This is a genomic window from Polaromonas sp. P4_F4, assembly GCF_056401355.1.
The window spans coordinates 54,875-110,784 of the sequence record NZ_JBFUJO010000002.1; the positions used below are offsets into that span (position 1 = coordinate 54,875).

Here is a 55,910-nt window from a genome sequence, read left to right on the forward strand (position 1 = left end):
GGCAGCTCTTTCGGCCCGGAGCTGTTGCTCAACGAACTGCCGCCGAGCATCACCGGCCTGTCGCGCATTGTGCGCAAGGGTCGCTCGCGTTGGGAAAAACCCTTTTTCACCGGGGAGGACAACATGTCGCACTCCATCGGCAACATCGAGTTCCACCATTTCAAGTACGACCAGTTCCTGGTGCCGGGCGACGTACACGTGCACTACTTCGGCACCGCCACGCTGTCGTTCGCCGAAGGCATCAAGGTCGACAGTGCCTGCCGCTTCGAAATCTCCGCACCACCGTTCGGCCGGGCGCTGGTCAACGGCATCCGGCGCGTCGAGAACGCTTTTCGCTACGGCAGCATGAAAGCTGCCTGACCTTCAGGACCTGCCATGACCGAACCGCTGGGGTTTCCCATCATCGATGCCCACCACCATTTCTGGGACCCCGTCCTGAACTACTACCCGTGGTTGTGCGACAGCGACCGTCCGCCGCATCGCTATGGCGATCATCAGTCGATCGCCCGCCCCTACCTAACGGCTGACTACCTCAGGGATACGGCGGCGTTCAGGCTGGCCGGCAGTGTCTACATCGAGGCCGATTGGGATCCGCGCGACCCCATCGGCGAGATGCGCTACATCGCGGGCCTGCGCCAGCAAAGCGGTTGGCCCACGGTGGCGGTCGGCAAAGCCTGGCTGGACCAGCCCGATGCGCAGCAGACGCTGGAGCAACTGGCCGCCTTCGGGTTTGTGCGCGGCATTCGCCACAAGCCGCGCGCCAACGAATCGCCAGCCGACACGGCAGCGGGTGGCATGGCCGACCCCGCGTGGCGGCACAACTATGGCCTGCTGGCGCGCCACGGCCTGCATTTCGAGCTGCAAACACCCTTTTGGCATTTGCACGAGGCCGCAGCCCTGGCGCGGGACTTTCCGGACACCCCCCTCATCATCAACCACACGGGCATGCCTTCGGATCGAAGCAGCGAAGGGCTCGCAGCCTGGCGAGAGGCCATGCGGTGCGTGGCGCAGTGCCCGAACGTTTTTGTCAAACTCAGCGGCATTGGTCTGGCCGGGCGGCGCTGGTCGGTGGAGGCCAACCGCCCGGTGGTCCGCGACACCATCGAGATCTTTGGTGCTGACCGCTGCATGTTCGGCAGCAACTTTCCGGTGGACAGCCTGTGCGCCTCGTTCGAGGACATCTTCCGCGGCTTCGCGGCGATCGTCGCCGACCTCGCGCCGCACGAGCAGCGCCAGCTGTTCCACGACAACGCGCTGCGCCTCTACGACATGCGCCGCTGAACCGGCCGCGCAGACTCCTAGATTCCCAGCAGGTTGCGCCGTACGCGCAGCAGGTGGTCGCGGGTTCGCGCGGTGGCGGTGGCCAGGTCGCGGTCCTGGAATGCCGCGACCAGTGCCCTGTGCTCGCGCTGGTACTCGGCACGGCGCTCCGGCGTGACGCTCTTGCGCTTGAGCATTCCCCACTCGCCTTGCTCGCGCGCCTCGCTCATGAGGCGGGACACGTTGGTGACGAAGGTGTTGTGGGCGGCTTCCGCGATGACCTCGTGCAGCATGCCGTCCCAGTGCTCGAATTCCTCCAGCGAGGCGGCGGCTTCGGCCTTGTCGCAGCACGCTTGCATGCGCGCGAAATCGGCCGACGTCGCGTTGCGGATCACCAACTCCACGATAGCCGGCTCCAGCGCCAGCCGGGCTTCCATCAATTCCGCCGGGCTGGTGGCCTGGGCGGGGCAGCCCTTCGCCATGCGGGCCAGCGCGCCGTTGACGCCATCGGTGACATAAGTCCCGCTGCCGACGGTCTGCGTGATGAGCTGCGCATCCTTCAGTTGCGCCAGCACGCGTCGCACCGTGGAACGGCCGATGCCGAACTGGTCGCACAGCTCGCGCTCGGTGGGAATGCGGTGCCCGGCCCGCCAGGTGCCGGACTTCAGGTTCTTGACGATGGTTTCCCGCAACTGGGCTGCACTGTCCATGAAAGGCTCCGGGTGGTTGGAAGGACTCTGGAAGGACACAGCCTCATCGTACCAAATCAAACCAATTGCGTGAATACACATCAGGTTTGGTCGGTTATTGAGTGGAATATCGAGTTGAACTAGAATCCAACCAAGTTAACCAAATCAACCCAATAAGTACCAATTGGTGCTTTCACTTTTACTGGAGATTTCATGAAGATCGGACGCGCCACCTGGGCCGGCAAGACCCGCCTTGCCTTGATCGACGAGCAGAAGCAGGAGGTCCTGTTCATCGAGGGCGGCCTCGCTTCCCATCCCAACCCCGTGCTTGCCGTGATCGAGCAGGGCCTGACGGCGAACGACCTGAAGTCCGCCGCCACCGACTGTGCGCCGCTGGCCGAAGTCAGGTTCCTGCCGCCGCTGTCGGCCTTCGTGCGCAACGTCATCGCGGTGGGCAAGAACTACCACGACCATGCGATGGAGTTCGACAAGAGCGGTTTCAACGCGACCAGCGGCGCTTCGGCCATTCCGGCGTTTCCGCAGATCTTCACCAAGGCGACCACGACGCTGGCCGGCCCCAACGACGCCATCCGTTTTGACAGCAAGCACACCTCGTCGGTCGACTACGAAGGCGAGATCGGCGTGGTCATCGGCGCGCCCTGCCGCAACGTCTCGAAGGCCGACGCCTTGAGCAAGGTGTTCGGCTTCGTCGCGCTGAACGACGTCACCGCCCGCGACCTGCAGAAGAACCATGCGCAGTGGTTCCTGGGCAAGTCGCTCGACGGCTTCTGCCCGCTCGGCCCGTGGATCGCCACGCAGGACGACGCGCCGATCGATTCGCTGCGCGTGCAGACCTGGGTCAACGGCGAACTGCGCCAGGACGCGCATATTTCGCAGCTGATCTTCGACGTGGCGACCCTGGTCGAGACCCTGTCGCGCGCCATGACGCTGCAGCCCGGCGACATCATCGCCACCGGCACGCCCGTCGGTGTCGGCATCGGCTTCACGCCCCCCAAATTCCTTCGCCATGGCGACCAGGTCCGCGTCGCCGTGACCGGCCTGGGTGAACTCAACAACCGTGTGGAGACCCTGTAAATGATCGACCGTCGTAACGTACTTCAATTCCTGGCCTCTTCGGCTGTGCCGGGCCTGCTGTCTGCCCCCGCGTGGGCGCAGCATGGATTCCCCGCCCACCCCCTGACCATGACGGTCCCGTTCCCGCCTGGCGGCGTGGCCGACACCGTGGGTCGCCCCGTGGCTGAGGCGATGGGCCGTGCGCTCAATCAATCCGTGATCGTGGAAAACCGCGGTGGCGCCGGTGGCGGCATCGGCATGGGCCAGGTCGCCAAGGCCAAGGCCGATGGCTACACCATGCTCATGTCGCTGTCGTCGGTCGTCGTGCTGCCCGAAGCCGACAAGGTGCTCAAGCGCACGCCGATGTACACGCTGGACCAGCTGAAGCCGATCGCGCGCTTCACCGCCGACCCCACCGTGCTGATCGTGAAGGCCGACAGCCCGTGGAAGACCTACAAGGACTTCATCGCCGCCGTCAAGGCCAAGCCCGGTGCGATCACCTTCGGCTCGTCCGGCAACTACGGCACCATGCACGTGCCGATGGAGCAGCTCAAGGCCGCGACCAACAGCTTCATGCTGCACGTGCCGTACACCGGCGCAGGTCCGGCGGTGTTGTCGGTTCTGATGGGGCAGGTCGATGCCATTGCGACCGGCCCATCCAGCGTGATGCAGCACATTCGTGCCGGCACGCTGCGTGCACTGGCGCATTGGGGCGAGACCAAGCTCGCGGCGCTGCCCGACGTGCCGAGCTTCAAGGAACTGGGCGTGCCGATCTCCTACTCGCAGTGGTCGGGCCTTTTCGTGCCCGCCGCCACACCCGAGCCCGTGGTGACGCGCCTGCGCCAGGCGGCGAAGTTCGCCGCCGAAGACCCGCGTGCGATCCAGTCGCTGGCCTCGGCGGGCAGCTATTTCCAGTACCAGGACAAGCCCGAGTTCGAGCACTTCGTGCAAGCCGACGCCCGCCAGATGACGGCGCTGGTGCAGCGCATCGGGCGCGTCGAGTAACGCGGCTAGCGCGCTAACGCGCGATCTGCCGTTCCAGCATGCTGTCGCGCAGGGCATGCAAAAAGCCCTTCACCGCGGGCGACAGGTCTTTTTTCTTGCGCGTGATGATGCCCAGGTTGGCCATGGGCATCGGCAGGTCCACCGGCAGGATCGCGACCATCCCATAGTTCGCATAGTGCTGCGCCACGTCCAGCGGCACGACCGAGATCATGTCGCTGGCCTCCAGCAGCGAGGTGGTGGCGAGGATGGACGAGGTCTCGACGATGTCGGGCGGCGCCGACAGGCTGGCGTGTTGCAGCGCCTGCTCGACGCGGCGCCGCATCGGGCTGCCCAGCGGATGCAGGATCCAGGTCTGCGCGACCAGGTCGGCCAGCGTCACCTTGGCGAGGCCAAACAGCGGATGGCCCGGCCGCGCCACCACGCTCATCGGCTCGCCCTCAAGCTGCTCGATCTCCAGGTCTTCGTCATAGAACTGGTCCGGCAGGCGTCCCAGCACCACGTCGAGGTCACCGCGCAGCAGGGCCGGCATCAGCAGGTCGCTGGTGTCCACCTGCAGGGAAACGCGCACCCGCGGATTGCCGGCCTTGAAGCGCGCCAGGCCCTGGGTGAGCAGGACCGGCGTGGCGCCCATGACGCTGCCAATGCGCACCAGCCCGGACGCGCCCGCGGCCAGGGCGGCCATCTCGTCGCCGGCGTGGGCGAAGTCGTGCAGCACGCCGCGGGCGTAGCGAATCATCACCTCGCCATACACCGTGGGCTCCATGCCGCGCGCATGGCGCTCGAACAGCACCACGCCCAGCCCTTCTTCAAGCTGCTGCAGCAGCGCCGTGGCGGCGGGCTGGGTGGTGTGGATGGCCGCCGCCGCGCGCCGCAGGTTGCGGTGCTCGTCGAGGGCGTCCAGCAGCATCACCTGCCGGCTCTTGATGCGCAGCCGGCGAAACAGGTTGGCCGGAGGGGCGGGAGGCGAGGGAGTGGCGGGGGTGGCAGCGGTGGCGGGAGTGCCGTTGGCATCGTCCATGAGTGATCCAAAAATGTGAATCGAAATATACCAAATAACGATTGGATGGGGATCGCCAATCCGCATAAGCTTCGCTATCTTTTCACTCCCTTTGAAAGACAGAAGTGCCGACCACCATCACCCACCTCTCGGTTCGCGACATCCGTTTCCCCACCTCGCGCTCGCTCGATGGCTCGGACGCCATGAACGCAGCGCCCGACTATTCCGCCACCTACGTCGTCCTGCACACCGATGCCCCCTCGGCGCTGGAAGGCCATGGGCTGACCTTCACGATTGGCCGCGGCAATGAAATCTGCGTGGCCGCCGTCAACTCGCTGGCTTCGTTCGTGGTGGGCCACACGCTCGAAGAGATCACGGGCAACATGGGCGCGTTCTGGCGCAACATCACCAGCGGCGACAGCCAGCTGCGCTGGCTGGGCCCGGACAAAGGCGTGATCCACCTGGCCACGGCCGCCATCGTCAATGCCGTCTGGGACCTGTGGGCCAAGTCCGAAGGCAAGCCGGTCTGGAAGCTGCTGGCCGACATGAGCCCCGAGGAGCTGGTGCGCTGCCTGGACTTCCGCTTTGTCACCGACGCGCTCACGCCCGAGGAGGCGCTGGCCATCCTGCGCCGCAACGCCGGCGGCAAGGCCGCACGAGAGCAGGAAATGCTGGCGCAGGGCTACCCCGGCTACACCACCTCGGCCGGCTGGCTGGGTTATTCCGAGGAAAAAATGCGCCGTCTGGCCCGCGAAGGCGTGGCCGAGGGCTGGACACACTTCAAGCAGAAGGTCGGCGGCAGTATCGAGGAAGACATGCGCCGCGCCGCCATCCTGCGCGAAGAGATCGGCTGGGACCGCAAGCTCATGATGGACGCCAACCAGGTGTGGGAAGTGGACGAGGCCGTCGTCAACATGCGCCGCCTGGCCGCCTTCGAACCCTGGTGGATCGAAGAGCCGACCAACCCGGACGACATCCTGGGGCATGCCACCATCCGCGAGCGCATTGCGCCCATCGGCATGGCGACCGGCGAGCATTGCCACAACCGGGTGATGTTCAAGCAGCTGCTGCAGGCCAAGGCCATTGACTTCTGCCAGGTTGACGCGGCCCGCCTCGGTGGCTTGAACGAGGTGCTGGTGGTGCTGCTGATGGCCGCCAAGTTCGGTGTGCCGGTGTGCCCGCACGCCGGTGGTGTGGGCCTGTGCGAGTACGTGCAGAACATCTCGCTGTTTGACTACATCGCGGTGTCCGCCTCGCTGGAAAACCGTGTGCTGGAATACGTGGATCACCTGCACGAGCATTTCCTCGACCCGGTGGTCATCCGCAAGGGCCGCTACATGCCGCCGCAGCGCCCGGGCTACAGCATCGAGATGCATGCCGCGACGCTCAAGGAATTCGAGTTTCCGAACGGCCCTGCCTGGTCCTGAAGGTCCTGAGCTTCACGTTCCTTCAAATCATCACGACATCCCTATTCCTGCCCACAAAGAGAGACAACCATGAAGACCATGAAAACATTTGCTTCCCGCATCCTGGCCGGCCTGCTGTGCACCCTGGCCCTGCCTGCCGCCGTGCTGGCCCAGGCCGCCTACCCGAACCGGCCGATTGAGCTGATCGTGCCCTACCCGGCCGGCGGCGGCACCGACGTGCTGGGCCGGGCCTTCGCGCTGGCGTCGGTCAAGCACCTGCCGCAGAACCTGATCGTGGTCAACAAGCCCGGCGCCAGCGGCGCGATTGGCTGGGCCGACGTCATCAATGGCAAGCCGGAGGGCTACAAGGTCGCCCTGCTGGCGACCGACCTGATGACCCAGCCCAACATGGGCCTGACCAAAATCACCTATGAGGATTTCATCCCCATCGCCCGCCTGAACTACGACCCGGCAGCGATCACGGTGCGCGCTGATGCACCGTGGAACACCGTCGAGGAATTCCTGGCGGCTGCGAAACAGGGCGACTTCCGCGTGGGCAACGGTGGCAACGGCTCGACCTGGCATCTTGCCGCCGCGGCCGTGGAAGACAAGACCGGGGTGAAGTTCAACCACATTCCGTTTGCCGGCGCGGCACCGGCCGCGCTGTCCCTGCTGGGCGGTCACATCGAGGCCATCACGGTGAGCGCGGCGGAAGTCTATGCCTACACCTCGACGGGCAAGCTGAAAACGCTGGCCGTGATGTCCGAGCAGCGCATCAAGGGCTTCGAAAAAGTGCCGACGCTCAAGGAACGCAACATCGACATTTCCATCGGCACCTGGCGCGGCCTGGCCGTGACCAAAGGCACGCCGCCCGAAGTTGTCAATGTGCTGCGCGCAGCGACCGCGAAGATCGTGACCGAACAAAGCCTGCGTGACGCGCTGGACCGCCAGAACATGGGTTATGCCTACGCGGACGGCGAAGCCTTTGGCGCGGTGATGGCTCGTGATCACGCCTTCTACAAAGGCCTGATCAACAAGCTCGGCCTGAAGCAGTAGGTCAAAGATCAAAGGTCAAAGGCATGAGCAAGCCCTCCCTTCTGGTCTGCCGGGCGATCGCGCCCGAGGTGATTGCCCGCCTTGAGCCGCACTTCGAGGTGCGGGCCAACCAGGCGGATGAGCCCTGGTCTCCCGCGCAGTTGATTGAAGCGCTGCAAGGCCGGCAGGCGCTCTTTGCCACCGGCAGCGAGCGCATCGATGCCGAGCTGCTGCAGGCCTGCCCGGACCTGCGCATCTGCGCCAACATGTCGGTGGGTTTCAACAACTTTGATGTCGAGGCCATGACCGCGCACGGCGTGGTCGGCACCAACGCGCCCGGTGTGCTGACTGACACCACGGCTGATTTCGGCTTCGCCCTGCTGCTGGCCGCGGCGCGGCGGGTGCCGGAAGGCGAGCGCTACCTGCGCGCCGGGCAGTGGAGCCGTTGGCAATACAACACGCTGGTCGGCTCCGACGTTCACGGCTCGACACTGGGCATCCTGGGCATGGGCCGCATCGGCCAGGCCCTGGCCCGCCGCGGCCACTTCGGCTTCGGCATGCAGGTGATTTACCACAACCGCTCCCGGCTCGGGGACAGCGTCGAGCGCGAAACCGGCGCCCGCTATGTCAGCAAGGACGAGTTGCTGCGCACTGCCGACCACCTGGTGCTGGTGCTGCCGTACTCCAAGGCTTTGCACCACGCCATCGGCGCGGCCGAGCTGGCGCTGATGAAACCGACCGCGACGCTGGTCAACATTGCACGCGGCGGCATCGTGGATGACGCGGCACTGGCCCAGGCGCTGCGCGACAAGCGCATCGCCGCTGCCGGCCTGGACGTGTATGAGGGCGAGCCGGCGGTTCACCCGGGCCTGCTCGAGGTGCCCAACGTCGTGCTGACGCCGCACATCGGCAGCGCGACCGGACCGACGCGCCTGGCCATGGCCAACCTGGCCGCAGACAACCTGATCGGTTTTTTCTGCGGTGACGGACCGACAAACCCTGTGAATCCGGAGGTGCTTAATGGAGTGGTTGCCTGAAGACAAGATGACCGGGACGCTGGTCGGCCGCGCCTGGATTCCGGGCCAGGGCGCGGGCCAGCCCGCCGGCCCGAGCGTCGTGGCCCTGCGCGAGGGTGGCGTCTTTGACCTGTCGCAGGCCGTGCCCACCATGAGCGGCCTGCTCGAGTCGGCCGACCCGGCCGCGCGGGTGCGCGCCACGCCGGGCCGCTACATCGGCAGCGCCGACAGCCTGTTCCAGAACAGCCAGCGGACAAACGTCGAGGCGCCTTACTTTTTGGCGCCCTGCGACCTGCAGGTCATCAAGGCGGCAGGGGTCACCTTTGCCTCCAGCCTGGTGGAACGCGTGATCGAAGAGCAGGCCAAGGGCGATGCCAGCCAGGCCGAGGTGATTCGTGGCCGGGTGCTGGAGCTGCTGGGCGGCTCGCTGGCCAGCATAGTGCCCGGTTCGGCCAAGGCGGAGCAGCTCAAGGAACTGCTGGTGCGGCAAGGGCTGTGGTCGCAATACCTCGAGGTCGGCATCGGCCCCGACGCCGAAGTGTTTACCAAGGGGCCGGTGTTGTCTGCCGTGGGCACCGGGGCCGAGATCGGCCTCCATCCCGGTTCGGCCTGGAACAATCCCGAGCCGGAAGTGGTGCTGGCCGTCAACAGCCGCGGCGAAGTCCAGGGCGCGACGCTGGGCAATGACGTCAACCTGCGCGACTTCGAGGGCCGCAGCGCCCTGCTGCTCGGCAAGGCCAAGGACAACAATGCCTCCTGCGCTATCGGCCCGTTCATCCGCCTGTTCGACGCCAGTTTTTCGCTCGACGACGTGCGGCGCTGCACCGTGAGCCTCGACGTGCAGGGCCCCGACGGCTTTGTGCTGCGCGGCGAGAGCTCGATGTCGCAGATCAGCCGCGACCCGCTGGACCTGGTGCGCCAGACCGTGGGCGCCCACCACCAGTACCCCGACGGCTTCATGCTCTTTCTGGGCACCATGTTCGCGCCCACGCAGGACCGCGGCGCGGCGGGCAGTGGTTTCACCCACCAGGTGGGCGACGTGGTCAGCATCTCCAGCCCCAAGCTCGGCCGCTTGGTCAACACCGTCAACCTGAGTGATCGCATCGCACCGTGGACCTTCGGGTTGCAGGCTTTTTTCACCAACCTGGTGGCGCGCGGCCTGCTGCCCAGCCGCTAAGCAAAGGAATTCATGAACCCACGCAAACCTCGTATCGCTATGGTGCTGGGCGACCCGGCCGGCATCGGGCCCGAGCTGGTCGCCCGGCTGCTGGTCGACCCGGCCACCGCGCAGTCGGCGGAGCTGCTGCTGATCGCCGACCGGGCCGAACTGGAGCGCGGCATGGCGGTGGCGGGTTGCCGCACGCCCTATGTGCAGGCGGCTTCGATGAACGAGGCCGACTTCTCGCACGGCAAACCGGTGCTGGTGGATTACCGCGGAGAGACTGAAGGCGAATTTGAACGCGGTGTATCCAGCGCCAAGGGCGGTCGCTACTGCCTGGACACGCTGTCCATGGCGCTGCACGCCACCTGGCATGGGCAGGCTGATGCCATCCTGTTCGCGCCACTGAACAAACACTCGCTGCACCAGGCCGGCATGCACACCAGCGACGAGTTGCACTGGTTCGTTGAGCAGCTCGGTTTCGACGGGCCGGTGTGCGAGTTCAATGTGCTCGATGGCCTGTGGACTTCGCGCGTCACCTCTCACATTGCGCACCGCGAGGTGGCGGACCAGATCACGCACGACGGCGTGACACGGGGCATTGAATTGATCCACCGTGAACTGCTGCGCAGCGGCATGGCCCACCCGCGCATCGCGGTCTGCGGCCTGAACCCGCACAACGGCGACAACGGCTCGTTCGGCCGGGAAGAGATCGACATCATCGGTCCGGCGGTGGAAGCGGCGCGGGCGCGCGGCATCCCGGTTGAAGGCCCGTTCGCGGCAGACACGATTTTCCTGAAAGTGCAGGGCGAGCAGCGCCAGTACGACGCCGTGGTCACCATGTACCACGACCAGGGCCAGATCGCCATGAAACTCATGGGCTTCTGGCGCGGCATCACCGTGCAGGGCGGCCTGCCGTTTCCCATCCTGACACCGGCGCATGGCACGGCGTTTGACATTGCGGGCCGGGGTGTCGCCAATCCAGGCGCGATGCTGCAGGCTTTTCAGCTGGCCTGCCGCATGGCCCTCGCCCGTCGTGAACAGGAAGCCCGCCATGCCCTCGCCTGAAAAAATTGCGCTGGTGACGGGCGCCGGCACCGGCATCGGCAAGCAGGTGGCGCTGGCACTCATGCAAAGCGGCTTTTCGGTGGTACTGGCCGGTCGGCGCCGGGAGCCGCTGGACAGGGTGGCGCAAGAAGGCGCAGCGAGCGGCGCAAAGTCGCTGGTGGTGACGGCAGACGTCAGCGATCCGGTCTCGGTCAAGGCGCTGTTCGCCTGTGCGCTCGAGGCCTTTGGCCGGCTGGACCTGCTGGTCAACAACGCCGGCATTTCGTCGCCGGCGGTGCCGCTCGAAGAGCTGAGCTACGAGGACTGGAACAAGGCCATCGGCATCAACCTGAGCGGCGTGTTTCTCTGCACGCAGGAAGCCTTTCGCATCATGAAGGCGCAGACCCCCGCTGGTGGCCGCATCATCAACAATGGCTCGATCGCCGCGACCAGCCCGCGCCCGCATGCCGCTGCTTATGCCGCCGCCAAACACGCGGTCAGCGGGCTGACCAAGGTCGCCTCGCTCGAAGGGTGCCGCTTCAACATCGCCTGCGGGCAGATCGACGTGGGCAATGCGGCCACCGACCGGACCGAACGCATGAAAACCGGCGTGCTGCAGGCCGACGGATCGCTGGCCGTGGAACCGACCATGGACGCCCGGCATGTCGGCAGCGCCGTCGCTTACATGGCCAGCCTACCGCTCGATGCCAACGTGCCCTTTCTGACCGTGATGGCGACCACCATGCCCTTTATCGGCCGCGGCTAATCCCATTTCTACTTCAATACGATATGTCGTTGCCACACCTTGGCCGTTACAGCACTGTCTGCGGTGGTGCGCCTAATCTCGCATCGAATTAGAAATGGAATAACACTTTCTGAAAAAAACATGACGCAACACAACAACCTCATCAATGGCCAATGGGTAGCCGGCAACAGCTACTCGCCCAACCTCAACCCCTCGAACCTGGCCGACGTGATCGGTCACTACACCCAGGGCGACGCCGCGCAGGTGGACGAAGCCGTGCAGGCGGCTCGCAGCGCCTTTGTCGCCTGGTCGGTGTCAGGCATCCAGGCCAGGGCCGATGCCCTGGACAAGATCGGCAACGAGATACTGGCGCGCAAGGAGGAGCTTGGCACCTTGTTGGCGCGTGAAGAAGGCAAGACCCGCGCCGAGGGCATGGGCGAAGCCGCACGCGCCGGCAACATCTTCAAATTTTTCGCCGGCGAATGCCTGCGCCTGGGCGGCGAAACCCTGCCGTCGGTGCGCCCCGGCATCGGCGTGGACATCACCCGCGAGCCCGTCGGCGTGGTCGGCCTGATCACGCCGTGGAACTTTCCGCTGGCCATCCCCGCCTGGAAAATCGCCCCGGCCCTGGCTCACGGCAATTGCGTGGTCTTCAAACCCGCCGACCTTGTGCCCGGCTGCGCCTGGGCACTGGCCGACATCATCAGCCGCTCGGGCGTTCCGGCCGGTGTGTTCAACCTCGTCATGGGCCGCGGCAGCGTCATCGGCGACGCGCTGGTGAATCACCCCGGCATCGACGCCATCAGTTTCACGGGCAGCCAGGGTGTCGGTGCCCGCATCGCGCAAGCCTGCGCCCAAAGCCTCAAGAAGGTGCAGCTCGAAATGGGCGGCAAGAACCCGCAAGTCGTGCTCGACGACGCCGACCTCCAGACCGCGGTCGAGCTGAGCGTGCAAAGCGCCTTCTTCTCCACCGGCCAGCGCTGCACCGCGTCCAGCCGGCTGATCGTCACCGAAGGCATTTACCCGAAGTTCATTGACGCCATGAAAAAGCGCATGGCCACGCTCAAGGTGGGTGATGCGCTGGAGGCCGGCATCGACATCGGCCCCGTGTCCAGCCAGAGCCAGCTCGAGCAGGACCTGAGTTATGTGGACATCGGCAAAGCCGAGGGCGCGCTGCTGGCGGCCGGCGGCCAACGCCTGAAGCTGGCCCTGGACGGCTTTTACATGGCACCGGCGCTGTTCAGCGAAAGCGTGGCCTCCATGCGCATCAACCGCGAAGAGATCTTCGGGCCGGTGGCCAGCGTCATCCAGGTCAGGGACTATGAAGAGGCGCTGGCAACAGCCAACGACACGCCGTTTGGCCTGTCCGCCGGCATTGCCACCACCAGCCTGAAATACGCGACGCACTTCAAGCGCCACAGCCAGGCCGGCATGGTGATGGTCAACCTGCCCACCGCCGGGGTCGACTACCACGTGCCCTTCGGCGGCCGCAAGGGTTCCAGCTACGGGCCGCGCGAGCAGGGCCGTTATGCGCAGGAGTTCTTCACCACGGTGAAGACGGCTTATACGCTGGCCTGAGCGGCGACAGGACGCTGCCTGTAGCAGCCACGCCATGCACGGCAAAGACGTTCTTGGCGAGATCGATTCCAACGGTGACAATAGGTAGCCATGGACTTTCCCTTTCGAGTGAGTGGATGAGTGGATGAGAGGATGAGAGGATGAGAGGATGAGAGGATGAGACTTTGTACTTCCCATCGTGGCACTGAGTTGCCGTTTGCCGCAACTGCGTGGCTAGCTCGGGACGGGAAAGGCCCCGTTCATTCGTCAGGCCCCTCATGAGCGCACCCGCTGAGTACCTTGCCGCAGTTCCCGTCCTCGCATCACTTGATATCGGGCGAAGTGCGGAGTTCTTCGCTGGCAAGCTGGGCTTCACGAAGGTTCATGTGGCTCAGGGCGTCTATGGCATCGTTGCCAACGGCCCGGTCCAGATTCACTTCTGGGCCTGCACAGAACCGCACATAGCGCAAGCCACGAGTTGCAGGGTACAAGTGCGATCGATCGAACGCCTTTACCACCAGTGCGAAGAACATGACATTGTTCACCCAAAGGCTCCGCTCGAGACCAAGCCATGGGGAAGCAAAGAGTTCGCTATCCTCGACCCTGACGGAAACCTGGTCACGTTCTATGAAAACACCGACGTCTAGCATGTCATATATGGACACGGACCCACAACGGCAGGAGGCCGCTTCGCGGCGTATGTTGTGGTCCGGTCATCTCCCGCATTGGACGCCATAGAGCCCGCCGCCTCCGGTACATTCTGTTCATGTTCGCAACGCTTGTCCTTGTTTCATGCATCGGCGCCGGAACTGTTGGGGGCGTGTTCTTTGCCTTCTCCTCGTTCATCATGAAGGCGCTTGCTCAGCTACCAGCGAGCCAAGGTGTCGCTGCCATGCAGCGAATCAACAAAGTCGTGCTCAATCCGGTCTTCCTGGGCGTGTTTGTGGGTTCAGCGCTCCTGGCGGGCGGTTTGTCCGTCGCAACGTTCTTCCCTTGGGCTGCACCACGGTCGCCACTGCTGCTTGCTGCGGGCATCCTCTACGTTGTGGGCTCCTTCTTCGTCACCATGAGGTTCAACGTCCCCATGAACGAACGGCTCGCCCGTCTCAACAGCGACTCATCGCAGGCCACGGAGTACTGGCCAGCCTATGTGCGCGAATGGTCAAGCTGGAATCACGTCCGAACCGTGGCGTCGCTGGCGTCGGCTGCGTGCAGCGCCGCCTCGTTGGCAGCCTGAATCGCTCTGCAGCGTGTCGCCAATGACGCCCAACGTTTGACATAAGGGGCGCACTTTAGCGCGTCCACTTAATGGATGGGTTAGGCCCTCGCACCTCGCCGTAGGAGCAGCCTTACACCTGTCTGCCGCCTTGTCCCATGCACAGCGATGCTACTGAGGCGCATATTGAAATTTTTCGATACGGTGAAGGAGTACGACATGCAGACTGCTAGCAGAGAACTGATGGATTTGGAGAACAGGTTCTGGCAATCGATGGTTGACGAAGACACCGATACTGCCCTCTCTATGCTTGACGAGCCCGCACTCATGGTTAGCTCACATGGCACCATGCAGTTTGACCATGCGGGTTACAGACGAATGGCCGAGCAGGGCAGCATGGTGATCAAGTCATTCGAGCTCAGCGACATGAATGTAGTGTTTCCCACTGAGGAAACGGCTGTTTTGACATATCACGTAAAGCAAGCGCTTGCGCAACGAGGTCAAACGCAGGAAGTGAAGCAAGAGATGGCGGATTCTTCCGTATGGACTCGAAAAGACGGTAGCTGGAGGTGCGTCATGCATACCGAAACACCCGTGGAAAGTGGAGGGTGATGCACATATTGATCCATCGCAGGGTGGTGTTAAGGAGCGAGCTATGGAAAGCAATGAACTTGTAGCAAAGGAACTGATGGGCTTGGAGCGGCAATACTGGAATGCGATCAAGAATAAGGACGCAAAAACAGCAACTTCCCTGAGCAGCGACCCTTGCGTGGTCGTGGGCGCGCAAGGCATAGGCGAGCTCGACAAAAGAGCGCTTGCGAAGATGCTGCAGACCGCAGGATATGAACTCAATGCATTTTCGTTCGAAGATGTGCACGTTCGCCATGTCAGGAAGGACGTCGTCGCCGTTGCCTATAAAGTCAAAGAGCAGCTGACGGTTGAGGGCAAACCGGTTGAACTGGAGGCATTCGACTCGAGCGTGTGGGTGAAGCGCAACGGCGAATGGGAATGCGTCGTTCATACGGAGTCTCTCGCCGGAGACCCGTTCGGCCGACACTAGAAGTATCCAGAGTCAGACTCGGGACCTAACGTTCCAGGTAAGGGGCGGCTCGCTTGCGGACGTCCCATGACGAGGGGTTAGGCGGTTTGAGTTTCACAACATGCCTTGGCCTTGACCGACAACTCGAAGGCATAAATATTGTCACCTTGTTGGCTTGTTACTGACACCTTGCCAGAGAAAGGAATTTCAGCATGAAACTGAACGCGCTAATGGTTCGCTACATCGTGAACGATGTCGACGAAGCAATTGCCTTCTACACCAATCATTTGGGGTTTCGCGTCTCTGCCCAATCGGGTCCATATTTCGCGATTCTCGCGCGGGAGAATTTGCAGCTCGTGTTGAGTCCACCTCGAGGACCAGGCGGGGGATCGCAACCGATGCCCGACGGCCGCCGCCCTGAGCCGGGTGGGTGGAATCGGATAATCGTACAAAGCAGCAACCTTGAGGGCGATGTGGAAGTCCTGAGAAAAGCCGGAGTTGAGTTCCGCAACGACATCGTCGCTGGCCCAGGCGGTCGGCAGATTCTGATTGAGGATCCGTCTGGCAATCTGGTGGAGCTCTTTGAGCCTGCGTCTAACTCTGCGAAGTAGCGTGAGTACGGAGGACTTTGGACTGTAGCCTAGCGTCCTTCGGAAGTAGCCACGAAGGAGGGCCTCTGGTGACGATGCGGAGCGGGACGGCGTTCGGTGATCGCGGAGTGTATTCGCGACGCCTGAAGTTTGACGTGAGCGGCACACAATAGCGCCGCTGACCTTGACGAAACGAACATTCGTGCCTCACCGTTGTGAGTCCATATACGAATGGTTAGACGCCTGCGAGTTGTGCGCTACAGAGGCCTTGACGGCTGCCTCGGCTGCTGCCCCGGACGGACAAGCGGCGCCACCTGCAAACTTACTGGCGATGCAACTCCGCGCTGAGGGCGGTAGTGGGCGGAAGCGCTTCACAACGAAAAGTTCTTGCCCACGCTTGCAGCCTTGCCTTCGGATCACGAGCGCCGCTCCCGCCATACCATCACTGCGAGACCCGCGGCCACTACAACGGCGACCCCGCTCGCCCAGAGCGGAATCGCTATTCCGTTGATCGTTATGTCCCAGCCCAGTAGAAGCCGAAGCAACTGCAGCACGGAGACCAGCGAAAAGACGACGACTGCGACAAGGGTGAAAGGCTTGTTCATTTTCCGTTCTCTCTGTGAATGTACGGACGAGACGCGCGGCGACGGGTTGAGAGGCGTCTAAGGTGATGTAGATCGTCGGATATTCTGGGAATCCAGTTTATCCGACTGGATAAGCTGGAACGACGGGTTGCAACTAACCCAGCCTAAGCCCTAATCGCTAATGAACGGTTGCTTGCCGTCATTTAAATTCAAGTTTGATTCGAAGCTCGAAAGCAGACAGCGGGCTACTACCGGTGCTGGCCGGCTGCAGCCTCAGCTCGTCTGCAACTAACGCCGCTTCCTGGCTATTTTGACAACGCGCTTTTCAGCAATCCCTAATGCAGCACGAGCGAGCGCATCAGCTTCGCTGTTGCGATGGCGCGGTATCCACACCAGGTCTGCCTGGGCGAACGAATGGAGCAATGCTCGCGCTTCATCAAACAAGGAGGCCAGCCGGGCTATCGGCTTTGCTGTGCCGCCGCCGACCTGTTCGACAACGACGCTGTTGTCGCAGTGTATGAGAAGTATGTCCGCACCACGCAATTTCAGTTCCCGAAGCGTTGCCAGCAGAGCCCTTAGCTCCGCTTCATTGTTGCAGCCGTTCTCATGCGCCGCTTGCGAAAGCGTGTGGCGCGTGCCATCAGGCTCGGTAAACACTGCGCCAAGGCCGATACGACCGGGGTTGGGCACGGCGCTGCCGTCACAGTAGACAACCCAGGGGTTCATGTGCAAGGTTCGTTGTTGGCCGTAGCCGGCCTTCACCCACGCATCAAGGCCTCAATCTCATCGGCCTTGACCGGCACGCCGCGCGTCATCAGCTCGCAGCCTTTGGCGGTGACCAGCGCGTCGTCTTCAATGCGGATGCCGATGTTCCAGAACTCCTTGGGCACGCCCTTGGCGGGGCGCACGTAAATGCCCGGCTCGATCGTCAGCACCATGCCGGGCTTCAGGATGCGCGAGGGCTTGCGCATCACGGTCTGGCCCAGCGCGTCTTTTTCTTCGCGTGGCTTGGCCGAAGGTTCGGTGTAGTCGCCGCAGTCGTGCACGTCCATGCCCATCCAGTGGCCGGTGCGGTGCATGTAGAACTGGCGGTAGGCGCCCGACTCCAGCACGTCGTCGACCTTGCCGTGCTTGGCTTTGGGCAGCAGGCCGGTGTCCAGCATGCCTTCGACCAGCACCCGTGTGGCCGCTTCGTGCGGGTCCAGAAAGCGCTTGCCCGGTCTGGTGACCTGCACCGCCGCCTCCTGGGCGGCCTGCACGATGTCATAGAGCGTGCGCTGGGCCGGGGTGAACTTGCCATCGGCCGGGAAGGTGCGCGTGATGTCGCTGGCGTAACCGTCGAGTTCGCAGCCGGCATCGATCAGGCACAACTGGCCGGGCTTGAGCTCGGTGTCGCCCGCGCGGTAGTGCAGTATGCAGGCGTTGGCGCCGGCTGCGACGATGCTGCCGTAGGCCGGGAACTGCGAGCCCTGGCGGCGGAACTCGTGCAGCAGTTCGGCTTCCAGGTGGTACTCCCTTAACCCATTGGGCAGGCCGCCCTTGATTCCACCGTTTGCACCATTGCGCAGCATGGCCGCCGAGGTTTGCATGGCGCGCACATGGGCAGCGGCGGAGATCTTGCCGGCGCGTCGCAAAATGGCAATCTCGTGGCTGTCTTTCATCAGCCGCATTTCATCGAGCAGCTTGCACAGGTCGTGCTGGCTTTGCGGGCATTCGGCGCCAAAGCGCACGCGCGCGCGCACGCTGTTCAGCCAGCCATCGACCTGGCTTTCCAGGCCCTTGTGCGTGGCAAACGGAAACCACACGGCCTTCTGGTTGGCCAGCAGCGCCGGCATTTTCTCGTCCAGTGTCTCGACGCTGAAGGCGGCATCCACCCCCAGGCCGGCCGGCGCGGCCTTGGGGCCCAGGCGAATGCCGTCCCAGATCTCGCGTTCCAGGTCCTTGGGCCGGCAAAACAGCGTGGTCTTCGTCGTCTGGCCGCTGGCTTCAATCACCAGCCAGCTGTCGGGCTCGCTGAAGCCGGTCAGGTAATAAAAGTAGCTGTCGTGGCGATACGGGAAGTCGCTGTCGCGGTTGCGCGGCACTTCGGGCGCGGTGGGCAGCAGGGCGATGCCGCCGCCGGCCGCTTTGAGGGCGCGGGCAATGGTGGCGCGGCGCTTCTGGTAAATGCTTGTGGTCATGGTGGTGTTGCCGGTCGGCGGGGTTGGTTGGGCTCGTGGAGTTACGCGTTGAGTTCGGTGAGGCGCTCGGGCGTTCCCACGTCGGTCCATGGGCCTGAATATAGCGCCGCCGAGACGAGGCCGCGCCGCATGGCCTGGCGCAGCAGCGGCGCCAGTGCGGCCTTCTGCCCGGCCGGCGTGTGGTTGAAAAGCGCCGGGCGGTACAGGCCCAAGGTGCTGTAGGTGAACTTTTCCGCGGCCTCGTCCAGCGCCAGGCCGTCGGCCGAGAGGCCGAAGTCGCCCTGGGGGTGGTGCGGCGGATTCGGCACCAGGTAAATATGGGCCAGTGAATCAGACGCGGCGAACCGTGTGGCAGCGGCGGGCGAAAATTCAAACCCGGGCGTGTAGACATCGCCCGCCATCAGCCAGAACGGCGCATCGGCCAGCAGCGGCAGGGCGGTGGCAATGCCGCCGGCGGTTTCCAGCGCGCCGCCAAAGCGCGCGCCTTCGTGCGAGTAGCGGATGCGCAGGCCCCATGCGCGGCCATCGCCGAGCGCGGCGGGAAGCTGCTCCTCCAGCCAGGCGGTGTTGATCACCACGTCGGTCACCCCTGCGCGTGCCAGGTCCTCAAGATGCCAGACGATCAGTGGTTTGCCCTGCACAGTGAGCAAGGGCTTGGGGCAGGTGTCGGTCAGCGGGCGCATGCGTTCACCGCGACCGGCGGCCAGAATCAGGGCTTGGGTGGTCATACAGGCTGCGATTATGGCCTTTTTAAGCAGAAAACCGGGCTGCAGCCAGCTTTATGCGGGCACGACGAGCTATGGATTTGATAGCTGCTGGCATTGCCATGGCTCCCGCCCGACGCTGAAACACGGCCGGGGCCCGGGGGCGCGCCCGGTCGCCCGGCCTGCCGACCGGGCACATCCCGTAAAATCACGGGTTTTCCCGCGCTGGTTGGTTTTCCCCTGATATCCAGCCAGTTGCCGGGCGCGACCTTCACCTACCCTGGACCTTACGTCAATGACTGCACTGGCTGACACCTCCCCATCCCTCATGGCCAATTCCATTCGTGCGCTGGCCATGGATGCCGTGCAGCAGGCCAACTCCGGCCACCCTGGCGCGCCCATGGGCATGGCCGATATCGCCGTTGCCTTGTGGGGCCGCCACCTCAAGCACAGCCCGCACAATCCGCAGTGGTTTGACCGCGACCGCTTCGTGCTGTCCAACGGCCACGGCTCCATGCTGCTCTATGCGCTGCTGCACCTGACCGGCTACAAGCTGCCGATGAGTGAGCTGAAGAACTTCCGCCAGCTGCACAGCAAAACCCCCGGCCACCCCGAGCACGGCTACACCCCCGGTGTGGAAACCACCACCGGCCCGCTGGGCCAGGGCCTGACCAATGCCGTGGGCATGGCGCTGGCCGAAAAGCTGCTCGCCAAGGAGTTCAACCGTGACGGCCACAGCGTGGTCGACCACAACACCTATGTTTTCATGGGCGATGGCTGCCTGATGGAAGGCATCAGCCACGAAGCCGCCGCCCTCGCCGGCGCCTGGAAGCTGGGCAAGCTGATTGCCCTGTACGACGACAACGGCATTTCGATTGACGGCCCGGTCACCCCCTGGTTTATCGACAACACGCCGCTGCGCTTCGCCGCCTACGGCTGGAACGTGATCGGCCCCCTCGACGGGCACGACGCGGAAGCCGTGTCAACCGCGATTGCCGAGGCGAAAAAGAGCACCGACAAGCCCACGCTGATCGTCTGCAAAACCCACATCGGCAAAGGCAGCCCCAACCGCGCCAACACCGCCAAGGCCCATGGCGAGCCGCTGGGCGCCGAAGAAATCAAGCTCACGCGCGACGAACTGAACTGGCCGCACACCCCGTTCGAAGTTCCCAAGGAAAGCTATGACGCCTGGGACGCCAAGGCCGCCGGCCTGGCTGCAGAGACTGCCTGGGATGTGAAATTTGCCGCTTACAAGGCCGCCTATCCGGAACTGGCCGCGGAATTCACACGCCGCATGAAGGGCGAACTGCCCAAACGGTTTTCGCAGCTGGCCGTCGATACGGTGATTGGTGCGCACACCCGGGCCGAAACCGTGGCGTCGCGCAAGGCCTCGCAGATTGCGCTGGAGTCCTTCACCGCCGGCCTGCCCGAGATGCTGGGCGGCTCGGCCGACCTGACCGGCTCCAACCTCACCAACACCAAGTCAACGCCCAGCCTGCGCTTTGACCTGAATGGCGACGTGGTGCAGACCGAAGCGGCCAATGGCAGCCAGGTCGGCGGCCGTCACATCAACTACGGCGTGCGCGAATTCGGCATGGCCGCCATCATGAACGGCGTTGCGCTGCATGGTGGCTACATCCCTTACGGCGGCACCTTCCTGACCTTCAGCGACTACAGCCGCAACGCCATCCGCATGGCCGCGCTGATGAAGCTGCGCGTGGTGCATGTGTTCACGCACGACTCCATCGGCCTGGGCGAAGACGGCCCGACGCACCAGTCGATCGAGCATGCCGCCAGCCTGCGTTTGATTCCCAACCTCGACGTCTGGCGTCCGGGCGACACGGCCGAAACCGCCGTGGCCTGGGCCGTGGCGCTGCAAAACAGCAACAAGCCCACCGCCTTGTTGCTGAGCCGCCAGAACCTGCCGTACGCGCCGAAGAACGACCTCGGCGAGATCAGCAAGGGTGCTTACGTGTTGGCCGAGCCCGCCGAAGTGGGCCTGAACAAGAAGGCCCAGGCCGTCATCATCGCCACCGGCTCCGAAGTGCAGCTGGCGCTCAAGGCGCAGGAACTGCTTGCCGCCAAAAAGATCGCGGTTCGCGTGGTCTCCATGCCCAGCACCACCACCTTTGACAAGCAAAGCACCGCTTACAAGACGTCCGTGCTGCCGGCCGGAATTCCGCGCATCGCGGTCGAGATGGGTGTGACCGACGGCTGGTGGAAATACGGCTGCGCCGCCGTGGTCGGCATCGACACCTACGGCGAGTCGGCACCCGCGGCGGCGTTGTTCAAGCACTTTGGCTTCACGCCCGAGAACGTGGCCGACACCGTGCGCAAGGTGTTGAAGAAATAAATCGGTATTCGGCAAGAACTGGTTTTTGATATTAACTTTTCTGGAGAAACGAGCATGACGATCAAGGTAGGCATCAATGGTTTCGGCCGCATCGGCCGCAATGTGTTCCGTTCGGCGGTGCAGAGCTTCGGCGACATTGAAATCGTGGGCATCAACGATTTGCTCGAGCCCGAGTACCTGGCTTACATGCTGCAGTACGACTCGGTGCATGGCCGCTTCAAGGGCGAGGTGTCGGTCGACGGCAACACGCTGATCGTCAACGGCAAGAAAATCCGCCTCACGCAGGAGCGCGATCCGGCAAACCTGAAATGGAATGACGTCGGCGCGCAGGTCGTGATCGAATCCACCGGCCTCTTTCTCGACAAGGCCTCGGCTGAAAAGCACCTGGCGGCCGGCGCCAAAAAGGTCATCATTTCCGCCCCCTCGAAAGACGACACCCCCATGTTCGTCTTCGGCGTGAATGACAAGACCTACAAGGGCGAAGCCGTCATCTCCAATGCCAGCTGCACCACCAACTGCCTGGCGCCCGTCGCCAAGGTGCTCAACGACAAATGGGGCATCAAGCGCGGCCTGATGACCACCGTGCACGCGGCCACCGCCACGCAGAAGACCGTGGACGGCCCGAGCAACAAGGACTGGCGCGGCGGCCGCGGCATCCTGGAAAACATCATCCCGTCGTCCACCGGTGCCGCCAAGGCCGTGGGCGTGGTGATTCCCGAGCTCAACAAAAAGCTCACCGGCATGTCCTTCCGTGTACCCACCTCCGACGTCTCGGTGGTCGACCTGACCTGCGAGCTGAGCAAGGAAGCTACGCTGAAGGAAATCTGCGCCGAGATGAAAGCGCAAAGCGAAGGCGCGCTCAAGGGCGTGCTCGGCTACACCGAAGACAAGGTGGTGGCCACCGACTTCCGCGGTGATGCCCGCACGTCGATCTTCGACGCCGACGCCAGCATTGCGCTCGACGGCACCTTCATCAAGGTCGTGGCCTGGTATGACAACGAATGGGGCTACTCGAACAAGTGCCTGGAGATGGTGCGGGTGGTGGCGAAGTAATTCGCTTTCACTTTCCACAAAAAACGCGCCTTCGGGCGCTTTTTTTGTATGGGGGGCGTTTGGGCGATCCGAGATTATTCACGGGCCCTAAGTACTCAGGGGTGGATGGGACGTGCCCCACAGGCTGTCGTCGAGCACCCGCTGCAAGGTCTGGATCAGCTCCGCGTTGGAGGTGTTCGCTTTCACCAGCACCGCTTCTGCGCGCTGGCTTTCCGTCATGTTCAGATCGCTGGCAGAGAACACGACGACCGGTGGTGCGGGGTCCAGCGCTTCGATGGTGTCTAACAGCTCCCAGCCCGAACCGTCCTGGAGCGTCAGGTCAAGCAGTACCAGATCGTAATGATGGCTGGCCAGCTGGTCCCTCGCTTCCTGCAGGGTACAGGCGAATTCAAAGGTTGCGAAGTCCTGGGCAATGGCCGCGGCAATGCGCTGAATGTCCAGGTCGTCCTCGACGTGCAGAATGCGCGGCTTGCCTTCAGCCATGTTGTCAATGGCGCGGCGCAAACTCAGGATCAGCAGGTTTTCGTCGATAGGCTTTTCTAGCCAGGTCGACACTGCCAGCGGCTGGGTGTTGAATTCGAGTTCGCCTTCTTCGGCGTTGGCCGACACCACCACAATGGGCAGGTTCCGCGTGCGGCTTTCGCGGCGCAGCGCACGGATCACGCAGATCCCGTCCAGGTCGGGCAGGTTCAGATCGACCGTCATGGCGGCGTAAGGCCAGCGCGTCACCTGTTCCAGCGCTTGCGCGGCGTTGTGCACGATGTCCGAATCAAAGCCGCCCTTTTCAAGCATCAGGTTGATCAGCCGGGCAATGTCGGGGTCGTCTTCGCAAATCAGGACACGGGGCCGCGGCGCGGCACTGTCCCGGTCTTCAACCGGCAGCGGCACCGCTTCGGGCAGCTCAAAGTGAAAAACGGTCCCTATCCCGGTCTTGGTGGTAAATCCCATGCTGCCGCCCATCTGCTCCACGATGGCGCGCGAGATACTCAGGCCCAGGCCCGTGCCACCCTTTTGCCGGGTGTCCGAGGTGTCGGCTTGCGAGAATTTCTGGAAGATGCGTTTGCGAAACTCTTCGGGGATGCCGGGGCCGCTGTCGGCCACTTCAACCCGGACCCGCCCGCCGCTGCACAGCAGCCTGATATGTACGCAGGACGCCGGCGGTGAAAATTTCACGGCATTGGACAGCAGGTTGGTGACGACCTGGGTGAGCCGGTCGCTGTCGACGTTGACCCTCACCGCGGCTGTCGGGGCATCGAGGGCCAGTTTGACGTTGTGCTGGCCTGCAAAGCCTTCATTGGCCGCCAGGGCCTGCACCAGCAGAGGCTGCAGTTCCACCTGCTGCAGCTCAAAGCGCATCTTGCCCGACTCGATTTTTTCGCTGTCAAGAATGTCGTTGATGAGCCTGATCAGGCGCTCGCAGTTATTGGCGGCAATGCCGACCAGGTTCCTGGCCATGACCGGCAGCTCTCCGGCAACACCACCGGCCATCAGGCCCAGTGAGCCGCGGATGGAGGTCAGCGGCGTGCGCAGCTCATGGCTGACGGTGGAGACAAATTCACTTTTCATGCGGTCGATGCGTCTGAGTTCGGTCACATCGGTGCCCAGCGAGAAAAAGCCCACCACCTTGCCTTCATCCTTGTCTTCGCCATAGCGCGGAAAGTACTGCATGACGTAGTCGCGCAGCTGGCCGTCCGCAGTTTTCTGCACGCGGTCATACTGCACCGCGTAACCCGACAAGACTTCTTCAATCTTGCTGCGTTCTTTTTCGTACAGCGCATCACCCATCATCTCGCGCATGGTCTTGCCGTGGATCTGATCGCGCTTCAGGCCAAAGCCTTCTTCATAGGCCAGGTTGTGAAACTGAAAGCGCTGTTCAGCGTCGACGTAGGCAATCAAGGCCGGCACGGTGTCCGTGATCTGGCGCAACTGCGATTCGCTGGCGCGCATCGCCTTGGCGCGTTCCTCTGCGGCTTCCTCCAGGCCGCTCATCTGCAGCGTCGTCTGCCGCGCCAGTTCCCATTTGGTGGTCAGCGTCCTGGCCAGCTGGCTGACCTCGATCATGTCGAACGGCTTCTTGATGATGAGCAGCCGGTCCTGCGCGTCCAGCCGCGTCAGCACTTCCTCCCACGGGTAGTCGGAGTAGGCGGTGCAGATCACGATCTGCACCTGCGGGTCGATGCGCCAGAGCCGCTCGATCGTCTCCACGCCATCCAGGCCCGGGGGCATGCGCATGTCCACAAAGGCCATGGCATAAGGATGGCCGGCCTGAACGGAGGCTTCGACCCTGGCCACCCCTTCGAGCCCCTGGTAGGCCGAGTCCAGTTCGAAGCCCTCACCGGACGGCGATGCGGGCGGGCCAAACAGGGCTGCTTCGACTTCGTCCAGATCGCGCCCCCCCGACTTGGCCGCGAGGATCTTGCGGAAGTCCTCATGGATGGAGGGCATGTCGTCGACCAGCAAAATGTGCCGGTTCTGCTGCGTGGTCATGGCGCGTTCCTGTTTTCTTGTGGTGCGATGTGGCTTTCACGGGGCGGGCCTTGCCGGGCGGCCGAAGGGAGCGTGAAGTAAAACGTGGCGCCTTCGTCAGGTTTGGAATCGGCCCAGACCCGGCCGCCGTGCCGGCCGACAATCCGGCTCACGGTGACCAGTCCCGCGCCGGTTCCGGGAAACTCATGGACCGCGTGGAGCCGCTGGAAGGTGCCGAACAGCTTGCTGGCGTAAGCCATGTCGAAACCGCAACCGTTGTCTCGCACAAAGAACACCGCCTCGCCGTCGGTGCCGTCCAGTCTGCCGACCTCGATCTCGGTATGGGTCCGCAGGGACGAGAACTTCCAGGCATTGTCCAGCAGGTGCTGCATCGCGGTCCGGATCAGGCGCCGGTCGCCGTGGACCCACAAACCGTCCTGGACGGTGATGGACGCCTCGCGCGACGGAACAACGCTGCGGTAATCGCCGAGGAGCTCGCGCGAGATGGCGCTCAGATCGACTGGCTCCATGTGCAGCTCGGCACGCGATGCCTGGGCCAGGGACAACAGGGCTTCGATCAGTTGCGACCCCACCACGGCATTGGCCTGAATTCTGGACAGGTAGTGCAGCACCGCCTCGCTGGCATGGCCGTCCAGTTCCTTGGCCAGCAGATTGCTGAACGCATTCATGATGCTCAGCGGCGTGCGCAGATCATGCGATACGGCGTACGCAAACGCCTCGAGCTCCCTGTTGGATTGGCGCAGGGCTGCTTCGGTTGCCCTGAGCTCCCGCACGGCCTCTTCCAGGCTGTTCATCTGCAACGCCGCCTGGCGTGCCAGTTCCCATTTGGCGGTCAGCATCCTGGCCAGCTGGCTGACCTCGATCATGTCGAACGGCTTCTTGATGATGAGCAGGCGATCCTGCACATCCAGCCGCGTCAGCACTTCCTCCCAGGGGTAGTCGGAGTAGGCTGTGCAGATCACGACCTGCACCTGCGGGTCGATGCGCCAGAGCCGTTCGATCGTCTCCACGCCGTCCCAGCCCGGGGGCATGCGCATGTCCACAAAGGCCATGGCATAGGGACGGCCGGCCTGAACGGAGGCTTGGACCCTGGCCACGCCTTCCTGCCCCTGGTAGGCTGAGTCCAGTTCGAAGCCCTCACCGGACAGGGATGTGGCCTGGCCAAACAGGGCCGTTTCGACATCGTCCAGATCGTGCGCCGCCGGCCTGGCCACGAGGATCTTGCGGAAGTCCTCATGGATGGAGGGCATGTCGTCGACCAGCAAAATGCGCCGATTCGGTTGCGGGTTCATGGCTGGTCCTGCGCGGCGTTGATCGGAAGTTCCAGTGTGAAGGTCGCGCCCCGGCCGATCCCGTCGCTGTGGGTCGTGAGGGTGCCACCCATCTCCGCGGCCGCCAGTGCGCAGCTGTGCAACCCGAAGCCGTGACCGTCCTTTTTGGTGGTGAAGCCGTGGGAAAAGATTCGCGCCAGGTTTTCGGGCGGTATGCCCACGCCGTTGTCACTGACCGCGATTCGAACGTGATCATTGTCACGGGTCGTATGGATGCCCAACTTTTTCTCCTGGCGGCCTGAAACTTCACAGGATTGTTTGGCGTTGCGAACCAGGTTGACCAGGATTTGCAGTACCTTGTGTTTTTCCACCCTGACAGGTGGCACGGCCTTGAAATCCCTGATGACCTCAATGTCGTGCTGCGCCGCCCCGCTCAGGTTCATCCGCAGGGCGTCTTCCACCAACTCGGGCACATTGACGGCTTCCGTCGCACCGGGCGTTCTGGCCAGGTCCTGTTGCCTCGCCACAACCTCCTTGATGTGTTCGAGGTTCTTTTGCAGTTGCGCCAGTTCCTTGAGCGCGCCGGCTTGCTCTTCGGCCAGTTGCCCGGCCAGTTGCGCCAGGTAAACCGGCAGCTGTCTGCCTTTGGGGCTGTTGGTAAAGAAGTCGCCCAGATCCTTCTCGTGCTCCCGCAGCAGCGCGACCACTTTGGACAAATTGGCGGCCTTCGATTTTCTGAGGCTGTCAGCCACGCAAAAAGACGCGATATTGGCGCTGTTGAGCACATTGCCGATGTCGTGCAGGATTCCGGTGGCGAATTCCGCCATGTCGGCCTTGAGGGATGTAGCCAATAGTTGAGTGTGGGCCTGCTCCAGCTCTAGCGCCGCCTGCCTGCGCGCGGTGATGTCCTGAAGCGCCCCTTGCACCCGCGTGATCGTGCCGGCGGCATGGCGTTCGGCCTCGCCGATGGCGCGAACCCAGACATGCCGTCCTTTGGCGGTGATGAGTTCCGCTTCGAGATCGAAGGGCGTGCCCTCCCGGACGCAGGCCTCATAAGCTTTCTGGATGGGTTCACGCGACTGCGGGGCGTAGAAACTCAAGGCCAGCTCAAGTCCAGGCGCGGTGCCGGGTGCCACGTCGTGGATGGCGCATATCTCATCCGACCAGGTGATGCGGGCTTCCGGCAGGTCAACGGTCCAGCCGCCCAGCCGGGCGGTGTGGCCGGCAATACGGAGCAGGGCTTCGCTCTGGCGAAGGCTTTCCTCCGCGGCCCTGCGCTCTATCGTCGCCCAGCAACGTTCGACGACTTCCTGAACGATGGCGACTTCGCCCGGGGTCCAGTCGCGCGGTGTCGTCTGGTGCACGGCCATCATGGCGCGAAGAATGCCATCCTTGACCAGCGGGCAGGTGATGATCGCCTGGATGCCGATGGCATTGAACATCTCTGCCCCATCGCCCGGCAAAAGCTCCGCCTCCACATTGCGAATGACCAGTGTCTGCCCGCTTTGGAGCTTGGCCACGGGCCGCGCACCAAAGAGCGAAAGCTGGTAATTGCCCACGGTGCTCGTGCAGCCGTCGGTGTAGTCGTGCAGGATGGCGAACTGTTCGCCGTCCTTTTCCACGTCTGCGTAGGCGCAGCGGGAGACGCCCAGGTGCTCGCCCAGCATGCGCGCCGTCACCGCCATGATCCGCTCCGGATCGGCCAGCGCGCGCGTCGCTCCGGCCAGATCGTTCAGAAAGCGAAAGTGTTCTTCGCTTTCACGCAGGGCGCGCTCCGTGCGTATGCGCTCGGTGATGTCAAGCAGGACGCCCTGACTGCCAATGATGGCCTGGTCAGGCCCAAACACCGCCGATTTCACTATCTGCAAGTGCTGCGGCTGGCCGTTCGGGTCAGTGTAGGTTTCCTCCAGTGCGACCGGCTGCCCGCTTCGCATGATCTGCTCGTGGTGGATCGTCCCCTGGACAGCCAGTTCAGGGAGCCACATGCAGGTCGCGTTCTGTGATTCGCGCGTGGAAATCTCCAGCGCGGTCCAGCCCAGAATCTGATCCGCCGGCATGTGTTTGAGCTCGCAAAACCGGGGGTTGACGAAAACGAAACGGCCGGCGGCGTCCTTGCGGAAAATCCCGACTGGCAGCTGTACGACCAGCGAGTGATAGAGCGCCTGCGACACCAGCAACGCTTCTTCGGCGTGGTCGCGCTCGGCGACCCGTTCCGCGAGATCGTCGTGGGACTGCTGCAAAGTGGCATTCTTTTGTTGAATTTGGGCGAGCATTTCGTTGAACCCGTCCGTGAGCAGGCCGAGCTCATCGCGGCTGCTTCGTTGCGCGCGGAGCGAATAGTCTTTCTCGGCCGAAACTCTGGCTACCGTCTGCGTCAGGTCATGAACGGACCTGGTGATGCGCCTGGCAACCCAAAGGCTCGCCAGCATGAGTCCCAGGAACACGCTGAGGACCACCGATATCGCGTAACGCTGCTCATCGAGAAGGATGGCAGCATGGGAGGTTTTGTATTGCTCAAAGTCGTTGGCGATCGATGCCACGAGCCCGTCGATCAAGTCGGTCGGCGCGCGATCCATCCCGCGAACCAGGCGATCCGCCGATTGAAAATCCACTCTTCCGCTTTGCTCGAAGACCCTCAGGGCGTTTCGATAGCGACGGCCAAGTTCTTCATGCGCTTTCAGGAATTCGTCCTCCCTGGCCCGGAGGGCGGGTTGGATGAGCGTGCCTGTCAAGGCTTTCCCGTTTTCCCGAACCAGGCGTTCCTGCTCCAAAAACAATTGACGGTAGCTCTCGAAATCCTCCGGGCGATGGCCTCTTAACAGGATGTTTTTCCATTCCTGCACCTGTTTTTTGAAATTCACCTGCTGGACTCTCGCCAAGTCCGTCCAGCGCATGTACGAGGCAAGAACCTCACGGTCGCGATTGACATTCACCTGCATCCACGACAGAAGAACCAGCGTGGCAATCAGGGCAAACACAAGGCAAAAACCAGTCAGTGCGGCGACTTTGGCTCTGATGCCAAATCCGCTCATGGACGCGTCAAGCCACGAGAATCGGCCTTTCTCTGCGAGCCCCGTTTTCCGGGCTGCAGGGGCGGGGCTGATGAGGGACTCCGGCGGGTGCTGCGCTTTCATGACTCGGCCTGCGCGGCGTTGATCGGGAGTTCCAGCGTGAAGGTCGCGCCCTTGCCGGGGCCATCGCTGTGGGCCGTGAGGGCGCCGCCCATCTGCCGGGCCGCCAGCGCGCAGCTGTGCAGCCCGAAGCCGTGGCCTGCCTTGCGGGTGGTGAATCCGTGCGCGAAGATCCGCGTCAGGTTCTCCTCCGTGATGCCCTCGCCCTCATCCTTGACGGATACCCGCAAACTGGAGCCGGCGGCGACGTCCACACGCAGCGTGATCCGGTGCGATCCACCCGTCATGCCCGCCATGGCGTTCTTGGCGTTGCTGATCAGGTTCACCAGGATCTGCAGCACGCGCGCCCGGTCGAGCCGAACCACCGGTACCTCTGCAAACTCCTTGACCACGGTCACCTGATGGCGCGCGAGTGCTCCGCCGTTCATGCGCAGGGCATCCTCCGCCAGATCGCATATCTGGACCGGCACGATGACGCTGGACACCCCGGCGTAGGATTGCTGGGTGGCCACCACGTCCTTGATGTGATCGATGCTGCGGGTGAGGTGCCCCAGTTCCTTGAGCATGTCTTGCTGCTCCTGCGCCAGGGCGTGCGCAATCCCGCTCAGGTAGCCGGGCAGCAGCTTGCCCTTGTCGTCACGGGTCAGGAAATTGCCCAGGTCCGCCGCGTGCGCGTCCATCAATTGCACGGCCCGCATCAAACCCGGGGCCCGGGAGGTGCGCAGCGTGCTGCCGACCAGATCGGCAGAGACGTTGACGCTGTTCAGGATGTTGCCCACGTTGTGCAGCACGTTGGTGGCCATCTCCGCCATGCCGGCCTGGCGCGCCGTGGCGACCAGTTCGCTCTGCGTCTGGTGCAGTTCCTGAACCCGTAGCTCCAGATTTTCATTGGCATCCTGGAGTTCCTCGTTGACGCGCTTGATCACGGCGTGACTGCGCACCAGGCGGATCGCCGCATACACGAGAAGCGCCACCAGCACCGCCGAGAAAATCAGCAGGTACGCACGATGCTGGTCGCGCTGTACTTCAGCGTGTTGGTGTTCAACGGTCATTGCGTTGTTGATCTCATCGATCATTGCTGCCGTCGGCACGGCAATAATACGGCCGAGAAGCTGATTGACGGTCTTTTGCTCGCGCAGGATGGTGCGGACATGCACGCCGAAAATATCCAGCCTCTCCCGGATATCCGGTGGAAGGCTATGCAAACCGGCTTCAAGCTGGCTCAACTCAGCCTGGATTTCGGAACCCTTGTCATCCGATGCGTTTTGGCTGTACAGCAGGCTGGCGAGCAGCAGCTTGTTCACGCTGATCAAGGCGAGCCTGGCGGCTGACTGTGCACCTGTGCTGGTTTGCCCGACCGCCTGTTCGACGTCCGCCGCCGCAGTGGGCAAGAAGACCAGCGAGTTACGCAGCACCGAGTTGTTCGATTTGAACTGTTCGATCAGGACGGCTTTTTCCTGGATGACGCGGAACAGCGCCGCACGGTTCTTCTCCAGCGCAGCAGCTTCGGCGTGTTGCTGGGTCTCCATGTCCGCCTTGAGTTTTTCCAGCAGCCGGTTCAATTCAACCAGGGAGCCAGCCAGCGGGTCGTAGTGCGTGTTGATGCCGACCTTGGACTTCAGAACGTCCAATTCCCATTCGGCATCCAGTTGCTTGAGATGCCTTAGCAGGACGACATTCTCAAAGTAATCGGGTCCACCAAAGCTTTGCGTTTTCTCATAGAGGAAAACCAGAACAGACATCAGGATGGCGGTCACAGCCGCCATCGGTAACCAGGTCAATCGATTGGACACTCTCACGGCTTTGCGTCCAGTTCGCCGGTCAGTGTGCCCAGAAACCTGACGATGGAATCCTTGTCCTCCCTGGAGGCGACGCGGCCGAGCTGGTACCTGAACATGATGTCAACGGCATCTTCCAGCGTCTTCGCCGAGGCATCGTGGAAATAGGGCGCGGTCAGCGCGACGTTGCGCAGGCTGGGCACCTTGAAGACGTACCTGTCGCTTTCCACCTTGGTGACGAGATAACGGCCAAGGTCGGCCTGCGTCGGATTGCCGCGCTTCTCGAAGTAGTTGCCCATGACGCCAAACTTCTGAAACATGTTGCCGCCCACATTCACGCCCTGGTGGCAGGCGACGCATCCATACTGCTTGAATTTTGCGTATCCGGTTTTCTCGGCGGCGGAAATGGCATTGGCGTCACCACGCAGAAATTTGTCAAAGCGCGAATTTGGCGTGATCAGGGTTCGCTCGAAAGTCGCGATGGCGTTCTGGATATTCGCCTTGGTGACCCCGTCTTTGTAGGCCGCCGCAAATGCGCTCTTGTATTTGGCGTCCTGCGACACTTTCTGGACGACGTCTTCCCATTTCGAACCCATCTCAATCGGGTTCTGTACGACGTGATCTATCTGTGCTTCCAGCGAGTCGGCACGGCCATTCCAGAACTGCTTGAAATTGAGCGCGGCATTGAGCACCGTCGGGGCGTTGACGCCGGTCAGCCCGCCATGCAGCCCAATTGACTGCGCGCGGCCGTCGCCGCCGCCCTTGCCCAGATCGTGGCAGCTGGCGCAAGACACGCGGCCATTGCCGGACAGGCGTGTATCGCGAAACAGCAGGCGTCCGATTTCGGTGCGAGCCGAATCCTGCTTCAGGGTCGGTGGAATCGGCTGGATCGGCTCATCGAGCAAGGCCGCAGCGGCGGGGTGGGATGCCCAGACGGCCATGACGATCACGAGCTTCAACATGCTCGATGTCGTGGTTTGCATGGTTGTACGGACCGCAGACATGGTCGTCGTTCTTTTTTTTCCCATCCCTATTGCCTTGCCAGTGTTGCTGGCGTCGTCTTCAATACGGATCAAACACACTTCGCGGCTTATCGGCCGTGTACTTGATAAGCTGTTTTCTGCCTGGCTGTATTTGTGAGCAATTTGCGAACATTGTGCAAGAAAACGTTTCCTTGTGCCTGTCTTCCTTGGGTAAAAAGCCGATTTGAAACCGATTTGGACAAAATCCGGGCCCAAACAACCCTGTTTCAGCACCCGCGTGCCGCCGATGTGGGGGTGGGGAAAGGCTGGCCGACGTGACCGCTCGCGGTCCGTGCCCACGCACCGAACTGAATCGAATTGAATCGAACTGAATGCATGCATGCCCCCAAAGCGGGCGCATTGCTAAGTCCTGCTTAACTCTAGCTGTAGCCTGGGTAAGCGACATTCAGCAGACGCGGTCCTAGAATGAATTCGCCTGAAAAGCCCGCGCCCATGCGGCTTTCCAGCCTGCTGCATCAGCTCTGCTTTCACCTCCTGGAGTCCGAACAATGCGTCGCCAATCCCTGTTAGCCAGCATCTTTTTCACCGCGCTCGCGGCCTTCGCCCTGCCCGGCCAGGCCGCCTACCCGGACAAGCCCATCCGCCTGATCGTGCCGTCGGCGGCGGGGGGCGCACCCGACGTGTTGATGCGGGCACTGGCCCAGCAGCTGTCGGTCCAGATGGGCGTGCCGTTCGTGATCGACAACAAGCCGGGCGCCTCCTATGTGATCGGCACGATGGACCTGGTGCGCTCGCCGGCGGATGGTTACACACTGGCGTATGGCAACGTGGTGTCCCTGGCCACCAACCGCTCGCTGCTGCCGAACATTCCCTATGACATTGACAAGGACCTGACCCTGATCTCCAACGCGGTGCGCGTGGTCAACCTGATGGTGGTGAACAACAGCGTGCCGGCCAGCACCGTGCCGGAACTGATCGCCTATGCGAAGAAAAACCCGGGCAAGCTGGCCTTTGCCTCGGACGGCAACGGCACCACGGCCCACCTTGGCGTGGAGCTGTTCAAGTCGATGACCAACACCTACATGCTGCATGTGCCGTACAAGGCTGCGACGTCGGCCGTCACCGACCTGATCGGCGGCGGCGTGCAGCTGATGATGATCAACTCGCCGGTGGCCGGACCGCACGCCCAGGCCGGCCGTGTGCGGGCGCTGGGCATTTCGGACAACCGGCGTTCCAGCACCTACCCGCAGATCCCGACCATCGCGGAAGCCGTGCCGGGCTTCGAGGTGGTGGCCTGGGGCGGCCTGATCGGGCCGGCCAACATGCCCAAAGACATCGTCACGCGCCTCAATACGGAGATCCGCACGGCACTGGCCAACCCGGCCGTCAAGGAGCGCTTCAGGGTATTGGGTTCGGAAACCGACCCCAGCACGCCCGAGGAGTTCCGCGAGCTGTCCCGGCGTGAAACCGAGAAGTGGGCCCGCGTGATCAAGTTCTCCGGCGCGAAGGTGGATTGATGCCTGCTCACCGCCCGGAAAGAAACCCATGACGCCATGGAAGGCTGCACGGCCCGGCGATTCGCTGGACGCGGTGGACACGCCCGCGCTGGTACTGGACCTGGACGCGTTCGAACGCAACCTGCACCGCATGGCGGATGCCCTCAATGGCAGCAAGGTGCGCCTGCGTCCGCACGCCAAGAGCCACAAGTGCCCCGAGATTGCGTTGCGCCAGATCGCGCTGGGTGCCGTCGGCGTCTGCTGCCAGAAGGTCAGCGAGGCGGCGGTGTTTGTCGCGGCCGGTGTGCGCAATGTGCTGATCACCAACGAGGTGGTCGGCCCGGCCAAGATCGGCCGCCTGATGGAGCTGGCGCGCGCCGCGCACCTGGGCGTGCTGGTCGACCACCCGGCGCAGGTGGCGCCGCTGGCGGTGGCCGCGCAAGCGCACGACGTCATGCTGGATGTGTATGTGGAAGTGGACGTGGGCGCGCACCGCTGCGGCGCGGCGCCGGGGGCCGAGGCCGCGCAGCTGGCCAGGCTGGTGGCCGCGTCGCCGCCCCTGCGCTTTGCCGGGCTGCAGTGCTACCACGGCCCTGCGCAGCATCTGCGCACGCCGCGGGAACGTGCCCAGGCCATTGAAGGCGCCGTCCAGCGGGTGCGCCAGACGCTGGCGGCGATTGAAGCCTGCGGGATCGCGGTGGAGCGCATCACCGGTGCGGGCACGGGCACCTTCCTGCACGAGCGGGACTCGGGCGTCTACAACGAACTGCAGGCCGGCTCCTATGTGTTCATGGACCGCGACTATGGTGACAACCAGCGCGGCGAAGGCGATGTCGCGTTTGAACATGCGCTGTTCATCAAGACCACCGTGATGAGCCGGCCCAGCGCCGAGCGCGCCGTGGTCGACAGCGGCCTCAAGGCGTCCAGCGTCGATTCGGGCCTGCCCATCGTCTGGAAACGGCCCGAGCTGCATTACGCCAAGGCCGCCGACGAGCACGGCGTCATTCTGACGCCGGATGCCGCCGCCCTGTCCCTGGGCGACACGCTGTGGCTGGTGCCCGGCCATTGCGACCCGACTGTCAATCTCTACGACGAACTGGTGTGTGTGCGCGGCCAGCGTGTCGAGGCGCTGTGGCCGGTCGCCGCGCGCGGTGCGCTGCTCTGAAATGAGTCCGTCGGGGGGCGGGCTGGGCTCAGGTCCGGCCTGGCCGCTCGGCCACCATCTGGATCTCGACCAGGAAGCCGTGGTGCAGCGCCGGCACCGGCACCACGGCCCGCGCCGGACGGTGGCTGCCGAAGCGCTCGGCGTACAGCCGGTTGAAGTCCGGCCAGTGCTCCACGCCCACCAGGTACACCGTGGACTGCACCACATCATCGAAACCGCAACCCGCCGCAGCCAGCACGGCGCTGCAGTGGTCCAGCGCCGACTGCACCTGGGCTTCGAAGGGCGCGGGCGGCTGGTTGTTGCCGGACGGCAGCATGCCCGAGACAAACACCAGGCCGCCGGCTTCCACCGCATGTGAATAGTGGCCGCCGGGTGCCGGCACCTGCGCAGAGGAAATGAGTTTCATCGCAGTCTGTCTCCAAATGGCCGTCGGGCCGTCGCCTACCAGCCGTAAAAGCGTTGCCAGGTGCCGGCGAGCCGCTGCTCCCCGTCCAGTGCCTGGTAACAGGGGAACTGTGCCGCCGTGGCGCAGGCATGGTTGGGCAGGATGCGGAGCTGGCTGCCAATCGGCAGGAAGGGCGCCGGGCCCGCCGTGCTACCCGGCCGGCGGGCGATGATGCCGTGCTCCTGGTTGGCATCGACCATGATCAGGTCTTCCAGCGGAGCGCCATCGACGCCGCAGACCACGCCGTAGCCCTGGTCGATGCTTTGCCGGGACGTGCCCCGGTCACGCGACATGGCCATCCAGCCCGCATCGGTCACCGTCCAGCCCTTGTCCTTCTGGTGGCCGATCACTGTGGTCAGCACGGACAGGGCAATCTCGTCGGTACGGCAGACGCCGAGGCCGGCCATCACGAGGTCAAAAAAGACAAACACGCCGGCGCGCACCTCGGTCACGCCGTCAAGGTTTTCGGCAAACAGCGCGGTCGGCGTGGAGCCCACGCTGACCACCGGGCAGGCATGGCCGGCCGCGCGCAGGCGCCTCGCCGCCTGCACGGCGCCGGCGCGTTCCTGCTCGGCCATGGCCACGATGGCCTCGGTGCTGCGGCAGATGTAGGAGTCGCCGGCGTGGGTCATCACGCCGCCCACCGCCAGTCCCTGTGACTGCAGCGCGTCGGCAATGGCCAGCAGCGCGGGTGAGTCGGGCTGAACCCCGGAGCGGTGTCCGTCGCAGTCGATCTCGATCAGCACATCCAGCCGGTCACTTCCCTGAAGGCCTTCGGGATTGAGTTGCAGCGCCATCTCCACGCTGTCCACGATCACCGTCAGCCGGACGCCCTGCCGGCGCAGGCGCAGCGCATGCGCCAGCTTGTTGGGCGACAGGCACACTGCGTACAGGATGTCGGTGATGCCGCGCTCGCTGAAATATTCGGCCTCGCGCAGGGTGGAAACGGTGATGCCGCGCGCACCGGCGTCAAGCAGGCGCTGCGTCACGTCCATGCACTTGTTGGTCTTGACGTGCGGGCGGAAGTGCACGCCGTGGCGCGTCATGCGCCCCCGCATGCGCTCGATGTTGCGGTCCATGCGCGCTGTGTCGAGCAGCAATGCGGGGGTTTCGAGGTTCTCAAAGGGGCTGGTATTCATGCGGGCTGCAGTCCGGAAGATGTCTTGTGTCTTGTGTCTTGTGTGTTGTGTGTTGTGTGCGTCATGGGGTTTCGCGCTTGAGCACCCGGCCCGGCCGGGCGCCGCTGGGCTGGCCGTTGCGCCAGACGATCTGGCCGTTCACCAGCACGGTGTCAATGCCGATGGCCGGGGCAATCGGTTTCTTGAAGGTCGCGCCTTCGTTCACCGTGTCCGGGTTGAGCAGCGTGAGGTCGGCAAAAGCGCCCTCCTGCACCAGGCCGCGTCCCGCCAGGCCAAAGTTCTTCGCGGTCAGGCCCGTCATTTTGTGGATCGCCGTTTCCAGTGTGAACAGGCCCAGCGTGCGGCCATAGTGACCCAGCACGCGTGGAAAGCTGCCCCACAGGCGCGGATGGGGCGCCTCGTCGTGCGGCAGTCCGTCCGAGCCGATCATGGTCTGGTCGAACTGCAGGATGCGCTGCACATCGCGGTCGTCCATCATGTAGTAGATCGCGCCGGCCGGGGTCAGGCGGTCCACCACTTCCTCCAGCGTGCCGCCCTGCTGCGCCACGATGTCGGCCAGGTCCATGCCGGCGCATTCCGGCATGGGCTCCGACCAGGTCACGGTCACGCGCGTGGCATTGACCGCGCGGTGCGCCGACAAAATGGTGGACGAGGCCGGGTAGGGATAGCAGTCCAGGCAGATTGGCTGAAGCGCCATGTTGTCGGCAATGAACTTTAGCGTCTCGGTCGACCGGCCATAGTTCTTCACGCCGACCACCTTGTGGTGCGAGATCACCACCGGCACATCCACCTCGCGGCCAATGCGGAAGGTCTCGGTCAGCGACTTGATGACATCGTCGCCCTCGTTGCGCATGTGGGTGCAGTACACGCCGCCGTGCGCGCGCAGCGGCTCGCAGATGGCAATCACCTCTTCGGTCGGGGCGGCAATCGATGGCTCGTAAAACAGGCCGGTCGACACGCCGATGGCGCCGGCCTGCATGGCTTCCTCGACCAGCGCGCGCATCGCATCGATCTCGCCGGCGCTCGCCGCTTGTGTCAGGTCGTCCATGGTGGCCACGCGCAGCGTGGTGTGGCCCACCAGCATGGCGCAGTTGGTGGCGGCCGGCTGGGCACGCAAGGCGTCCAGGTAGCTGGCGAAATCGGGGAAGCGGAACCACGCGCCGGTGCCGTCCAGCAGGTTCAGCGGCGGTGTCACCGGGTCGGGAATGGGCCGCGGCATGGGGGCCAGCGACACGCCGCAGTTGCCGCCGACCACCGTCGTGATGCCCTGGCTGACCTTGGGCGCCATGTCGCCGCCGGAGAGCATGAGCCGGTCGTCGTGGGTGTGGGCGTCGATGAAGCCGGGGGCCAGCACCATGCCGGCGGCGTCGATCTCGGTGGTGGCGCTGGCACCGCGCAGGTCACCAATGTGCGCAATGCGGTCGCCGCGAATGCCCACATCGCCACTGAAACGGGCGGCGCCGGTTCCGTCAACAATGGCGGCGTTGCGGATCAGGATGTCGTAATGCTCGCTCATGTTTTGCCTCGGCGCTGGGTTGCGGAGACTTCAGTTTAGTAGCACTATTGCGTAGAATTACTGAACAGTGCTAACACTTGACCTAAGATGTTTTAACGAATGGTTCAGCGGCGCTTCAACGGATGCATTGACGGATGCTTAACGAATGCCTTAACGAATGTCCAGCGACACCACCGACCTGCGTTTTTTTGTCACGCTGACCGAAAGCGGCGCGCTGGCCGAAGCCGCACGGCGCATGGACGTCACCGCGTCGGCCGTTTCGCAGCGCCTGCGGCAACTCGAAAACCGCCTCGGCGTTCAGCTGGTCCAGCGCAGCACCCGGCGCTTCAGCCTGACCGACGAGGGCGAGCTGTTCTACACCAAGGCCCTCACCCTGCTGGCCGAACTCGATGCGCTGATCGACAGCCTGCGCGCGCGTTCCGGCGAAGTGGCCGGCACCCTGCATGTGCGCGGCCCCCTGGGCTTTGGCAGGCAGCACCTGGCCGGGGCGCTGGCCGACTTTCATGCGCAACACCCGAAGCTGGTGGTCGCGCTGACGCTCAGCGATGTGCCCCCCGCCGCCGAGGCCGACCGGTTCGACCTGATCGTGCACATCGGTGATCTGGCCAACTCCAGCATGGTCGCTTACCCGATTGCGCCCAACACCCGCATCCTCTGCGCCTCGCCCGACTACCTGGCCCGCCATGCGCCGCTGCTGCGGCCGGAGGACTTGACCGGCCATCAGTGCCTCGTGCTGCGGGAAAACGAAGAGGACGTTTCGCTCTGGCGCTTCCGCAAGGGCCGCACCGACGCGGCGGTGCGCATCGCACCGGCGATGAGCAGCAACGACGGCGATGTGACGCGGCAGTGGGCGCTGACAGGCAAGGGCATCATCATGCGTTCGGAATGGGACGTGGCCGAGCACCTCGCATCGGGCCGCCTAGTGCGCCTGCTCGACGGCTGGCGCCTGCCCGACGCCGACATCGTCGCCCTGATTCCGCAGCGCCACGGCGTGTCAGCGCGGGTGAAGCTGTTTCTGGCTTTCCTGCAGGCGCGCTTTCAACCCGTGCCGCCCTGGCGCAAGGCGGCGCGCGCGGGGTGAACCCTTCAGGGCACGGCCGCCGCCATGGCGGGCGGCAGTGCGGTGACCAGATTGACAAGTTGACCCCGAACCGTCACGGCCCCATCTGACGCGCATAACCTGCCATCGAACCAAACGCCTTATCTCGTTGCGACCAGTCGTGCGTCTGGTTCCAGATTTGCAGTACTTTTGGTGCCTCGATTTCAAAGTTGGCCGCCCGCGCCGGATCGCAGGTGCGGACAGTCAATTCGAGCCTGTGCCCGGACGGATCAAAGAAATAGATCGACAGCATGATGTCGTCATGGTTGGTGGGCCCGACAACGGTCAGTCCGTGGGCTTCGAGCCTGGACTTGGCGTCATTGAGGGCCTGCACGTTTTCAACCTCGAAGGCAAAGTGTTGAATCCAGTCTGGCGAAGCAAGGTCCTTCATGTTCCCAGGATCTTGCGGGCATTCAAAAAAGGCAATATTGCTGCCGTCTTCCATTTCAAAAAAAATGTGCACGTGGGGACTGTACTTGCCAGTGGAGGGCACATGGTCCTCACCCATGGCATGCGCAAACTTGAGGCCGAGCACCTCGGTATAGAAAGCGGTTGTCTCGGCTGCATCCCTGCAGCGGAAAGCCGCGTGGTGAAGTTTTTTGCATAGCATAGTGATCTCCTTTGAAGTGTGTGACGGGATCCGTTGTTTCGATTGGTCGTGGTCGTGGTCTTGGACTCTTCGGAGGCTTAATGCTGTTCGGGTGTGCACGCCAGCAATGTGGCCCGGCACTCGCCGAAACCGATACGTGCGTACCCTGGCCGCTCGCAGCAGCCGGTGAGCACGATCTCGTCGCCATCGCCAAGGAAGGTCCGCTGCTCGCCCGTGTCCAGTGCAAAGGGTTTTGCGCCGCCTGACGTGATTTCCAGCAGGCTGCCCAGCGCGTCAGCCGTTGCGCCTGAAATCGTTCCGGAGCCAAGCAGGTCGCCGGCATCCAGTGCGCTGCCATTGCTGGTGTGGTGCGCTACCATTTGGGCGAATGTCCAGTACAGCGTCGACGCGTTGGAGCGGGACAGCCGCCTGGCAGGCAAACCCCGAGCCGCCATCTGCGCGGTGCGCAGGTGTGCATCGATCTGGATATCCAACGCGCCTTCGCGCTGGTCCTGCGCGTCGTACAGGTACGGCAGTGGCTGCGGGTCATCCGCGGCGCGCACCAGCGCCGGCGTTCGAAACGGCGCCAAGGCCTCAGCCGTGATCACCCAGGGCGACACGGTGGTCGCGAAACTCTTGGCCAGGAATGGGCCGAGCGGCTGGTATTCCCAGGCCTGGATGTCACGGGCTGACCAGTCGTTCAGCAGCGAAAAACCAAAGATGTGGCACGGTGCGCGTTTAACGTTGACCGGCTTTCCCACATCCGACGCTTCACCGATGTACATCCCGAGCTCCACCTCATAGTCCAACCGCTGTGCCGGTGCGAAGACTGGCACGGCTTGGTCGGGAATTTTGATTTGGCCGCGCGGCCTGTGTACAGGAATTCCGCTGGCTCGGACGCTGTTCGCGCGGCCGTTGTAGGCGATCGGCACATACTTGTAGTTTGGCAAGAGTGGCATGTCCGGCCGGAACAAGCGGCCCGCATTGGTTGCGTGGTGCACAGAGGCGAAGAAGTCCGTGAAGCCGCCAATCCGCACCGGTAAAACCAGGTCTACGGCTGCAATGGGCAGCAGCGCTCTGGTCAGCAAGTCGCGATGCATGGTGTGGCCTGTACTCAAGAGCTCCGACAACCTGGCGCGCAACGCGGAGGCGGGATCAAGGCCAAGCGCCATCAAGGCGTTGAGCGAGGATGCCTGGCAGGCTACCGCAGCCTGCGACGCAGCACCCTCGAACAAGTCTGCACAACGGCCAATGTCCAGGATGCTGTCGCCAATGCCCACACCGCAACGCGCGGGCTCGTCTTCTTCTCTGCGGAATACGCAAAATGGCAGGTTCTGGACGGGGAAGTCAACGCCTTCGATGTTGGCTGAAGCCACCCAACTGCGCAAGGCGGGATCATGGGTACGGTTCAGGCTCATCACAGCCTATGCCCTCCGTCCACAATGATGCGCGTACCGGTTGCTGTCTTGAGGTGTGTCGCGCAGGCGAGCACGGCTAGTGCCACATCTTCGGGCGTCACAATGCGCCCGAGTGGCGTCTGGGCTGCTTTTTTCTCCAGTTCCGCGTGGCTTCTGCCTTCGACAAAGCCTGTATCCACGGCCGCTGGGGACACGCAGAGAAAGCGCACGGCAGGTCCAAACGCGCGTGCCAGTGAGACTGTCATGGTGTCCAGCGCCGCCTTGGCTGCGCAATAGGCAATGTTGCTGCCCGATCCGGTGAAGGCCGATATCGATGACACGTTGACCACCAGCCCATTTCCTGACCCACGCAACAGTGGCAGCAGTGCACGGATAATGGAAAACGGCCCTCCGGCATTGGCAATGAGAATCTCGTTGAACAGCACGTCATCGAGGGTATCCAGGTCCGCATGCGCAATCCGCCGGGTGAACCCTGCGGAGTTGACCAGGATATCTACCTTGCCTACTGTGGATCGCAGGACGCTCGCGACTTCAGCGTGCGCAGTACTGTCACCAAGGGGAATGTGCAGCAAGCTGTGCACCTGTTCAGGGCCTTGCGTTGGCAATTGCGCACGCAGTGCCTCAGCCCGGTCTCGACCCAGGTGGTAGCCGATCACGACGCTGGCACCCTCAGCGGCCAACGCTTGAACACAGGCTGCGCCAATGCCGCTGCTTCCTCCTGTGACGACGGCAACCTTACCGTCCAGCCTTTGAGGTACTTTAAATTCTGAAATGCTCATGGCTTCGCTTCCTGCATCTGCTTTTTTTTTTGTGAATTGGCATCGGATGGAGGTAATGCATTAATTTGCATAGTTGCCTGTTGCCGCAGCAACTCTGCGCCAACGTGCAATTTCGGTCTGGATGCGGTCACCAATGACCTGCGGCGATGCCACCGAAAAGTCGGGGTCAATTCCTTGCGTGAGCAGCTTTTCGCGGGTGGATTTGGAGGAAAGTACCTGCCCGGTTTCGTGCGCAATGCGCGACACCAGCGCAGCGGGCGTGCCAACTGGAGCGAACAGGCCATACCACATGCCCGCGTCATAACCCCCGATGGTTTCAGCCACGGTGGCAACGCCGGGCAGTTCGGTGATGCGTTTTCTACTCGCCAATCCGAGCGCCCTGATTTTTCCTTCCTTGATCAGGGGAATAAGTTGCGGTGATGGACCCGCGCCGAGTTCTATCCGCCCTCCCATCAGGTCTTGCAACACCTCGCCCAGACCCTTGTAGGTGATCATCGTCACGTCCACGCCGGTCTGCACTTTCAGCAAGTCCATGGTGAGGCTTGTCGTGCTGCCGAAATTTATCTTGCCGGGGTTGGCTTTGCCGTACGCCAGCATTTCGCCCACGGTTTTGAACGGTGCCTGGTTGGACGCGACAAGAAGCACGGCCGAGTCGCCAATGGCGCTGACCGGGACGAAATCGCGCTCGAAGCTGTACGGCAGCTTGCGGTAGAAGGCGGCGTTGGCGCTATGCACGCCACTGAGGATGCCCAGCGTGTATCCATCAGGCGAAGCCTTTGCCAGCGCCTCCGCACCGATGTTGCCCGCTGCGCCTGAACGGTTTTCCACGATGACCGGTTGCTTCAAGCGTGTAGACAGGCCATCCGCCAGTGTGCGAGCGAGAATGTCCTGCGCCCCGCCAGCGGGGAAGGGCACAATGATTCGCAGGGGCTTGATCGGAAACGTCTGGGCCGAGGCGCATGCACAAACGGCGATCGCCAGCGAAACACATGCGGCCTTTAGCGGACGGGAGAGCAAGACTATGGAATGCATGATGGTGACCTGAAAAAATGAAGAAGACGCGAATGCCTACCAAGGCACCTCAACGCCGAGGCCGCGTGCGGCAAGTGCCAGTTCATCTCGCACGGCCAATGGCAGCGCAATGCCGCCAGCCTGCCGGCTCCGGGATTCACTGGTGCCGCGTTCGCCTGGCAGCAATACCTCGGACGCGCCATCGGCCACTGGCAGCTTCTTGATCTGCGCAACCAGCTCATCCATGTTGCCGAAGAAGTGGCCGCCGACGTCGATGCGCGCCACATCGAGTGCGAGCACGAATGCATTCTGAAAATGAGGCTGCGAACCCGGGGGCGCCGAGAGCGCGGGCGCGAGAATCGGGTTTCCTGAAAGCACGCTGGCCAGCACTTCGACCATCAGCGCGAGCCCGGAACCCTTCGGGCCGCCAAGGGGTGCCGGCGTCACGGCCGCATCGGCATCGGTAGTGAGTTGGCCGTAGGCGTCGAGCGCCCAACCCATCGGTATAGGCTGGCCGACCTTGCGTGCCTGCATCAGCTTGCCAAGCGAGACCACACTGGTTGCCATGTCGAAAACGAGCGGTGCAAGGCCGTCTCCCCTCGGGGCAGCCACGGAGATCGGGCTCGTGGAAACCGCTGGCCTTGCAGCGCCGTGGTAGCCCATCATCGGGCCGGACGCCGCGACGGCCAATCCCACCAAACCCTGCGTTGCGATGGCGTGGGTGTAGTAGCCCAGCGCACCGGTGTGCGTTGTGTTGCGAAGGATTGCAACGCCCGCTCCGCAGTCGCGCGCCAGCTCGGTGGATTGCTCGACGGCCTTTGCCATGCCCGCGGCACCGGGGCCCCGGCCCGCGTCGAGCACGGCAAGGGCGGGCAACTGCAGCACCACTTCGACACTTGCGTCGCGTCGCATCTCGCCAGACGCGAGCCAATGTAAGTAGAGGGGCAGCCTGGACACGCCGTGTGAGCCGGTGCCGCGCAAGTCCGCCCAGATGAGCACGTCCGCGACCTGTGTGGCCTGCACAGGATCCAGCCCGGCTGCCCCGAGAAGTGTGGCGGCGAAGTGATGCAGCCTGCGGTGATCCACCTGAGCGGGGGTGGTCATTGCCCACTGCCTTCGCTGGTCAGCACTTGGTGGGTCTCGTTTTGCCCGGCCACGTTCTTCGCAAGCCAGTCGCGCAGGAGATTAAATGTCATGGCGTTCTCATCGTCAAAAATGAAATGGTCGATGCCTGCAAACAGGTGAAGGTCGACGGGCATCTTGGCGTGCCGGAACAGCTCGATCGACTGGGTGGTCGGTGTGACCGAGTCAAACGACGGATGCAACAGCAGCAAGGGTCTGGGAGCGATCTGTGCCACAACATCGTTGGGCCGGAAGCGGAACATGCTTTCGACGACCTCGTACGGAAAATCCAGGAACGCGCCCGGCGGCAGCCCTGCGCGCATGTGCGGCGGGATGGGTACGATGTCGAAACGCGAGACGCGCATGGACTCGCCGGCCCGACTTCGCGCGCGGCCCTCCTCCATCATCGAAGTGAACTTCGCCCATGCCTGGGGCGAGGGATGTTGCTCGCGGAATTTGCTCGCACCATCGCCCCAGCCCGCAGATGAGACGCAGGCAGCAATCCGTTTGTCGGTGGCCGCCGCGTACACGGCGATGGCTGCGCCGAAACTGTGGCCGAGCACAACAATGCGGCTGGCATCGACGTTGGTGTTTGAGAGCAGCCATGTGACGGCGTTGTGCGTGTCACGCACCTGGTCCTCGCACAACACCCTGGCCCGCTCGCCTTCGCTTTCGCCGCAGCCACGCATGTCGAAGCGCAGGGTTGCATAACCGAGCTTGTCGAGCAGGGCGTGTGTGATCGCCAGGACTTGATCCTCCTTGTTGGCGCCAAATCCGTGTAGCAGCACCACGATGGGATGAGCGGTACATGGCACGTCGTTGGCCTGCTCGCCCGGCATACTGAGAATTCCCGACAGCATCAAGCCGTCGGATGGGAAGCGGATGTTTTGTTGCATGGATACTTATGTATTGGTGCGCAAGAGAAATTCTTCGATGCTCGTAACCAGGGCGACAGGCGTCTCATCCATCGGGTAATGCCCGGCGTTGCCCATGACCTGAAGCTCGGCGTTGGGATACCAGCGCAGATAGGTTTGCTGCATGACCTCCTCGGTCAGGCCGGGATCGTTTTCGCCGACGATGACCTTGATGGGCTGCTTCGCGCCCGCGATCCGGCCAGAGAAGTCGGTCCTGGCCCACGAGTTCAGGTAGGCCGCGAATGCGTCCTGGTTCGAGCGTTCCCATGAGCGCTGCACCATGCTGTCGAGCCAGTGGCCCGACAGGCGCCTGCCGGTGCTGCCGTCCAGGATGGCCCGTCGCGCCTGCGGGTTGGCTGCCGCGCTGCAAAAGAGACTCCAGGTTTCTTCGTCGAAGGACACGCCACTGGCCGGCACCGGCGTCACGGCCACCAGGGCGCGCACTCGCGGCGTTGCATCTGCGAGCACGTGCTGTATTGCACTGCCGCCCATGGAGTGGCCGAGCAGCGAGAAGCGGTCCCATTGCAGCTGGTCCGCAACCGCGATGGCGTCCGACGCAATCTCCGCGATCGTGTAGTTGCCCTGCAGGTGCATCGATCCGCCGTAGCCGCGGCAATCCATGAATGCATAGGTGAATTTCCGTTTGTCGATCACCTCGACGAAGGGTCCCCATCCTTCCGCGCAACCAAACCAGCCATGAAGGGCCAGGACCTTGACTGGCCCGTTGCCCACCGTTACGACGCTGTTCGCCATATCTTCCTCGCTTGTTGTCTCACGTATTCCCGCATTGACCTGTGGGTGGCCGCATGCCTAGAATGTCGGCCTCAGTTCGTTGAGCTACGTACTGTAGTCAGAGAAAGCCCAAAATGCACAACGCGCCATGCCGGCGTTCTACCAAATCGTCCGATTCTTTTCTCCCGCGCAGGAGATCGAGATGAAAGACGCACGCCAGTCGTCGGTTATGCAGGGCGAGTTCGGCCGCATCACGTTGAACCTTACCGCGCGCGACCTGGTCGAACACGCGCATTCGGAATACAACTTCATCTTCAAAATTGGCGGTGGCGACACGGGGTTCAAGGTCAATGGCGCGACATTCGAACTGAGCGACGATAACGCCATCTTTGTGAATCCCTGGGAGCCGCATGCCAAGCTCAACAGCCACGGCGCCGCCACGCTGGTGTTGACGGCGCTGCTGAACGGGCCGTGGATGTCGCAGGTACTGGGCGTGCAATCACCGCCGCGCGCAAAGATGTTTCCGTCCCCTTTGGTGCAACTGTCGCCAGAGGTGCGCGAATGCGTCGTGCGCATTGCGATCAGCATGACGTCGGGCCTCGAAATGTCGGATGAGGAACGCACGCCTATTCTGCGGGATCTCGTTCGTGCAGTGGCTGTGGCCTATTGCGACCAGGAGTTTTCGAAGAAGGCCCTGTTGGCCGAGCGGCCCATGGACGCGCGCATCATGCGCGCCACGCGCTTCATGCGTGAGAATGCGGCCAGCAACCCGAGCCTGGAAGACGCGGCCGCGCATGTAGGCCTGTCGCGCTCGCGCTTTTTCGAGCAGTTCAAGAATTGCCTGGGCGCTTCGCCGCAGCAATACCTGGACTGGGAACGCATGACGCTGGCCACCCGCATGCTGTCCGATCCGAATTCACGGGTCACCCAAGTCTCGGATGAGCTGGGGTTTTCGGCGCCGAGCCACTTCGCCCGCTTCTTCGCGCAGCACATCGGTTTTCCGCCGAGCGACTTCAAGCGCGGGATGCTGAGCCAGGCTTCGCCCGATCAGGCCTGAGCCGCGGCCGGCGGGTTCCAGAACGCCGCAGGAAGCAGGATGCGGTTTTCCTGGTGCACGGCAAGCCCCGCGACCTTGGCGAGGTAGCCCTGCCATGTGGGATCGGCCATGAGCCGCGCACGGCGTGCCAGGCGGTCCTCGAAACTGTCGAATCCCCAGAGATGGATCACCTGGTTCAGCGGGCCGATTTCGGTCACCATGCAACCGAGCCAGTGGCCCAGAATGGTTTTTTGTATTTCCAACCCTTCCTTCTCGTAGGTCGCCAGGTATTGGCGCATCTTGCCAGGCTCCAGGGTGTATGTGCGTTGTTCGATCAGCATGTCGATCTCAAGCCTGTGTGCGAGCGTATTGCAGGAAGCTTTCGTCCGTGAGTGCCTTCAGGTCCGGGACGGCGCGAATATTCCCCATCTTCAGGTGCCACTGGATCAGTTCGTCCACCGCGACGAACGATGGGGCGCCGCTCGCGGGGAAGTCGAGCATTGGTGTTTCGGGCAACATCTCCATGTTGTATTTTTTCAGTTGTGCCGTAATTTCGGGCGAGCCTTTCGCGCCCGGTTCGATGAAGGCCTGGCGATAGTCGCGTAGCGCGCGCATGTACGCCACCATGTAGCGACGCCCGGCCTCGCGGTTGGTCTTCATCAATGAAGGTCCATAGATCAGATAGCCGTTAGGGAAGTTCGGGCGGAACTTGTCCATGGACATGATGCGCACGCCATTGATCCGCTTGAGCACCAGAGTGGCATGCGGCTCGTTGATGCATGCGGCGTCTATCGACTTGTTGCCCAGCGCGGCGATGACATTGGGCAGGCCCAACTGGACAATGTCGAATTCCTTCTCGGTCACGCCGGATTGCAGTGCAAGTTGCGAGACGAACCAGCTGCTGGGCGCGGCCAGGCCCGATGCCAGCTTCATACCCTTCAAGTCTGCAGGTGTCTTGTAACGACCGCTCTCGACATGGTCGCGCCGCATGACGAAGCTGATGGAGCCGTGGTTCGGCGAATGCTGGCCGGCCGTCGCGACAATGGTGAGATCGATGTTGCGGCTGCGCGAGTTGAAGATCATGGGATTGGGGCCGCTCGCCAACGCGTCAAGTGCACCGATGGCCAGCGCCTGGGCGGCTTCACCCGAGCCAGGAAAGGCCTTGATCTCGACGTCCAGGCCTTCCTCGCGAAAGTACCCCTTCTCGGCCGCGATGATCGAGACGGCATCGAACATCGCGGCAATGATGCCCACGCGCAGCTTGACCGGTGGCGAAAGCGGGGTGCGCGTGACAGCCTGAGCCCGAAGGGAAAGATGTGAAAGCGCGAGCGCGGCCGTCGATGCTGCCATCAGCGTGCGGCGTGAAAACGCTTTCGTGTTCATGTTGGTGTTCATGTCTTGACTCCTGAGGACGTTGTTGACTGCAGGCGCCTCAGCGGCGCTTCCACGGAAGCAGGCGGGATTCGAGTGCATCGATCAGCCAGAACGACGTGATACCGATGAATGCGATCACGACCAGGCCAACGTACATGTCTTCCACCGTCATCAGTTGCCAGGCACGCCAGATCAAAAAGCCGATACCCGATTGGCTCGACACCATCTCGGCGGTCACCAGCAGCAAAAGTGAAGAACCCCAGCCCAGCCGCAGGCCTGCCACGATCAGGGGCAGCGCACCGGGAAACGCGATCGTGGTGTAGGTGGCGATGCGCCCGGCCTTGAAATTGGCGCCGACGTCCAGATAGATGCGGTCTATGTTGGCGACGCCAGCGGCGGTCGCGATCAATACCTGGAAAAAAACACCAATGGCGATGATGGCCCACTTTGATTCTTCACCGATACCGAAGATCAGCATCAGCAAGGGCAGGATCGCTACCTTTGGAATCGGAAACAGCGCGCCGACGATGGGTTGTACGGCAGCCCGTACGATGGGTACCAGCCCCATGATCGCGCCGATCACCATGGCCGGAATCGCCCCAAGAAGAAAGCCAATGAGCGCGCGCGACAGGCTGACCAGTACGTGGTAGGTCAGCGAGTTGTCCCATGGCATGTTGAAGGTCATGTGGTAGAACGTGCCGATGATGGAAGAGGGCGCAGGAAAGAAACGCTGGTCCAGAACATCGGAGCGGGTCAGCGCTTCCCACAATCCAAGCAGCAGCAGCGGAGCCACAATGGCAACCATGCGCTCGATGGCCGCCGGCGATACCTTGCGAACGACCAGGCGTGACGATGCGCGCACTTCGATCTGCGGGGTTGACGCCGGGAGGGCCATTATTTTTGAAGTGCTCATGCGATTTCTTTTTGTGGGCGGGTGTTCATCACTTCCTCGCGCAGTTCTTTCCACAGCCGCTCATTCAGTTCGGCGTAGCCAGGGCTTGATCGAATCTCGTAGGCGCCACGCGGGCGTTGCAGAGGTACGGCGATGTCTGCCTTCAGCGTTCCGGGCCGTGCGGTCATCACCAGCGCACGATCGCTGAGTACAAGCGCCTCGTCGATCGAATGAGTAATGAAAAGCACCGTTTTGCGCGACTCTTCCCAGATGCGCAGCAGCTCTTCCTGGAGGATCGCCTTATTTTGTTCGTCCAGTGCCGCGAACGGTTCGTCCATCAACAGGATTTCCGGGTCATTGGCGAACGCGCGGGCAATAGAGACCCGTTGCTTCATGCCCCCGCTCAACTGGTGGGGATATGAACCGGCAAACTGTGTGAGGCTTACCTTGTCGAGGTAGTGCCGTACTGTGTCCCGGCGCTCGGCCTTGGGCACCTTGCGCATACGCAAGCCATACTCGACATTGCCTTCGACGGTCATCCACGGAAATATCGACTGTTCCTGGAACACCATCGACAGAAGCGGCTTCGTCTGGTTGAAATGCGCGAGCCTGAGCTCGCCTGACGTATGCGTCTCAAGGCCCGCGACGACACGCAGCAGGGTAGTCTTGCCGCAGCCCGAGGGGCCGACGATGCAGCAGAATTGGCCCTGCTCGATCACGATGTTGACGTCTTGTAATGCAACGACGCTGCGGCCGCCGGAGATGAATTCCTTGCCGAGATGACGGGCGATGATTTGCGGCGTGCGCGCGGGCGCGCGCGGATCGGCCATCGGGAGTTGGCGTGGAGGCACTGGGTTTTGTGTCACGGCGTTCATGGCGTCCGGGATGAACATCAGGCGTGCCTGCGCAATGAGCGGGAGAGTTTCTCTGCCAGCGGCGCCGACAGGATGCTTTTGGGCAGCATGGCGTGCATGGTCTGCGCCGGCATTTCGGTATAAACCGAGCCGCGCTGGCGCGCGAACTTTGTTGCCCGGAAGCTGCCTGCCAGGCTGAACAGCGAATAGACGTCGGCGCGGTCCATAGACAGTGCGGTGCTGACCCAATCGAGCATGCCGCGCAATGCGTTGACAAGCGCGTCGTCCAGCGTCTTGCCAAATCCCACCCCTATCCAGTGTGTCCGTGTTTCGGCCAGCGGCAGGCCGATGGTCACCTTCTTGTGAAGCACATACTGGATGCGCAGGTCTTCCATCGCAGTTTCCATCGCGGTTTGGTTGACCATGCCATCGCCTTGCACGGCATGGGAGTTGCCGGTCCACAAGCGGCCGCCTGGATGAAACACGGGCAGGAACAGCGCGGTGCCTTCGACCAGTTCGTGCAGGCCGAGTTTGCCGCCATAGGCACCGTTCAGGATGCCGCTGACCGGGCTGTCGCCGGGCGGCTGGGTAGCAAAGAGCCCTTGACCGGGATGCAACTCAAGCCGGATGCCGGGCGCGAACTCCACGCTCTTGCGATCCGCGTCGAACTTGAAATATCTCAGGTAAGGCTTGTTGAAGTCCTCGGGAATGGCGCCGACGTTGGCCGGCGAGGAATTCCATGCCCATTCGATCGGGCGTGCACGTACCGTGCGGATTTCGACCAAATCGCCGGGCTCGGCACCGCGGATCACAACGGGGCCGATGTTCGAGTAGGGGCCGTTGGGATAGCGGCGGCGGATCGGCTCGCGCTCGGCGAACGACATGCCGTAGCGCGGCTCGTTGGCCCAATTTAGCCACGTGTTTGGATAAGACACGATGTCGCCAGAATCGATGAGGGCCGCAGGGGCGGCTTTGGGGTCGAGCAGGCCGACGGTAACGGTTTTCGAATTCGATTCAACAACGTGTGTCCTGCCTGGCGTGGGCGCTTCGTCGATAACCAGGGATGCACGGCCGGCTGCGGTGCAGCCGGCGAGAGGGGAAACAAGTGCCGCCGCTGCGCCGCGCAGAAGGTGTCGTCGTCCTGTATCCGGAATGTCGAGTGAGCGGGCTGCGTTTTCAAGCGTATCTTGAGACACGCTGCAAGAGGTTTGGCTTTGCATGGTTGGTATGGCTTGGTAAGGTTCAGGGGCGGGTTGACGATGCGCCGATGGCAGCGATGCCAGCACGCACCGCGTCTTCGTCGAACTGACTCGACGCGCCGCTGCCGGCCGCCGCGCCCACGAGGAGGCCGTTGATGAATATGGGCAACGAGCCTTGCGAAGGAAACATGGGGCCGCCGTAGCTCAGCGAGCTGATCTGCCCGAAGACGATCGGGTTGGCCTTGTAGCGCTCCATCAGCGCCTTTCCAGACTCCCCTCCGGTCGCAACGCTGGCAATTGCTTTGCCGCGCGCTACATCGAAGGTGCCAAAAGGCATGCCGTCCATCCTGGCTCCAGTAATCACATGGCCGCCGGAATCGACTACCACCACGGTGACGGCGGTATTCTTCTGCCTTGCAAAGGTGAAGGCTGACTGCATCAATGCGGTGGCCTGCTCCAGCGACAGGTTTGCGTTGGCGATCACACCGCGTTCGGGTTGGGCGTACGCTATTGCGCCGGCTAGCTGCAGGCCCAGAAGCAAGATGGTGGGAATGATTTTTGTCATGCGTGTCTCCTCGATACGTACTTGCCGCGTGGGCGGGCGGGATGGGGCGTTCGCCCCGCGCAATCAGGGTCAGAAGCGATGTCGAATGCCGAATGCAGTGGTCGTCTGCTTCGAGTTCGGCTTGTACAACTGATCCGAGTAGTACATCGTATATAGGTCGGTGCGCTTCGACAGGTTGTAGTCGTAGCCGAAGGCAAAAGACTTGCGGCGATCGATCGTTGCGGCAACGCGGTCGTCTGCCCGCGTGGTGGCGTACTCCGCCAGGATTGCGCCCGGGCCGACGGGCACGCTCGCACCGAGTTCGCTTACCTTGCGGGTGGCATTGAGCGCGGTATTCAGGTAAGTCTCCCGGACCTTGTGGTATTGCGCGCTGAGCTTGGCCACGCCGAAGTCATAGGTGCCGCCCACCATCCGCACATCCTGCTTGTGCCCGTCGTTGGCGGTGTTGAGGTTGATCTGGCGTGTCGCCACAACCAAGGCGAGCTGCTTGTTGAAATAACGCACGGCGCCATCCGTCGCCACTTCACGCTTGTAGTTGACGCCCTGCGGCTCTTCCCGGCCCAGGCTGTGTTGCAGGTCAACTTCGAAGCCGCTCATGCGTGGCGACTGGTATTTGATCGAATTGTTCATCCGCGTATCGCTGAGCACGTTGTTCTTGAAGGCGTTGGCGAAAATCGGACTGACACCGGTGGTACCCACGAGCGGCGTGAAATTAGTGGTGGCCAGTGAATATGGCGTCGGCATGCGCCCGAAGCTGAACTGGCCGTACGGACTTTGGATCCCGACGAACGATGCGCGCGCGAATAACGGGTCTGTGTCGTTGCGCCCTGTCGCTCCAGTGTCCACGCGCACATAGCTCTCTAGCGCAAAAACTGCCTTGTAGCCGCTACCCAGGTCTTCGGATCCGCGAAAGCCCAGGAACGATGTGGTCAGGCCGCCGGAGTTGACCACCGCGGTTTTGGTGGCGGAACCTGTGGCCGCGGTGGTTTTGATCTGACCAACGAATGCGTCGAGCACACCGTACATCTCGACACTGCTTTGTGCGAACACGTTTGCACAGGCCGCCAGTGCGATGGTTGAAACGATGGTTGAACGGATAAACATGCTTGCTTGTCTCCTTTGATGTTTGTGAATGGGCAAGTAAATGCAGGCGATGAATTCGCTTGTCACGGGCTGAAGGATAGGTGTGACCTGCATAGCCGGGCGCACCGGAAGTTCCGCTCAGTTACCACTGAGTCCGATTCTTTCGACCGGGTGCGTGTGGCGCGACTGAGCGGACGCGACGGTGCCGGGCGCTTTTGTCCATCGGCATGTATGTCCAGCGTATGGACGTTGGTCTGCGCAGGTTCCCTATGCAAGACAGCGTGAAATCTTGCTGCCACCAGCTAGAAAATCGGACGATGTGGTAACTCGTCGAATAGCTTGGTCAGATCACATGGTGTGTCGGCCCGTATATTTAACGAGAGCAATCATTTTGCTCATCACGTTAATAAAAAGGAGACATGCATGCCCGATTCTTCCAGTGGGTGTTCATCCGGCGATGCCGATGAACGCGGCAGCAGCGATCAGCAGCAAGTTCGCAGAGCGCTTTTCAAAATTTCTGCTGTAGCCGGTTTGGCACCCTTCATCAGTTTCCTTCCAGGATGCGCATCTGCATCTGCTAGCCCGGGAGCTGCGTCAGACACAGTGGGGAAAATGGTCTTGCCGACAGGGCGAACTCATCGCGTGGTGCCGTCCAAAGACACGGTTCGCGTGGGACAGATGGACCCCAGCGCGCCCGCCGCAGCCATCATTCGAAGCGGTGACGTAGTCCACTATGACGGTACCTGGACACAATGGGGAAATGAGGCCAAGTACGGCATGTCGTTTGAGGAGCGCGAGCCGATCCGAAAGAAATATCCTGCGGGTCCGTACTCACTGATCGGACCCATCGAAGTTGAAAGCGCAATGCCTGGCGATGTTGTCGAGTGCCGGATGCTAAAGCTGCGTCCCATCGATTGGGGCTGGAATTCCTCGCCAAAGGGAGTCGGGGCATTGCCTGCGGATTTTCAGAAACCTTACTTGCGTTATCTGAAATTCAACAAAGAGCGTACAGCTGCGGAGTTTTTACCTGGAGTCACTATTCCACTCGCCCCGTTTCAGGGCGTGTTTGCTGCACAACCAGTCGGGGACAAACCGACGAGCGGGATATTGGCTGGCCCATATGGTGGCAACCTCGATCTTGCTGAATTAGTAGCGGGAACTTCGCTATTTCTTCCGGTGCAAGTTGCAAAAGCAAGAATCTGGACGGGTGACTCCAACGGTGCGCAGGGCGATGGTGTTGTAAACCAGACCGCAATTGAGACCGCACTGGAAGATTTGCAGGTGCAGTACGTCCTGCATAAAAAATCTGTTCTGAACAGTCCTATGGTTGAAACTCCGACCCACTGGATAGGACTGGGATTCGGTGAGAGTCTTGAAACAGCTTTGGTATCTTGTCTAAGGCAGCTAATAGCGTGGATGTCAAGAGCAACTGCAATTTCGTTGGAAGATTGCTATGGGATCTGCAGTGTCGCAGCCAGTTTTAGAATTACACAATATTCCCATCAGACTGGAACAGTCTACAGCTCGATACCTCCCAAAGGGGTGCATTGCATGCTGCCTAAAGCGCTGTTCACGCCGGAGCTTCAGGCCAGATTGGCAAATTCGCTACGCAGTCAATGAGTGAATGAGTTAAATGCACGATGCGGTAATCCCACTCTCCACTCTCGTTTGTGAATGCGTGGATTGCTACAGCGACTTACGTTGCCGTGGCGATCATGTGGTGTATCCCCGACCAGCGGATTGAAAATACCCGCCCGAACTAAAACTGCCTCCCAACTACGAATCTCTGTCCCTGCTTGAAGCACCGAATTCCACGCGAATATCGGACAGGGTAGCTTGTTCGACTCTTGATAAGGCGGGCTCCCTCATGCCGAGGCCACAGCGCGGGGCAGCGTCGTGAGCAGGTAGTCGATCAGGGCGCGCACGGCGACAGGCACCCGGCGGGCAGCCGGATAGAGCGCGTACAGCGCGATTTCCGGGGACTCTTGCCACTGCGGCAACACCGGCACCAGCCGGCCCGCCGCGATGTGCCCGGCCGCCAGGAAGCCGGGCTGCAATATCAGCCCGGCGCCCCCGACGGCGGCCTCCACCAGCAGTTCGCCGTTGTTCGAGCACAGCGGTCCGCCAACCGCGACATGCGCGGTTTCCCGGCCCTTGCCAAGGCGCCATACATGGCCCGTGTTGACGTGTGCGTAGTTCAGGCAACGGTGCGTCTTCAGTGCCTGCGGCGAGTCCGGCACCCCATGTGCCTGCAGGTAACTCGGGGCCGCATAGATGGCCCGGGGCACGCTGCACATGCGCCGCGCGGCCAGTGAAGAGTCCGTCAGCTCTGCAATGCGCAGCGTGAGATCAAAGCCATGCTCGAACGGATCGAGCACGCGGTCGTTCAGTTCCACGCGCAGCTCGATCTGGGGATGCTGCGCCAGAAAACCCGGTAGCAGCGGCGCCAGCACCAGCTGGCCAAACGACATCGGCGCGTTGACCCGCAATGGCCCGGACGCCGTACCCTGCAAGGCCGACATGGCTTCGCGGGCCTCGGCGGCAATCGCCAGCAGGTCCACTGCGTAGTCGTGCAGGGTGGCACCGGCGCTGGTCAGGGCAAGGGCTCGGGTCGACCGGGCGAAGAGAGCGCCGCCGTATTCCGCCTCCAGCGAAGCGATGAGCTTGCTGATGTGCGAGCGCGTCACACCCAATGCGCGCGCGGCCCCCGAAAAGCTGCCGACCTGTTTTGAAAGTACCAGTGCCTGCAGGGCGTCGAGTCGGTCCATTGTTTCCTCTTTGGATGCAGTTTGGTTCCAAATTGCTAACTAGTCATCTTATAGGAAGCAGTCTAGGATTCAGGCTCATTTCGTTTTAAACCACCCCCTGAAGGAAGCATCATGACGCAAGGCAAACTCGAACTGCTGACCCCGCAAAACTGCGCGCTGGTCTTGATCGACCACCAGCCGCAAATGACATTCGGCGTAGCCAACATCGACCGGCAATTGCTGAAGAACAATGTCATCGGCCTGGCCAAGGCGGCCCAGGCTTTCAAGGTACCGACGGTGCTGACTTCGGTGGAGACCGAGTCTTTCTCGGGCAACATCTGGCCTGAACTGCTCGCCGTACTGCCCAATAACAAGA

Annotated in this window: 53 protein-coding genes (2 of these 53 running past the window's edge); 24 read left to right on the forward strand and 29 right to left on the reverse strand. The window is 62.7% G+C overall.

The features are described 5' to 3' along the window. Together araD1 and AC1DUR_RS02840 are read left to right on the forward strand one after the other, a co-directional pair. Window positions 1–360, forward strand: the 3' portion of a protein-coding gene (gene araD1 / locus AC1DUR_RS02835; RefSeq protein WP_477721127.1) for an AraD1 family protein. 651 nt of this gene lie to the left of the window's left edge; the window shows 360 of its 1,011 coding nt (coding positions 652–1,011); the start codon falls outside the window, past its left edge; it ends in the stop codon at window positions 358–360. 15 nt (window positions 361–375) lie between these two features. Next, window positions 376–1,281, forward strand: coding sequence for an amidohydrolase family protein (locus AC1DUR_RS02840; protein WP_477721128.1), 906 nt, complete (start codon window positions 376–378; stop codon window positions 1,279–1,281). Between the two features lie 17 nt (window positions 1,282–1,298). On the opposite strand, the gene AC1DUR_RS02845 is transcribed toward AC1DUR_RS02840, so the two are convergent. Then, window positions 1,299–1,970 carry a FadR/GntR family transcriptional regulator gene (locus AC1DUR_RS02845; RefSeq protein ID WP_477721129.1) on the reverse strand — a complete coding sequence of 224 codons (672 nt, stop codon included), beginning with the start codon at window positions 1,968–1,970 and terminating at the stop codon, window positions 1,299–1,301. 192 nt (window positions 1,971–2,162) lie between these two features. On the opposite strand from AC1DUR_RS02845, the gene AC1DUR_RS02850 reads away from it, so the two are divergent. Continuing rightward, a complete protein-coding gene (locus AC1DUR_RS02850) occupies window positions 2,163–3,044 on the forward strand; it encodes a fumarylacetoacetate hydrolase family protein (RefSeq protein ID WP_477721130.1) in 882 nt (293 codons plus the stop codon). Next, window positions 3,045–4,028, forward strand: a complete 984-nt coding sequence (locus AC1DUR_RS02855) for a Bug family tripartite tricarboxylate transporter substrate binding protein (RefSeq protein ID WP_477721131.1) — start codon at window positions 3,045–3,047, stop codon at window positions 4,026–4,028. Window positions 4,029–4,041: 13 nt separating this feature from the next. On the opposite strand, the gene AC1DUR_RS02860 is transcribed toward AC1DUR_RS02855, so the two are convergent. Further along, window positions 4,042–5,046: a LysR family transcriptional regulator gene (locus AC1DUR_RS02860; RefSeq protein WP_477721132.1), complete on the reverse strand. Its 1,005-nt coding sequence runs from the start codon at window positions 5,044–5,046 to the stop codon at window positions 4,042–4,044. A gap of 104 nt (window positions 5,047–5,150) precedes the next feature. On the opposite strand from AC1DUR_RS02860, the gene AC1DUR_RS02865 reads away from it, so the two are divergent. The 12 genes from AC1DUR_RS02865 to AC1DUR_RS02920 all read left to right on the forward strand — a co-directional run bounded on the left by AC1DUR_RS02865 (window position 5,151) and on the right by AC1DUR_RS02920 (window position 15,856). After that, the gene (locus AC1DUR_RS02865) at window positions 5,151–6,452 is read left to right on the forward strand and encodes an L-fuconate dehydratase (RefSeq protein ID WP_477721133.1); all 1,302 of its coding nucleotides are present in this window, start codon (window positions 5,151–5,153) and stop codon (window positions 6,450–6,452) included. Window positions 6,453–6,530: 78 nt separating this feature from the next. Then, entirely contained in the window at window positions 6,531–7,487 is a 957-nt protein-coding gene (locus AC1DUR_RS02870; protein ID WP_477716743.1) for a Bug family tripartite tricarboxylate transporter substrate binding protein, read from the forward strand. 23 nt (window positions 7,488–7,510) lie between these two features. Further along, entirely contained in the window at window positions 7,511–8,503 is a 993-nt protein-coding gene (locus tag AC1DUR_RS02875; protein WP_477721134.1) for a 2-hydroxyacid dehydrogenase, read from the forward strand. Next, on the forward strand, window positions 8,487–9,659 hold the full coding sequence (locus AC1DUR_RS02880) for a fumarylacetoacetate hydrolase family protein (RefSeq protein ID WP_477721135.1): 1,173 nt from the start codon (window positions 8,487–8,489) through the stop codon (window positions 9,657–9,659). The genes AC1DUR_RS02875 and AC1DUR_RS02880 overlap by 17 nt, the downstream gene beginning before the upstream one ends. 12 nt (window positions 9,660–9,671) lie before the next feature. Then, window positions 9,672–10,709, forward strand: a complete 1,038-nt coding sequence (locus AC1DUR_RS02885; protein WP_477721136.1) for a 4-hydroxythreonine-4-phosphate dehydrogenase PdxA — start codon at window positions 9,672–9,674, stop codon at window positions 10,707–10,709. Further along, complete coding sequence (locus AC1DUR_RS02890) at window positions 10,696–11,454, forward strand: SDR family oxidoreductase (protein WP_477721137.1); 759 nt, start codon at window positions 10,696–10,698, stop codon at window positions 11,452–11,454. The genes AC1DUR_RS02885 and AC1DUR_RS02890 overlap by 14 nt, the downstream gene beginning before the upstream one ends. A 120-nt stretch (window positions 11,455–11,574) precedes the next feature. Further along, window positions 11,575–13,011 carry an aldehyde dehydrogenase family protein gene (locus AC1DUR_RS02895; RefSeq protein WP_477721138.1) on the forward strand — a complete coding sequence of 479 codons (1,437 nt, stop codon included), beginning with the start codon at window positions 11,575–11,577 and terminating at the stop codon, window positions 13,009–13,011. Window positions 13,012–13,268: 257 nt separating this feature from the next. After that, on the forward strand, window positions 13,269–13,637 hold the full coding sequence (locus tag AC1DUR_RS02900; protein WP_477721139.1) for a bleomycin resistance protein: 369 nt from the start codon (window positions 13,269–13,271) through the stop codon (window positions 13,635–13,637). Window positions 13,638–13,756: 119 nt separating this feature from the next. Continuing rightward, a complete protein-coding gene (locus tag AC1DUR_RS02905) occupies window positions 13,757–14,227 on the forward strand; it encodes an anthrone oxygenase family protein (RefSeq protein WP_477721140.1) in 471 nt (156 codons plus the stop codon). A gap of 198 nt (window positions 14,228–14,425) precedes the next feature. Then, window positions 14,426–14,818 carry a nuclear transport factor 2 family protein gene (locus tag AC1DUR_RS02910; protein WP_477721141.1) on the forward strand — a complete coding sequence of 131 codons (393 nt, stop codon included), beginning with the start codon at window positions 14,426–14,428 and terminating at the stop codon, window positions 14,816–14,818. 43 nt (window positions 14,819–14,861) lie between these two features. Next, a complete protein-coding gene (locus AC1DUR_RS02915) occupies window positions 14,862–15,266 on the forward strand; it encodes a nuclear transport factor 2 family protein (protein WP_477721142.1) in 405 nt (134 codons plus the stop codon). 191 nt (window positions 15,267–15,457) lie between these two features. Continuing rightward, window positions 15,458–15,856 (forward strand): VOC family protein, encoded by a 399-nt coding sequence (locus AC1DUR_RS02920; protein WP_477721143.1) that lies wholly within the window; start codon window positions 15,458–15,460, stop codon window positions 15,854–15,856. A gap of 395 nt (window positions 15,857–16,251) precedes the next feature. Here AC1DUR_RS02920 and AC1DUR_RS02925 read toward each other — a convergent pair whose 3' ends face one another. From AC1DUR_RS02925 to murU, 4 genes are all read right to left on the reverse strand, one after another. Then, entirely contained in the window at window positions 16,252–16,440 is a 189-nt protein-coding gene (locus AC1DUR_RS02925; protein WP_477721144.1) for a hypothetical protein, read from the reverse strand. A 267-nt stretch (window positions 16,441–16,707) separates the two neighbouring features. Then, window positions 16,708–17,145: a ribonuclease HI family protein gene (locus tag AC1DUR_RS02930; RefSeq protein WP_477721145.1), complete on the reverse strand. Its 438-nt coding sequence runs from the start codon at window positions 17,143–17,145 to the stop codon at window positions 16,708–16,710. 32 nt (window positions 17,146–17,177) lie between these two features. Further along, window positions 17,178–18,599 carry an aminopeptidase P N-terminal domain-containing protein gene (locus tag AC1DUR_RS02935; RefSeq protein ID WP_477716631.1) on the reverse strand — a complete coding sequence of 474 codons (1,422 nt, stop codon included), beginning with the start codon at window positions 18,597–18,599 and terminating at the stop codon, window positions 17,178–17,180. A 41-nt stretch (window positions 18,600–18,640) separates the two neighbouring features. After that, the gene (gene murU, locus AC1DUR_RS02940) at window positions 18,641–19,327 is read right to left on the reverse strand and encodes an N-acetylmuramate alpha-1-phosphate uridylyltransferase MurU (RefSeq protein WP_477721146.1); all 687 of its coding nucleotides are present in this window, start codon (window positions 19,325–19,327) and stop codon (window positions 18,641–18,643) included. A 271-nt stretch (window positions 19,328–19,598) separates the two neighbouring features. Here murU and tkt point away from each other — a divergent pair, with 271 nt between their 5' ends. After that, the gene (gene tkt, locus AC1DUR_RS02945) at window positions 19,599–21,656 is read left to right on the forward strand and encodes a transketolase (protein WP_477721147.1); all 2,058 of its coding nucleotides are present in this window, start codon (window positions 19,599–19,601) and stop codon (window positions 21,654–21,656) included. A 54-nt stretch (window positions 21,657–21,710) separates the two neighbouring features. Next, on the forward strand, window positions 21,711–22,709 hold the full coding sequence (gap, locus tag AC1DUR_RS02950; protein ID WP_477721148.1) for a type I glyceraldehyde-3-phosphate dehydrogenase: 999 nt from the start codon (window positions 21,711–21,713) through the stop codon (window positions 22,707–22,709). A gap of 87 nt (window positions 22,710–22,796) precedes the next feature. Here the strand turns inward: gap and AC1DUR_RS02955 are convergent, their stop codons facing one another. The 5 genes from AC1DUR_RS02955 to AC1DUR_RS02975 all read right to left on the reverse strand — a co-directional run bounded on the left by AC1DUR_RS02955 (window position 22,797) and on the right by AC1DUR_RS02975 (window position 32,698). After that, a complete protein-coding gene (locus tag AC1DUR_RS02955) occupies window positions 22,797–25,196 on the reverse strand; it encodes a response regulator (RefSeq protein ID WP_477721149.1) in 2,400 nt (799 codons plus the stop codon). After that, entirely contained in the window at window positions 25,193–26,488 is a 1,296-nt protein-coding gene (locus AC1DUR_RS02960) for a sensor histidine kinase (RefSeq protein ID WP_477721150.1), read from the reverse strand. Before AC1DUR_RS02960 ends, AC1DUR_RS02955 begins: the two co-directional genes overlap by 4 nt. Further along, window positions 26,485–29,499: an ATP-binding protein gene (locus tag AC1DUR_RS02965; RefSeq protein ID WP_477721151.1), complete on the reverse strand. Its 3,015-nt coding sequence runs from the start codon at window positions 29,497–29,499 to the stop codon at window positions 26,485–26,487. Before AC1DUR_RS02965 ends, AC1DUR_RS02960 begins: the two co-directional genes overlap by 4 nt. Before the next feature lie 98 nt (window positions 29,500–29,597). Then, window positions 29,598–31,340 (reverse strand): DAHL domain-containing protein, encoded by a 1,743-nt coding sequence (locus AC1DUR_RS02970; protein ID WP_477721152.1) that lies wholly within the window; start codon window positions 31,338–31,340, stop codon window positions 29,598–29,600. A 53-nt stretch (window positions 31,341–31,393) separates the two neighbouring features. Continuing rightward, a complete protein-coding gene (locus AC1DUR_RS02975) occupies window positions 31,394–32,698 on the reverse strand; it encodes a cytochrome-c peroxidase (RefSeq protein ID WP_477721153.1) in 1,305 nt (434 codons plus the stop codon). 209 nt (window positions 32,699–32,907) lie between these two features. Between AC1DUR_RS02975 and AC1DUR_RS02980 the strand changes: the two genes are divergently transcribed. Both AC1DUR_RS02980 and AC1DUR_RS02985 read left to right on the forward strand, forming a co-directional pair. Beyond that, entirely contained in the window at window positions 32,908–33,876 is a 969-nt protein-coding gene (locus AC1DUR_RS02980) for a Bug family tripartite tricarboxylate transporter substrate binding protein (protein WP_477721154.1), read from the forward strand. A 28-nt stretch (window positions 33,877–33,904) separates the two neighbouring features. Then, the gene (locus tag AC1DUR_RS02985) at window positions 33,905–35,020 is read left to right on the forward strand and encodes a DSD1 family PLP-dependent enzyme (protein WP_477721155.1); all 1,116 of its coding nucleotides are present in this window, start codon (window positions 33,905–33,907) and stop codon (window positions 35,018–35,020) included. A gap of 28 nt (window positions 35,021–35,048) precedes the next feature. On the opposite strand, the gene AC1DUR_RS02990 is transcribed toward AC1DUR_RS02985, so the two are convergent. The 3 genes from AC1DUR_RS02990 to AC1DUR_RS03000 all read right to left on the reverse strand — a co-directional run bounded on the left by AC1DUR_RS02990 (window position 35,049) and on the right by AC1DUR_RS03000 (window position 38,120). Further along, window positions 35,049–35,426 carry a RidA family protein gene (locus AC1DUR_RS02990; RefSeq protein WP_477721156.1) on the reverse strand — a complete coding sequence of 126 codons (378 nt, stop codon included), beginning with the start codon at window positions 35,424–35,426 and terminating at the stop codon, window positions 35,049–35,051. Window positions 35,427–35,461: 35 nt separating this feature from the next. After that, window positions 35,462–36,604: a DSD1 family PLP-dependent enzyme gene (locus AC1DUR_RS02995; RefSeq protein ID WP_477721157.1), complete on the reverse strand. Its 1,143-nt coding sequence runs from the start codon at window positions 36,602–36,604 to the stop codon at window positions 35,462–35,464. 61 nt (window positions 36,605–36,665) lie between these two features. Continuing rightward, a complete protein-coding gene (locus tag AC1DUR_RS03000) occupies window positions 36,666–38,120 on the reverse strand; it encodes an N-acyl-D-amino-acid deacylase family protein (protein ID WP_477721158.1) in 1,455 nt (484 codons plus the stop codon). Between the two features lie 157 nt (window positions 38,121–38,277). On the opposite strand from AC1DUR_RS03000, the gene AC1DUR_RS03005 reads away from it, so the two are divergent. Then, entirely contained in the window at window positions 38,278–39,201 is a 924-nt protein-coding gene (locus AC1DUR_RS03005) for a LysR family transcriptional regulator (protein WP_477721159.1), read from the forward strand. 73 nt (window positions 39,202–39,274) lie between these two features. On the opposite strand, the gene AC1DUR_RS03010 is transcribed toward AC1DUR_RS03005, so the two are convergent. The 7 genes from AC1DUR_RS03010 to AC1DUR_RS03040 all read right to left on the reverse strand — a co-directional run bounded on the left by AC1DUR_RS03010 (window position 39,275) and on the right by AC1DUR_RS03040 (window position 45,805). Next, window positions 39,275–39,829 (reverse strand): VOC family protein, encoded by a 555-nt coding sequence (locus AC1DUR_RS03010; RefSeq protein WP_477721320.1) that lies wholly within the window; start codon window positions 39,827–39,829, stop codon window positions 39,275–39,277. A 77-nt stretch (window positions 39,830–39,906) separates the two neighbouring features. Beyond that, entirely contained in the window at window positions 39,907–41,226 is a 1,320-nt protein-coding gene (gene fahA, locus AC1DUR_RS03015; protein ID WP_477721160.1) for a fumarylacetoacetase, read from the reverse strand. Further along, window positions 41,226–42,005 carry an SDR family NAD(P)-dependent oxidoreductase gene (locus AC1DUR_RS03020; RefSeq protein ID WP_477716614.1) on the reverse strand — a complete coding sequence of 260 codons (780 nt, stop codon included), beginning with the start codon at window positions 42,003–42,005 and terminating at the stop codon, window positions 41,226–41,228. Before AC1DUR_RS03020 ends, fahA begins: the two co-directional genes overlap by 1 nt. 60 nt (window positions 42,006–42,065) lie before the next feature. After that, entirely contained in the window at window positions 42,066–43,037 is a 972-nt protein-coding gene (locus AC1DUR_RS03025) for a Bug family tripartite tricarboxylate transporter substrate binding protein (RefSeq protein WP_477716613.1), read from the reverse strand. Window positions 43,038–43,073: 36 nt separating this feature from the next. After that, a complete protein-coding gene (locus tag AC1DUR_RS03030; protein WP_477721161.1) occupies window positions 43,074–44,120 on the reverse strand; it encodes an Ldh family oxidoreductase in 1,047 nt (348 codons plus the stop codon). Further along, complete coding sequence (locus tag AC1DUR_RS03035) at window positions 44,117–45,034, reverse strand: alpha/beta hydrolase (protein ID WP_477721162.1); 918 nt, start codon at window positions 45,032–45,034, stop codon at window positions 44,117–44,119. Before AC1DUR_RS03035 ends, AC1DUR_RS03030 begins: the two co-directional genes overlap by 4 nt. Window positions 45,035–45,040: 6 nt before the next feature. After that, entirely contained in the window at window positions 45,041–45,805 is a 765-nt protein-coding gene (locus AC1DUR_RS03040) for an alpha/beta fold hydrolase (RefSeq protein WP_477721163.1), read from the reverse strand. A 181-nt stretch (window positions 45,806–45,986) separates the two neighbouring features. On the opposite strand from AC1DUR_RS03040, the gene AC1DUR_RS03045 reads away from it, so the two are divergent. Continuing rightward, a complete protein-coding gene (locus AC1DUR_RS03045) occupies window positions 45,987–46,841 on the forward strand; it encodes a helix-turn-helix domain-containing protein (RefSeq protein WP_477721164.1) in 855 nt (284 codons plus the stop codon). Here the strand turns inward: AC1DUR_RS03045 and AC1DUR_RS03050 are convergent. From AC1DUR_RS03050 to AC1DUR_RS03080, 7 genes are all read right to left on the reverse strand, one after another. Continuing rightward, entirely contained in the window at window positions 46,832–47,161 is a 330-nt protein-coding gene (locus AC1DUR_RS03050; protein ID WP_477721165.1) for an NIPSNAP family protein, read from the reverse strand. The genes AC1DUR_RS03045 and AC1DUR_RS03050 overlap by 10 nt on opposite strands. 7 nt (window positions 47,162–47,168) lie before the next feature. Then, window positions 47,169–48,215 carry an ABC transporter substrate-binding protein gene (locus tag AC1DUR_RS03055; protein ID WP_477716607.1) on the reverse strand — a complete coding sequence of 349 codons (1,047 nt, stop codon included), beginning with the start codon at window positions 48,213–48,215 and terminating at the stop codon, window positions 47,169–47,171. Between the two features lie 37 nt (window positions 48,216–48,252). After that, on the reverse strand, window positions 48,253–49,107 hold the full coding sequence (locus tag AC1DUR_RS03060) for an ABC transporter permease (protein ID WP_477716606.1): 855 nt from the start codon (window positions 49,105–49,107) through the stop codon (window positions 48,253–48,255). Continuing rightward, complete coding sequence (locus AC1DUR_RS03065; RefSeq protein ID WP_477721166.1) at window positions 49,104–49,979, reverse strand: ABC transporter ATP-binding protein; 876 nt, start codon at window positions 49,977–49,979, stop codon at window positions 49,104–49,106. The genes AC1DUR_RS03060 and AC1DUR_RS03065 overlap by 4 nt, the downstream gene beginning before the upstream one ends. Continuing rightward, complete coding sequence (locus AC1DUR_RS03070) at window positions 49,979–51,226, reverse strand: acetamidase/formamidase family protein (protein ID WP_477721167.1); 1,248 nt, start codon at window positions 51,224–51,226, stop codon at window positions 49,979–49,981. The genes AC1DUR_RS03065 and AC1DUR_RS03070 overlap by 1 nt, the downstream gene beginning before the upstream one ends. Next, complete coding sequence (locus AC1DUR_RS03075; RefSeq protein WP_477721168.1) at window positions 51,183–51,704, reverse strand: GlcG/HbpS family heme-binding protein; 522 nt, start codon at window positions 51,702–51,704, stop codon at window positions 51,183–51,185. The genes AC1DUR_RS03070 and AC1DUR_RS03075 overlap by 44 nt, the downstream gene beginning before the upstream one ends. A gap of 69 nt (window positions 51,705–51,773) precedes the next feature. Beyond that, the gene (locus tag AC1DUR_RS03080) at window positions 51,774–52,808 is read right to left on the reverse strand and encodes a porin (RefSeq protein ID WP_477721169.1); all 1,035 of its coding nucleotides are present in this window, start codon (window positions 52,806–52,808) and stop codon (window positions 51,774–51,776) included. 402 nt (window positions 52,809–53,210) lie between these two features. Here AC1DUR_RS03080 and AC1DUR_RS03085 point away from each other — a divergent pair, with 402 nt between their 5' ends. Further along, window positions 53,211–54,407 (forward strand): acetamidase/formamidase family protein, encoded by a 1,197-nt coding sequence (locus AC1DUR_RS03085; protein ID WP_477721170.1) that lies wholly within the window; start codon window positions 53,211–53,213, stop codon window positions 54,405–54,407. Window positions 54,408–54,652: 245 nt separating this feature from the next. Here AC1DUR_RS03085 and AC1DUR_RS03090 read toward each other — a convergent pair whose 3' ends face one another. Then, on the reverse strand, window positions 54,653–55,555 hold the full coding sequence (locus AC1DUR_RS03090; RefSeq protein WP_477721171.1) for a LysR family transcriptional regulator: 903 nt from the start codon (window positions 55,553–55,555) through the stop codon (window positions 54,653–54,655). Window positions 55,556–55,666: 111 nt separating this feature from the next. On the opposite strand from AC1DUR_RS03090, the gene AC1DUR_RS03095 reads away from it, so the two are divergent. Further along, window positions 55,667–55,910: the beginning of a hydrolase gene (locus AC1DUR_RS03095; RefSeq protein WP_477716595.1), read on the forward strand. 407 nt of this gene lie beyond the right edge of the window; only the first 244 of its 651 coding nucleotides appear in the window; it begins with the start codon at window positions 55,667–55,669; its stop codon lies off the right edge, out of view.

Bases quoted from the DNA above. Each gene is read 5' to 3' on its own strand.
- AC1DUR_RS02840 (WP_477721128.1), top strand. From the start codon at position 376: ATGACCGAACCGCTGGGGTTTCCCATCATCGATGCCCACCACCATTTC.
- AC1DUR_RS02845 (WP_477721129.1), bottom strand. From the start codon at position 1,970: ATGGACAGTGCAGCCCAGTTGCGGGAAACCATCGTCAAGAACCTGAAG.
- AC1DUR_RS02850 (WP_477721130.1), top strand. From the start codon at position 2,163: ATGAAGATCGGACGCGCCACCTGGGCCGGCAAGACCCGCCTTGCCTTG.
- AC1DUR_RS02855 (WP_477721131.1), top strand. From the start codon at position 3,045: ATGATCGACCGTCGTAACGTACTTCAATTCCTGGCCTCTTCGGCTGTG.
- AC1DUR_RS02860 (WP_477721132.1), bottom strand. From the start codon at position 5,046: ATGGACGATGCCAACGGCACTCCCGCCACCGCTGCCACCCCCGCCACT.
- AC1DUR_RS02870 (WP_477716743.1), top strand. From the start codon at position 6,531: ATGAAAACATTTGCTTCCCGCATCCTGGCCGGCCTGCTGTGCACCCTG.
- AC1DUR_RS02875 (WP_477721134.1), top strand. From the start codon at position 7,511: ATGAGCAAGCCCTCCCTTCTGGTCTGCCGGGCGATCGCGCCCGAGGTG.
- AC1DUR_RS02880 (WP_477721135.1), top strand. From the start codon at position 8,487: ATGGAGTGGTTGCCTGAAGACAAGATGACCGGGACGCTGGTCGGCCGC.
- AC1DUR_RS02885 (WP_477721136.1), top strand. From the start codon at position 9,672: ATGAACCCACGCAAACCTCGTATCGCTATGGTGCTGGGCGACCCGGCC.
- AC1DUR_RS02890 (WP_477721137.1), top strand. From the start codon at position 10,696: ATGCCCTCGCCTGAAAAAATTGCGCTGGTGACGGGCGCCGGCACCGGC.
- AC1DUR_RS02895 (WP_477721138.1), top strand. From the start codon at position 11,575: ATGACGCAACACAACAACCTCATCAATGGCCAATGGGTAGCCGGCAAC.
- AC1DUR_RS02900 (WP_477721139.1), top strand. From the start codon at position 13,269: ATGAGCGCACCCGCTGAGTACCTTGCCGCAGTTCCCGTCCTCGCATCA.
- AC1DUR_RS02905 (WP_477721140.1), top strand. From the start codon at position 13,757: ATGTTCGCAACGCTTGTCCTTGTTTCATGCATCGGCGCCGGAACTGTT.
- AC1DUR_RS02910 (WP_477721141.1), top strand. From the start codon at position 14,426: ATGCAGACTGCTAGCAGAGAACTGATGGATTTGGAGAACAGGTTCTGG.
- AC1DUR_RS02915 (WP_477721142.1), top strand. From the start codon at position 14,862: ATGGAAAGCAATGAACTTGTAGCAAAGGAACTGATGGGCTTGGAGCGG.
- AC1DUR_RS02920 (WP_477721143.1), top strand. From the start codon at position 15,458: ATGAAACTGAACGCGCTAATGGTTCGCTACATCGTGAACGATGTCGAC.
- AC1DUR_RS02925 (WP_477721144.1), bottom strand. From the start codon at position 16,440: ATGAACAAGCCTTTCACCCTTGTCGCAGTCGTCGTCTTTTCGCTGGTC.
- AC1DUR_RS02930 (WP_477721145.1), bottom strand. From the start codon at position 17,145: ATGAACCCCTGGGTTGTCTACTGTGACGGCAGCGCCGTGCCCAACCCC.
- AC1DUR_RS02935 (WP_477716631.1), bottom strand. From the start codon at position 18,599: ATGACCACAAGCATTTACCAGAAGCGCCGCGCCACCATTGCCCGCGCC.
- murU (WP_477721146.1), bottom strand. From the start codon at position 19,327: ATGACCACCCAAGCCCTGATTCTGGCCGCCGGTCGCGGTGAACGCATG.
- tkt (WP_477721147.1), top strand. From the start codon at position 19,599: ATGACTGCACTGGCTGACACCTCCCCATCCCTCATGGCCAATTCCATT.
- gap (WP_477721148.1), top strand. From the start codon at position 21,711: ATGACGATCAAGGTAGGCATCAATGGTTTCGGCCGCATCGGCCGCAAT.
- AC1DUR_RS02955 (WP_477721149.1), bottom strand. From the start codon at position 25,196: ATGACCACGCAGCAGAACCGGCACATTTTGCTGGTCGACGACATGCCC.
- AC1DUR_RS02960 (WP_477721150.1), bottom strand. From the start codon at position 26,488: ATGAACCCGCAACCGAATCGGCGCATTTTGCTGGTCGACGACATGCCC.
- AC1DUR_RS02965 (WP_477721151.1), bottom strand. From the start codon at position 29,499: ATGAGCGGATTTGGCATCAGAGCCAAAGTCGCCGCACTGACTGGTTTT.
- AC1DUR_RS02970 (WP_477721152.1), bottom strand. From the start codon at position 31,340: ATGTCTGTTCTGGTTTTCCTCTATGAGAAAACGCAAAGCTTTGGTGGA.
- AC1DUR_RS02980 (WP_477721154.1), top strand. From the start codon at position 32,908: ATGCGTCGCCAATCCCTGTTAGCCAGCATCTTTTTCACCGCGCTCGCG.
- AC1DUR_RS02985 (WP_477721155.1), top strand. From the start codon at position 33,905: ATGACGCCATGGAAGGCTGCACGGCCCGGCGATTCGCTGGACGCGGTG.
- AC1DUR_RS02990 (WP_477721156.1), bottom strand. From the start codon at position 35,426: ATGAAACTCATTTCCTCTGCGCAGGTGCCGGCACCCGGCGGCCACTAT.
- AC1DUR_RS02995 (WP_477721157.1), bottom strand. From the start codon at position 36,604: ATGAATACCAGCCCCTTTGAGAACCTCGAAACCCCCGCATTGCTGCTC.
- AC1DUR_RS03000 (WP_477721158.1), bottom strand. From the start codon at position 38,120: ATGAGCGAGCATTACGACATCCTGATCCGCAACGCCGCCATTGTTGAC.
- AC1DUR_RS03005 (WP_477721159.1), top strand. From the start codon at position 38,278: ATGTCCAGCGACACCACCGACCTGCGTTTTTTTGTCACGCTGACCGAA.
- AC1DUR_RS03010 (WP_477721320.1), bottom strand. From the start codon at position 39,829: ATGCTATGCAAAAAACTTCACCACGCGGCTTTCCGCTGCAGGGATGCA.
- fahA (WP_477721160.1), bottom strand. From the start codon at position 41,226: ATGAGCCTGAACCGTACCCATGATCCCGCCTTGCGCAGTTGGGTGGCT.
- AC1DUR_RS03020 (WP_477716614.1), bottom strand. From the start codon at position 42,005: ATGAGCATTTCAGAATTTAAAGTACCTCAAAGGCTGGACGGTAAGGTT.
- AC1DUR_RS03025 (WP_477716613.1), bottom strand. From the start codon at position 43,037: ATGCATTCCATAGTCTTGCTCTCCCGTCCGCTAAAGGCCGCATGTGTT.
- AC1DUR_RS03030 (WP_477721161.1), bottom strand. From the start codon at position 44,120: ATGACCACCCCCGCTCAGGTGGATCACCGCAGGCTGCATCACTTCGCC.
- AC1DUR_RS03035 (WP_477721162.1), bottom strand. From the start codon at position 45,034: ATGCAACAAAACATCCGCTTCCCATCCGACGGCTTGATGCTGTCGGGA.
- AC1DUR_RS03040 (WP_477721163.1), bottom strand. From the start codon at position 45,805: ATGGCGAACAGCGTCGTAACGGTGGGCAACGGGCCAGTCAAGGTCCTG.
- AC1DUR_RS03045 (WP_477721164.1), top strand. From the start codon at position 45,987: ATGAAAGACGCACGCCAGTCGTCGGTTATGCAGGGCGAGTTCGGCCGC.
- AC1DUR_RS03050 (WP_477721165.1), bottom strand. From the start codon at position 47,161: ATGCTGATCGAACAACGCACATACACCCTGGAGCCTGGCAAGATGCGC.
- AC1DUR_RS03055 (WP_477716607.1), bottom strand. From the start codon at position 48,215: ATGAACACCAACATGAACACGAAAGCGTTTTCACGCCGCACGCTGATG.
- AC1DUR_RS03060 (WP_477716606.1), bottom strand. From the start codon at position 49,107: ATGAGCACTTCAAAAATAATGGCCCTCCCGGCGTCAACCCCGCAGATC.
- AC1DUR_RS03065 (WP_477721166.1), bottom strand. From the start codon at position 49,979: ATGTTCATCCCGGACGCCATGAACGCCGTGACACAAAACCCAGTGCCT.
- AC1DUR_RS03075 (WP_477721168.1), bottom strand. From the start codon at position 51,704: ATGACAAAAATCATTCCCACCATCTTGCTTCTGGGCCTGCAGCTAGCC.
- AC1DUR_RS03080 (WP_477721169.1), bottom strand. From the start codon at position 52,808: ATGTTTATCCGTTCAACCATCGTTTCAACCATCGCACTGGCGGCCTGT.
- AC1DUR_RS03085 (WP_477721170.1), top strand. From the start codon at position 53,211: ATGCCCGATTCTTCCAGTGGGTGTTCATCCGGCGATGCCGATGAACGC.
- AC1DUR_RS03090 (WP_477721171.1), bottom strand. From the start codon at position 55,555: ATGGACCGACTCGACGCCCTGCAGGCACTGGTACTTTCAAAACAGGTC.